Genomic DNA, 57,671 nt, shown 5'->3' on the forward strand with positions numbered 1-57,671 from the left:
ACAAGCGCATTCTCGAACGGCTGCAGGCCGAAGTCCCCGGCTACACGCCCTACACCCGGCGACATACCTGGGAGAACGGCCCGGCACTTCGCTACGCCTGCAACGACTGGGAAGGCTGGTCGGATGTGGTGCTTTACCTGAATTGCCGCCTGGAACAGGTGCGACCTTTTGTAAGGGTGTATCTGTGCGACGTCGACAAGGCGCTGATGGACGAAGGCCGCAAGCTGTTCACAAAGCCAACCAAGGCGCCCTGGACGGAGGGAAAAACCATTATTGGTTTTGAGTGGGGGCTTGGGGAGTTCGATGAGCAGAGGGTTATCGAGATGGTGGTGAGCAAGATGCGGGATTTAATGAGGTTTGAGAACCAGATAAGAGCCAGCCCAGAACAGGCAAAATAAATCTTCTCATCTTCGGTTTAACTCATTGCCCTAAGTCCGCCTCAAGTTGCTGCGGGTTAGGCTCTATATCAGCTAGACACTTCACAACAAGCCCACAGCGCTGAGCCTTTTTATAAAGGCCTTTGTCATGGGTCCAAATCTCATCTGCATTGTTTGCAAGTGCAATAGCGATGATCTGACGGTCAAACCGCAGCTTTGCCTTGATAGCATCGGGATCCAGAACCTTCAACTCATTGTCATCAACCATACGCGCACACTCGACAGCCGCGATTTGATCAAAGGCGACTATTTCAAAGCATGAAACACCGTTGACGATATCAAGATGTTGCTGATGGTGGGACCGTTCAACCCCCACCAGATACTCAGCCAAGACAGGGGTGGGGATAAGCACCGTACCGCCCCTCACATCGATTTGTTCGACTAGGGCCTCAGCCCTAGTCTCGGCCCTATCGACGTTCTTTCCAGTGGCGGGATCGACCAAGACGATGCCGTCTTTCGCATTTCTCAATGCTTGAACGAGCACATTGGTGTCTAGAACTATGCGCACCTCATCCCCTTAGGTTATGGATCGTTCCATGAGGATCATCCATTTCATTCCAGCTCATGCCACCAACGGCTTTAAGCTTACCTACGGCACTGCGCAGAGAAACTCTCTCAAGTTTCTCGTAGGATTGGATGATCATCTTGCGTAGCCTCCAACCTCCATTTGGCCGGCTTTCCCACTCTCCCTTGCCATGAACGCGAATGTGCTTGAAGAGCAACTTTCCTAACTCTTCAGCTAGCAAAGTATTGGCCTCGCAAAGCAGAGTTTCGCCATCTGCACCTTCAAGCCGAACAGGAACCGTATCGTCTTTCCCACCAACAATATAGAGGCGCCCTTGGACGCTACCTTGCTTAATAACGACCATTGCAGGCTCAGCAGCCTTGGCTTTTGGAAACTGCAAAATATTCGCATCTGGAGTTTGCAGGATACCGTCAACGCGGTCCTGCTCCATCAATGCAGATAGCTGCATGTAAGCTTTTCTTGCTCGCTTAGGCCCTATGCCCTGAGCGGCCTCACGCACGCGATTTAGTACATGAGGGTACTTGTCGTCTTCTATCCATGTATTCAGACAGACACAACCCTCAGTAACCGAGTCAAAATGTACGCTTTCGTGAGAGCCAAAAAGCTCAGCTAGCTCACGCAGATAGTCCGTAACGCGAGCCATAGAAAGCTTGCGTGGATCGGTTCCGTCGAGTTCGAGAGTGAGCGTCTTCATGTCGGCGAGTATAGGTCCGGCCATTTGATCTTGCTACGCCCTCAACCGCAGTACCGCACAAATGAGATACACCGCCTTAACAAGTGCGTGACCGAGGCCTACTCCAGCGAGATACCGCCCATCGCACCTATGGCTATCTGTCTGCCAAGCGGGGCCTCCTGCCCTGGCTAACACGAACAACAACCATCAAACCTTAAAGCGACGCACCAGCCCACTCAGGTCACCCGCCAGGCGCGACAGTTCCTGGCTGGCGGTCTGGGTTTGTTCGGCGCCGGCGGAGGTCTGGATCGACAGGTCGCGGATGCGCACCAGGTTGCGGTCCACTTCGCGGGCGACCTGGGCCTGTTCTTCGGCGGCGCTGGCGATCACCAGGTTGCGTTCGTCGATGCCGCTGACCGCCTGGGTGATGGTGCTCAGGGCCTGATTGGCAGCGCTGGCCTGCTCCTGGGTCTGGCGCGCCTGGTCGGCGCTGGTCATCAGGGCCGAGACGGTCTGGTTGGTGCCCTGCTGGATGCCGCCGATCATTTGTTCGATTTCCCGGGTCGACTCGCCGGTGCGATGGGCCAGCGAGCGCACTTCGTCGGCTACCACGGCGAAACCGCGCCCAGCTTCGCCAGCACGCGCGGCCTCGATGGCAGCGTTGAGGGCCAGCAGGTTGGTCTGCTCGGCCACAGCGCGGATCACGTCCAGCACCTTGCTGATGTTCTGGGTCTGCTCGGCCAGATTACGAGCCTGATCCGAGGCGCTCAGCACGTTGCTGGTCAGGGAGCCGATGGCGCTCAGGGTATCGGTGAGCTGCACCTGGCCGAAACGCGCGGTTTCGGCGGCGGCTTTGGAATCGGCCGAGGTGGTTACGGCGTTGGACGCCACTTCTTCCACGGCGTGGCTCATCTCCGTCACGGCGGTGGCGGCCATCTCGATCTCGTTGTTCTGCTGCTGCAAACCCTGGGCGCTCTCGCTCATCACCGCACTCATCTCTTCGGTGGAGGCAGCCAGTTGCTCGGCGGACTTGCCAATGTGCTCCAGGGTGCTACGCAGGGTGGTCTGCATGGAGTGCATGGCCTGCAGCAGCTGGGCCGCTTCGTCCTTGCCGGAGAGGTCAAGCTGGCGGGTGAGGTCGCCCGAGGCGATGGTCTGGGCCGCGGCAACAGCACTGCCCAACGGCGCCGTCAGGCTGTGGGTCATACGCCAGGACAGCAGCAGGGTTAGCGCCACGGCGACAATGATGGCCAGCACGGTGACTTTCTGCGAGTTGGCGAACAGCGCCACTGCCACTTCGGTGTGATGGTTGGCCTCGTCGAGGTTGATGCTCTGCAACTTGCCCGAGGACGCATTCATGGCGATGCCCAGATCGTTCAGCCGTTTCGCCAGCAGGTCGCGCACATCATCCATGCGGTCCTGTTTGATCAGGGTGACCAGGGTCGCGTCATGCTGCAGGTACTCATGGAAGATATCGGTCAGTTTGCCGAAGTGCTCCTGCTCCTCGGGCGACACGATCATGGTTTTGTAGCGCGCCAGTTCGGCTTCGATCAGCACGCCGATGTCCTGGATCTTCACGTAGGTGGCATCGACCTTGGCGGGGTCGGCGGCCAGACGCAGGGTCTCCAGGCGCAGGCGTGCCAGCGCCAATGCCAGCTTGCTGCTCGACACGATAGCCGGAATCGAGTTCTGCTCGATCACTTCGCTCTCGCTGCGGATATTGCTCATCTGGTAAAGGCTGAACAGTCCCAGCATCACTACCAGAATGGCAATGGTGCCAAAACACAACAGACTCCGGCGGGCGATGGGCATGGATCGAAGGTTCATGGCGAATCTCATCCTTAAGAAGGTCGGGGGAGCGAGGCAGGAGCGGCGGCAAGGCGTGCCGCTGCTAGACAGCGGAACTTTGTTACAAGGCTTAACAGATTAGCAGCAGAACGTGGCTGAGGCGTACCTGAAAGTAGCTATCTAGAGCGGTCAAGCAGGAGTCTCCAAGGGCAATCTTTCAGTGCCAGGCTGCGGTTTGATCGGTGCATCAAGAGCATGCTCTGCACGTTCATATCGACTTACCTGCAAGAAACTTTATTTTGTCGCCAAAATTTGGACGCCCAAGCTATCCAGTGATCTTGGTCGATATGCCATCCGCATAAGCAACGTATTTAGCTTTCACCTTCGTCCTCGTCACCCGCCCTCAAAAAACGCCTGCCTGTGCGCGCTCGAATGCTTTCACTTTCGCGAAAGTCAGCTTGAGAAACCCGGAATTTACAGCCTTCCAGAGCGCCCCCAATACTGAGGTCGCCTGCGCAGGCATGGGCTCAGCCCGCGGTGCAAAGGCTTCCAGATAAGCGCATAACAACAAGAGGCGCCCTATGAACACGCCGAGCAATGCCGGACGTGAGCTGCCCAAGCTCGAAGTCCGCTCGATCGATTACGTGCCGCGTGAAGAACGCCATGGAAAGATCTGGCACCAGGGACCGTTCTGGTTCACCGGCAATTTCGTCTTCCTGACCATGATGGTCGGCTTCACGGGCCCGAGCATGGGACTCGGCATGCTGTGGAGCATCCTTGCGGTGGCGCTCGGCGCCTGCTTCGGCACCATTTTCATGGCGCTGCACGCCAACCAGGGCCCGAAGATGGGCTTGCCGCAGATGATCCAATCCCGCGCGCAGTTCGGCAGCCGCGGCGCCATCGTGCCGTTCGCCGCGACGGTGTTCGTGTACATCGGCTTTATCGTGTTCGGGGTGATTCTGGTCACCCAGGCGCTGCAACTCGTGCTGCCGGGCTCCAAGGCGTTCTGGTACCCGGCGCTGGTGGTGCTGTCGATCATCCTGGCGGTGGTGGGTTATGACCTGCTGCACTTCGTGCAGCGCTGGCTGACCTATGTGCTGATCGCCACCTTCGCCGTGGTTACGGTGATGGCCGTCACCGCCCTGCCCCAGGCCTCGACCGTGACGGTAGCCGCCACGCCGCACTGGGACACCACCGCGTTTCTGGTGCAGCTGTCTCTCGCCGCCGGCTACAACATCAGCTATTCGGTGTACGTGTCCGACTACTCGCGCTACCTGCCCGAGGATGCGCCGAGCGGCAAGCTGATCTTCTGGACGTACCTGGGCGCGGCCGGCTCGGCGGTGTGGCTGATGTCGCTGGGCGCGGTGCTGGCCACCTACCAGCCGGGCGCCGATGGCATCGTCGCGCTGGTAACCACCGGCAACTACTTCTTCGCAGGTTTTGGCGTGTTCGTGGTGCTGGTCGGCGCCGCCGCGCAGCTGTCGGTGACCGGGGTGAACTGCTACGGCGCGATGCTCACCGGCCTCAGCGCGGTGGACGGCTTCCGCCCGGTACGCCCGACCCTCGGCCTGCGCGTGGCCGGGCTGACGCTGGTGGGCGTGGCATCGATCATCGTTTCGCTTTCGCTGCCCGAGGCGTACATGACCAGCTTCAATGGCTTCGTGCTGCTGATGCTGTACTTCCTGATCCCGTGGACGGCGGTGAACCTGGTCGACTTCTATGCGGTGCGCAAGGGCCAGTATTCGATCAGCGAAATCTTCAACCCACAGGGCATCTATGGGCGCTGGGCCTGGCAGGGCATTGCGTCCTACGCCGCGGCGTTCCTCAGCATGATTCCGTTCTTTTCGCTGCCCTTCTATGTCGGCCCGGTCGCCGAGGCGCTGGGCGGTGCAGACGTGGCCTTCATCCCCGGCCTGCTGGTGGGTGGCGGCCTCTATTACCTGCTGACCCTGACCGGCAACGAGCGCCCAAGCGCTGCACCGAATCAGCTCTAACCACTTCCTTGTTTCTGCAAACCTACCTCTGAGGGCGGCCGGGCCGCCCTCGCTCACCCGCTTTTCAGGTGCATGCCCATGAACGAGAAAACCATCGCCCTTATCCAACAGCCACCAGCAGTGCTCGATACCGCGCAAACGCTGGAACGCGCCGTGGCGCATATCGCCGAGGCCGCGGCCCGTGGTGCACAGTTGATCGTGTTTCCGGAAACCTGGGTGAGTGGCTACCCAGCCTGGGTGTTCGGTATGGCCGGCTGGGACGACGCCCATGCCAAGCGCTGGTATCAGCGGCTGCTGGCCGACAGCCCGGTGCTCGGCGCCCAAGACGATATGCATGATGGCCTGGCACCGATACGCGCCGCCGCCCGCGAGCACCAGGTTAGCGTGGTGGTGGGCATCAACGAGCGGGCACGGGCGCAGAGTGGCTCGCTGTTCAACTCGCTGGTGACCATCGGCGCTGACGGCTGCCTGCTAAACGTGCACCGCAAGCTCACCCCGACGCACACCGAGCGCAACGTGTGGGCCAATGGTGACGCCGCCGGCCTGCGCGTGGTGGACACACCGGTCGGCCGCGTTGGTGGGCTGATCTGCTGGGAGCACTGGCACCCGCTAGCCCGCCAGGCGCTGCATGCCCAGGACGAGCAGATCCACGTCGCCGTCTGGCCGGACATGCCTGAGATGCACCATATCGCCGCCCGCTCCTACGCCTTCGAGGGGCGCTGCTTCGTGCTGTGTGCCGGGCAATACCTGACCACCGCTGATCTGCCCTCTGACCTGCTCGATGCCTATCGCCAGGGCGCCGGTGCTGAACAATCGGTCGATGGCGTGCTGTTCGCTGGTGGCTCCGGAGTGGTCGGCCCGGATGGCATGTGGCTGGCGCCGCCGCTGGTTGGCGAGGCTGGCATCGTGCTGGCGACCCTCGATCTGGATTGCGTCGATGCCCAGCGCCACGACCTTGATGTAGCCGGGCATTACCTTCGCCCGGATGTGTTCGAGCTGCACGTCGACCGCCGCCCGCGCACCGGCATCGCGCTGCGCGACAGCTGATTGCCCTCGCTGGTGCTGACGAACCCTCGCCAGCGCCATCTTATTTATCTCTTCGAATAACTCATCATGAACGACGTACTGCTTGCCACTGCCCTGCTGTCCCTCGCCCTTGGCGCCCTCTCCGGCTTCGCCGTGCTCACCTGCGTCGACTACCCGGAAAAGGCCCGCGCCTTGGGCGTGATCAATCCGATGCGCATTCGCCAGGCGCATATCGACTGGATCGTGATGGGCACCGTGATGGTCTCCACCGCCCTCGCCGTGCCAGACATGCCGGGCTGGATCTACGCGCTGGTGATGTTCGGCGGCGTGGTCAACCCGCTGACCTTCGTGCCCATGGCCTTCTCGAAGACCGTGGACACGACGCAGGCGTTTCGCCTGGTATCGCTGGTGTCGTTCACCTCATTGAGTATGGGGTTGGTGTTGGCGGCCGGGCATTTCATCAGCACCCATTTCTGAGCACAGCGGCTACCGGAGAGCTGCCATACTCGGCGGGCCTTTAACACAGCCCCAATGAGCGGACGACACCATGCTGGCCAACCTCTCGGATATCGACCTGAAAATGCTGCGCATCTTTTGTTCGATCGTCGAGGCGGGCGGCTTTACCGCCGCCCAGGTGCCGCTGAACACCAGCCTGCCGCGCCTGAGCGTGACGGTGCGGGATCTGGAGACGCGCCTGGGATACACCCTGTGCCGGCGCGGCAAGGGCGGCTTCCAGCTGACCGAGCAAGGCGCCCAGGTATACGCCGCCGCCCAGGAGCTGTATGCCGACATGGAGCGCTTCCGCCAGCGCCTGGTGCTGCTCAATACTCACCATCCGGAAACGCTGCGCGTAGGCAGCCTGGACAACCTGATCACCCTGGAGCCGGCGCCCCTGCCCTACGCTCTGGGCAAGCTGCGCGAAGCTATCCCGGACACTCGCCTGGTGCTACAGGTGCTCACTGCCGAAGGGCTGGAACAGGCGGTGATCAATGGCGACCTGGATCTCGCCATCGGCGTGTTCGATCACCAGCTCTCGGGGCTGCATTACCTGGAGTTGTTCGGCGAGGAACAGAACCTCTATTGCGGCCGGGGCCACCCGGTGTTCGAACGCGCTGACAGCACGCTTGGCGATGCCGATATCTTCACCGCCCATTACGTCGACCGCGGCCTGGTGGTGGAGAACCGCAAGCCGTTCACCTTTCCGTTCAACAGCGTATCCAGCGCCGCGTCGACCGAAGCCGTCGCCTCGCTGGTCGCCTCCGGCCACTTCATCGGCTATCTGCCTACCCACTATGCCGACGTACTGGTGGCGCGCGGCGTGCTGCGACCGATATGGCCAGCGCGCTTCGCCTACCACGCGACCTGCCACTGCATCACCCGCCAGGGCAGCGCCCGCAGCGCGTCCATGGAGATCTTCATCGACGCGCTGCTCGCCGCGGCGGCGCTCGCCTCATAGATCTGAACGCGCGTAACAAAACGTTGCGAATCACTCCCTAGACGATACAACATAACATTACTATATTGCCCGCCCGTTTTTCTTATCGGGCAGTGTGGCACTGGCTCCTGCTCGTCAATCGGACTTGCCAAGGATCTGCCAATGCCTCTCAGAACCCGCCCTCACCTTTCGCTGCTCGCTGGCGCCCTCGCCGCCTGGCTGACGCTGACAGCCGGCCATGTCGCCGCCGAAGATCGCGTGTTCGACGTGGTCGCGCCGTTCGAAATCGGTGGGCTGGATCCGGCGATTTCCGGGTTCATTTTCCAGCGTATGCAGATCACCGAAACCCTGCTCGAGGCCGATGCCAAGGGCCAGCCGCTGCCGGCACTGGCCGAGCGCTGGAGCGTGTCGGACGACGGCAGGCAGTGGACCCTGTCGATTCGCCAGGGCGTGAAGTTTCACGACGGCAGCAACCTTACCGCGGCCGTCGCCGCCCATGCCTTGGAGGCGGCGCGCAAGAAGCCCGGCATGCTGCGTGACGCGCCGATTACCGCGATCAGTGCCAATGGCAATGACGTGGTGATCGCCCTGAGCAAGCCCTTCAAACCGCTGGCGGCGCTGCTGGCGCACTCGTCCACCAACATTCTGGCCAGCGCGGCCTATGACGCCGATGACAACGTCAAGCAGATCATCGCCACCGGCCCCTATCACCTGACCCTGCTGGAGCCGCCGCAGCGCCTCGCCGCCGAGCGCTTCGACGGTTACTGGGGAACGAAACCGAGCATCGAGAAGGCCACCTACCTCGGCGCCGGGCGCGGCGAAACCCGCGCTCTGATGGCCGAGAGCGGTGGCGCCGAACTGGTGTTCCAGCTCGATCCGCCGAGCATCGCGCGCCTGCAACGCAACCCCAACGTGCAGGTGCTGATGGGCCCGGTGCCGCGCGTGCTGGTGCTGGCGGCCAATGCCGGCAACGGCGCCACGGCGCCGGTCGAGGTGCGCCGTGCCCTGAGCCTGGCGATCAACCGCGAAGGCATCACCGCTGCCGTGTTGCGCGCCCCGGGCACCGGCGCGACGCAGATGTTCGCAGGCAGCGTGCCGGCCTGGCACGACGCCAGCCTGCCAGCGCTGAAGTACGACCCGCAGGCGGCCCGTGACCTGCTCAAGACCCAAGGCTGGACGCCAGGCGCCGACGGCATTCTGGAAAAGGATGGTCAGCGCCTGCAGCTCAAGCTGCTCACCTACTCCGACCGCCCGGAACTACCGCTGACCGCCACCGCCCTGCAGGCGCAACTGCGCGAGGTCGGTGTGGACGTGGAGGTTGCGGTAGGCAACGCCAGCGCCATCCCCGCCGCCCATAACGACGGCACCCTGCAACTGGCCCTGTACGCGCGCAACTACGCCCTGGTGCCCGACCCGCTGCTGACCCTGATGGCTGACTTCGGCAACGGTGGCGCCGAGTGGGGCCCGCTGGGCTGGAACAACCCGCAGTTCGACCAGACCCTGACCGCGCTGCTGGCCAGCAATGACGCCGCCGAGCAACAGCAATTGCGCAACAAGCTGATGGCACTGGTGCAGCATGATCTGCCGTTGATTCCGATTGCCTGGTATCGCCAGTCCATCGCCGTATCCAAGCAGATCGAAGGCGCCGCCATCGACCCGTTCGAGCGCACCTTCGGCCTGAGCAGCATGCGGTGGCGCCCATGATCCGCTTGCTGGGCTTTCGCCTGCTGCAGGCGGTGACGGTCGCCGTGCTGATCGGCGCGCTGACCTTTCTGCTGATGAGCCTGCTGCCCGGTGATGCCGCCTACCGCATCGCCGCCGGGCGCTATGGCTACGACATGGTCAACAGCGCCGCCGCTGAAGCGGTGCGCGCCGAACTGGGCCTGGACCAACCGGTACTGTGGCGCTTCACCGCGTGGATCGGCGACTTGCTGACCCTCGATCTGGGCAACTCGCTGGTTACCGGCCGGCCGGTGATGGACATGGTCGCCCACGAACTGGGCAGCTCCGTGCGCCTGGCGGTCGGTGCCGTGCTGCTGTCCTTTCTGATTGGCCCGCCGATCGGAGTGATCGCCGGCTTGCGCCCGGGTGGCGTGCTGGATCGCGGCCTGCTGCTGCTCAGCACGGTCACTCGCGCCATCCCGCACTTCGTGCTCGGGGTGATTCTGGTGATGATCTTCTCGGTGTGGCTGATGGTGCTGCCGTCCGCCGGCCACGGCAGCTTCACCCACACCATCCTGCCGACGCTGACCCTGGCGCTGGGCCTGGCGGCAGTGTCTTCGCGGGTGGCGCGGGACGCCACCGTGGCCGTGGCGTCGTCCGCCTACTTCGCCTTCGGGCGCCTCAAGGGCCTCAGTGGCACCCAGGTATTCCTGCGCCACGGCCTGCGCAATATCGGCGTGCCGGTGGTGACCTATCTCGGCGTACAGCTGGTGTACCTGATCGAAGGCGTGGTGGTGGTCGAGACCCTGTTCGCCTGGCCGGGCATCGGCCATGGCCTGGTGCACGCCATCGTCCAGCGCGACGTGCCCATGGTGCAGGGCACCGCGTTGGCCATGGGGCTGATGTTCGTGCTGCTCAATACCGCCGTGGACCTGCTCAACCACCTGATCGACCCGCGCCGGAGAACCGCATGAGCCTCGAAATCGCCATCGCCGAGGCGGCGCCCGCACCGCGCGCGACCGTCCGTTACATCGGCCTCGCCCTGCTCGCGGCACTGGTCGCCTTCGCCGTTTGCGTACCACTGTTCTGGGGCGTGGACATCGCCAAGCAGGACTACAGCGCGATTCTCGCAGGCCAGAGCAGCGCCCATCCGCTGGGCACCGATCACCTGGGTCGCGACATGCTCGCGCGCCTGGCCGCTGCCGTGCGCCTGTCGCTGGGCCTGGCGCTGGTCAGCGTCGCCACCGCGGCCGCTCCCGGCGTGCTGCTGGGCATCCTGGCGGCCTGGAAAGGCGGCTGGGTCGACAAGGGGCTGGGCCTCTTGGCCGAGATGTTCCTGGCCCTGCCCGGCCTGCTGTTGGTACTGCTGATCGTGGCCATCTACCCCGGCTCGTTTCTCGCCCTGTATGGCGCTGTGGCGCTGGTGCTGTGGATCGAATATTTCCGCATGACCCGCGCCCTGGCGCGCACCGTGCTGGCCTCGCCGGCGGTGGCCGCCTCGCAGCTGCTCGGCTTCGGTCCGCTGTACATCATCCGCCGTCACCTGTTGCCGGAACTGGCTCCGCTGCTGATGACCATCGCCGCCTTTGGCGCGGCCGCGGCGATCATGGCAATCGCCGCCCTGGGTTTCGTCAGCGTTGGCGTCAAGCCGCCGACCGCCGAGCTGGGCCTGATGATCACCGAGCTGCTGCCGTACTTCGCCGAAGCACCAGCGGTGATCGCCCTGCCAATCACCGTGATCTTTCTCATCGTTCTGTCACTGCTGCTGATTGCTGGGGGGCGCAAGCCATGAAACCACTGCTGAGCACCCGCGCCCTGGAAATCCGTACCGCCAGCGCGCAACTGGTCGAGCCGCTGTCCATCGACCTGTGGCCAGGCAAGGTGCTGACCATCATCGGCGAAACCGGCTCGGGCAAGAGCCTGTTCGCCCAGGGCATCGTCGGCAACCTGCCACCGGGCCTCGCCGCCCACGGCGAGATCGAACTCGCCGGCGGCCTGCGCGAACCCGGCCAGGCCAACGGTCGCCGCGCCGCCTGGGGCCGCGAACTCGCCGTACTGCCCCAGGAACCCTGGCTGAGCCTGGATCCGACCATGCGTGCCCTTGACCAGGTCGCCGAAACCTACCGCTACGTGGTTGGCAAGGGCGCCCAGGCCTCCCGCCAGCAAAGCCGTAAGGACCTTGCGCAGTTGGGCATCGAACAGGCCGAGGCGAAGTTTCCCTTCCAGCTCTCCGGCGGCATGGCCCAACGCCTGGCCTTCGCCGCCACCCACGCCGGAGGCGCCAAGGTGATGATCGCCGACGAACCCACCAAGGGCCTCGACAGCGCGCGTATCGGCGAGGTGATCGGCCTGCTGCAGGCGGGCATCGCCGAGGGCGGCGCGCTGCTGATCATCACCCACGACATCGAGGTGGCGCGCCGGCTCGGTGGCGAGGTGATGATCATGCTCAAGGGCCGCGTCATCGAGAGCGGCAGCGCCGAGCAGGTCCTCGACGCACCGCGCCACGAATACACCCGCCGCCTGCTGAATGCCGATCCGGCGCGCTGGCCGCGCGAGATGCCCTCAACGCTGAGCGGCGAGCCGGTGGTGCAGGTGCGCGACCTGGCCGTGGAGCGTGGCGAACGGGTGCTGTTCGAGGGTTTGTCGTTCGACGCGCGCCCTGGCGAAGTGGTCGGCGTGACCGGCCCCTCGGGCTGTGGCAAGTCGACTCTGGGCGACGTCATTCTCGGCCTGATGCAGGCGCGCAGCGGCAGCGTGACCAAGCACCGCGAGGCGCCGCGCGTGGCCTTCCAGAAGCTCTACCAGGACCCGGTGGCGGCCTTCGCGCCAACGGTCACCCTGGGCCGCTGCCTGACCGATCTGGTCAAGCTGCATCGCCTCGATGCCAGCCGTATCGACGGGCTGCTGCACCGCCTGCGCCTCGACCGCGGCCTGCTCGACCGCCTGCCCGGCAACGTTTCCGGCGGCGAGCTGCAGCGCTTTTCCCTGCTGCGCGTGCTGCTGCTCGACCCGGTGTTCATCTTCGCCGACGAACCCAGCTCGCGCCTCGACCTGATCACCCAGCAGGAGATGATCGAACTGCTGGTGGAAACCGCCCGGGAACGCCGCACTGCGGTCTTGCTGGTCAGCCACGACGAGGCGCTGATAGAGGCGGTAGCGGATCAGCGTATTCGCCTGGGCAGCTGAATGGGTGCGGCGGATTCAGCGCTTCGCTGAACCGCCGTCCGCAGCCAGCATCTCGTCGATCCAGCGCACTTGGCGCTCCAGCTTTTCATCCGTCTGGCCCTGCTGAGCACGGGTCAGGCCGGCCAGGGTCTTTTGCTTGAGGCGCAGCAGACGCTGCCACTTGGCGAGAAAAGCAGGGCTGCGGTCTTGCAGCAACAGCGGGCCGAAGTACAGCTCCCGTTCGCTGTAGCACGTCGGCTCGCTGGGAGCGGCAACGATGATTTCGTAGAAGAAGCGATTCTCCTGCAGCAGCTCTTCATGGCGGATGCGGTAGCCGTTATCCATCAGCCACTGACGCAGCGGCTGCTCGCCGCCATTGGGTTGCAGGATCAATAGCTCGTTTCCGGCGAGCCGCGCCCTGTCCCGCGCGAGGATGTCGCGAATAGTCTCGCCGCCCATGCCGCAGAAGCTGATGGCGGTGATGCGGTCGCCAGGCTCGATGGCCGCCAGACCATCGGCCAGGCGTACGGCGATGCGATCACCCAGCTCGTGTTCGCGCACACTGCGCGCGACCGCGCGTAATGGTGTGAGCGCTACCTCGCCGGCCACCGCCGCGCTGATCACCCCGCGCTGCATCAGGGCGACGAGCAGGTAGCCGTGATCGGTGCCGATATCGGCAAGCCGGGCCCCGGTGGGCACCTGGGCGGCGACGCGTTCCAGGCGTGCCGATAATTGGCGTAGGTTCAACGGCAGCCTCGTGAGTAGAGCGCTGGCCAGGGCTTGGCAACGCGGCGGCGATTCTGTCGGGCAACAGCTGACGAGGCAACCCTGGTGACGCACCGACTTGTTTTTGGCGAACGGCGGCAAGCAGCAGGCAGGCCAGCCACCGAGGCTCCCATGCAAAGCTAATTGCCCTGACCATTCAGGCGCTGCTTTTGAGATATGTCTTATTAACCTGCTCCCCTTCGCTCCCTAGGCTTCACAGGTGATGCACTCACAGCGCTCATGGCCTTAGTCCAAAGGCCGACTGCAGCGCATCGTTGTATGACCGCCTGTTGAGGAAGGGGCATGACGTCCACTAGCAGATTCACCCATGAAGCAAAGAACAAGCTGCCGCGCCTGATAGGTCGGTGGTGTCTGGCGATTGTCGCGGTATTCATTTTCATCGAACTGCAGATGCTGACCATCACTCTGGTCGGCCCAGACAACTGGAATCCGCTTTGGATGCTGGCCGCACAAGGGCTGGCAGGCGCTGCATTGCTGCTATTGGCCATGCTCGAGTATCACGGCAGGGGCGGCATCCGGGCCTTGATGGGAAACAACACCCGCAAAGCCCTGCATATGGCACTGCCTTTGGTGGCAGCAGTGTTCATTGTGACGACGCTCGTAGACGCCGTAATGGGTGGCCAAGCGCAACCTTTCATCGCACCGATGCTTTCCAGCCTGTCCGTGGGCCAAAAGGTCGTGTTCTTCGCGATGCTGCTCACTATTCCTGCGCTGAGTGACGAGCTTCTCTATCGTCACTTTCTGATTCGTCTTTTTCCAATGAACAGCCGCTCTTGGCAATGGGTCGCCGTCATGGTGACGACCGTCGTGTTCGTGATAGCCAATGGCGATTACCACAGCCGGTCGTCGTTCGTGCTGATGGCCTGCCTGGGGGCGATTCTAGGTGTGGTGCGAATCTGCAGCGGAGGGCTGGCAGCCCCTATTTTGCTGCATGGCCTCGCCATGGCAGCAGGTTTGGCCTCAAGTCTTTTTCTTTCAACGCTCGACTGATCAACCTGGTGCGAGAAAGGCTGGCTATTGATCGAGAATTTTGAATCCATGAGGTAACGTTCGACGACAATCACTCATACAAAGCCATTGGGCCTTACCTAAAACGCGCGCATAAACCTGTACCAGCGAAAGCCAGCCGTTCATGACAGCTCGTCGCTCGGCGCACGGCTGCGCTTCAGATAATTACAGAACACGCAGATACTCCTCGGACACCGTCTTCCCTTGGAGCATCCACGTGAGCTGGAAACTGTCCGCGCGCGTCTTCGTTTTGTTTTCCGGCCTCTGTTCGGCGTGCTTCGCGGCGCCCCCCATGAACCAGGGTGTCATTCACTTCAGTGGCAGTGTCGTGGAGCCTGCCTGTTCGTTCTCATCGGCGGCGGACACGTTGCGTCTGGATGCCTGCTCGTCCAAATCGCACCCTGCCAAGGTCGCCGTAAAACCGTTGCCTCAATCACTTGAAGCAGGCTCCGCGACCGACGCACAGATGCAGGCCAAACTCATATCCGACACGTCTCGCGGTCACCTTCACGACCAGCGGTATGTGCTGGTTACCGCCACGGGCAAACCCGTGAAAACAGGCCACTACCTGGTGACGCTGACCGAGCTGTAAGCGCCGCCTGGAGCAGCTCCATCCGCCTGGATACCAAGGAGCTGCTCATGCGAGCTACACCGGCATAGTCGCTCGCCCTCTGGCGGGGACACTGATTCAGATACGTCCTATTCAGTCGTCCTTCCCACATTCTTACCCTTGTAAGAATGAAGCTCACACATTTTCTCCCGCCCAGCGATTCGGACTTCTCGACGCCCCATACCGCTCGCCGGCTACTGCGCCTGTTTGCCCTGGCACTGGTGCTGGGCGTCTACGTGGGTGCTTACAGCTACCAGCGCTCAGCGTTCAATGAAGAGGTCTCACTGCGCCGCAGCTTCATGAACGAGGCAATCTCTGACGCCCAGACCTTCTTCGTCAGCAGACAGACGCTTCTGAAGAGCCTGGGCCTTTCGACGGTTCGGCACCTGACGCCGCCCGAGGGCGAACTCAACAGCGCCCCCAGCGAAGAAGTGCATATCAGCCTCGGCGAACCAGGCAACCTGTGGAGCCTCTGGTTAACCAGGCGCATGCTCGATTACCTGCGGGCCAATCAGGTCAATCTGGTGTATGTCCCACAGCGACAAACACCTGAGTTGGTGCGGCTCTTCACCACCTCCGAAGCACCCAGCACGGTACCCACCGACGTACTGCAACGATTGCTTGCAGTGGACAGTGGCAAGATCTCGGCCGCCGACGAACTGTGGCTCACCGAACAAAGCCGTCTGGACTCGCCGCTGTACATCTTCACCCGACTGGATGAACGCAGCCCGACTTCAGGCTGGCTGGGCCTGGAGGTCGATGGCCCCGATCTACTCAGTGCCCTGCAGCACGAAAAGGCAGGCGACTTCATGCTGCTGGACGGTGCGGGCAAGCTGATTCTGAGCAGCGCGCCCTATCATCCCAAGGCGCTAAGCCTGTTGAATAGCCAGCGTGCCACGGCAAGCTTCGGCTGGGAGGGCAGCGGCTGGTTGCCCGACCGCCTGGCCATCCGCAAGCACCTGAGCTATTCGCACTGGCAAATCGTCTACAGCCTGGAATTTCGCTCGCTACTGCCGAGCCTGGCCGCACCTTTCGCCTTATGCCTTGTTCTGTGCATCTTCATCAGCGCATTGATGCTTTGGCTGGTCCGGCACATCGACCAGCGGCTGATCGAGCCTGCCGCCCACCGTATCGAAGCACTGGTGGAAAGCGAGGCGTTCAGCAGTGCGGTTATCCGTATCGCCCCTGTGGCGCTGTGCGTACTGCGTCGCAGCGACGGTGCCGTAGTTCTGGAAAACCCCTTATCGCAACAGTGGCTTGGCGACGGTGGAGAGCGCGAACAGCTGTGTCACGGCTGGATTCGCCGCGCCTTCGACGAGGCCGAGCACAGCAGCACCGATGAACTGCAGATGGCCGACGGGCGCCACCTGTACCTGAGCTTCGCACCTACCCGCTACCAGCGTGAGGACGTTCTGATCTGCGCGTTCAGCGACATCACTGAACGCAAGCTGGTGGAGTTGGCGCTGCAGCGCGCACGGGCCCTGGCCGATGCGGCCAACGAGGCGAAGACACTGTTTCTGGCAACCATGAGCCATGAAATCCGCACGCCCCTGTATGGCGTGCTAGGCACCCTGGAACTGCTCGGCCGCACCCAGCTCGACACGCAGCAACGGGGTTATCTGAACGCCATCGAAGGCTCTTCGGCGACGCTGCTGCAGCTGATCTGCGACGTACTGGATGTCTCCAAGATCGAGGCGGGGCAACTGGCCCTGGAGTTGAGCGTGTTCTCGCCACTCGAACTCGCCCAAGAGGTGATCCAGAGCTATACCGGTGCGGCGCAAGGCAAGGAATTGCAGTTGTTCGCCTGTATAGACCCCCGGCTGCCGGACCTGGTACGCGGTGATGTCACGCGGATTCGCCAGATTCTCAACAACCTGCTCAACAATGCACTCAAGTTCACCGACAGCGGACGCATCGTATTGCGTCTGACAGAGCAAAGCCGGGAAGGCGAACGCTGCATGCTGCAGTGGCAGGTTGTCGATACCGGCAAGGGTATTCGCGCACAAGACCAACCGTTTCTCTTCGATCCTTTCTACCAGAGCAATGGAACCACCAACGTAGTAGCCGGGACCGGACTGGGTCTGTCGATCTGCAAACGCCTGGTGGATCTGATGAATGGCACCCTGTGCGTGTTCAGCGAGCCCGGGCTGGGTAGCAGCTTCACCTTCGCGCTGCCGCTGGAGCAAGTGAGTAGACCAGACGCGGGCGCCTGGGCGATGGCGCTGCTCGACGAGCCCGTTTACGTGTGGTCGACGGTGCAGGAGCTGGCCGATAACGTCGCTGGCTGGCTACGCCGCTGGGGTGCGCGGGCGCAATCGCGTATCCCCAGCCTGTCCATCGCAGATGGCACCGCCGTATTGGTAGAGCTGCATCCCGCGCCCACCAGTTCGTCACCCTTGTCTGCATGGCCGGGTCCGCGGGTGATTGCTGTCGTCGATGGACACGGCACCCCTAACGCAGCGCCGACCAGTTGGCAGATTGGCCTGAACGACCTACGAGCACTGAACAGGGCGGTGAGCAAAGCGCAGGGTCGACAGGAGCTGCACAGTCCAGCGCCCCTCCAAGCGCCTTTCGAGCCAAAGCTGCAGCTGCACGTCCTGGTTGCAGAGGACAACCTGATCAACCAATTGATCCTGCGCGACCAACTGGAGGAGCTGGGATGCACAGTGGCGCTGTCACGTGACGGTGTCGACGCGTTGTCACTTTGGCACGCAGGCGATTTCGACATCATTCTCACCGACGTCAACATGCCGCGCATGAATGGTTATGAACTCACCAAGCAGCTGCGCGAACTGGGCTGTACGCAGCCAATCGTGGGCGCCACAGCCAACGCCATGTTGGACGAGGCTGATCGCTGCCTGAATGCCGGCATGGACGACTTGCTGGTCAAACCGTTTACCTTGCGGGCGCTTTATCAGTGCCTGCAGGCCTATCAGAGAGGCGTGCTTTGAATGTCTATCGCGTGCTCATTGTGGAAGACCATCCCTTTCAGCACCACTATCTGGCCAATGTCTTCCAAGCCGCAGGCGGCTTCGAAGTCGACTTTGTCTGGGACGGTACCAGCGCCATGGAACGCCTATCCCAGGGGCGCTACGACCTGCTGCTGAGCGATCTGATGATGCCGCAGATGGACGGCGTGCAATTGATACAGCGCCTGGCCCAACTGCCAGCACCGCCCGCTCTGGCGCTCATGACCGCCGCATCGCGCCGCATGCTCGTAGGCTCGGGTCAGGTGGCCAAGAACCTTGGGCTGCGCGTGGCCGGGCTGATCTCCAAGCCGGTGGGCGTCGCCGATATCCGATCCCTGCACCAGGGCCTGGAACAGCTGGCTCAGCAGGCACGATCAACAAGCGACCAACCACGGGGTTGCCGCTCAAGAAACACACTGCTCCGCGCCTTGAACAACGGCGAAATCCAGGCCTGGTTTCAACCCAAGAAATCCCTGCACGATGGCCGCATCGTTGCTGCCGAAGCGCTGGTGAGGTGGATTCATCCGGATGAAGGCATGCTCATGCCAAGTGCATTTCTCGACGAGATCGAAAGCAACGGGCTTGAAGATCACCTGTTGACGGGCATGCTGGACCAGACGCTGGCAGCGCAAGCGCGCTGGCAACAGATGGGTTATCAGTTGCCCGTTTCGATCAATCTGCCTACGCACTTGCTCGACCAGGATGATCTGGTCGACCGCTTGCTGACGCAAGTAAGGACATACCAGGCAGAGCCGAGGCAGATAACCTTCGAGCTCACTGAAAACTCCATGACCCAGCTTTCCAGCAGCTACTACGCAGGTGCCTGCCGTTTGCGCCTGATGGGCTTCGGGCTGGCTCAGGACGACTTCGGCAAGGGCTACAGCTCTTACTTCAACCTGGTATCCACTCCATTCACCGAACTCAAGATAGACCGTTCCCTGGTTCACGGCTGTGCAACCAATCAAAGTCTGGCCTCAGCCCTGCTCAGCATCGCTGACCTGGGCCGCCAGCTAGGTTTGACCACCGTTGCAGAAGGGGCTGAGAGCCAGGAAGAGCTGGCAGTCTTGAGGCGCATTAATTGCGACCAGGTCCAGGGCTTCATCATTTCTCATGCTGTATCGCGGGATGACTTTACTCGACTATTGATAGAAGATGGCTCATTGCCACCAACCCAATAACCATCAGCTCAACGGTTAAAGCCCCAGGCAGGGCGAACCGATAAAGCTAGGAGTAAAGAGATCTGTGCGCTCTGGCTCCCGCCCCTCTCAAGTCGAGCGATATTCAACATGAAACATGCAAGCCTGCGCCTGGACAAGCTGGCGCAAAGCTCCCAGCGCCTGAACAAGGCACTGCTGTTGCTGACCGGTCTCGCACTGGTGCTGTGCAGCACATGCTATTGGGCGATTTCGCGGCTGCTGGAGGCCGAGCAGCAGCGCGTGGAGTTCCATTTCGCCCGGGTGATCGAGATCGTCCACGAACACGAGAGTTTTCTACGTAACGTTGCCACCGGTTATCGGCAGAGCGACATGCCGGCACTCAAGTCGGTTCAGTCGGTAACGGTCATTGAATCGCAGCCCTCTCAAGGCCAGGATTTGCTCAAGGCCAAGGGTTTCGAGCTATCGATGCCGTTCAGCCTGTCCCATGCGAAAACCTTCCGCCAGGAGGATATCGGGCGGGCATTGGCGTTTGGCGTGCAACTGACCGACTACTATGGTGGGTTCTGGGCAGCATCCTTCTATGCATCGCCGCAACTGTTCGTCATGGCGCCCAATGGGCAGGCCAGCCTGGCGATACCCGCCGTCAACGACCAGCGCCAGCACTTGCCCTTGCTGCCGGAACAATACGCGACCGTGGTCGACCGCCTACGCCAGCTGACACGTAGCATGCCCAACCTCAATGATCGGCAGGTGCGCTGGAGCCGGGCACCGCTGCGTCTCTATCAGGATCACCGCAGCATCGTCGCGATGATCACCGTGGATGCCGCCAAGGCACTCCTGGCCAACACCACTCCCGACGACCTGCTGACCCTCGCCGTCGTCGTGGATACCGCCCAGGTCGACGAATTCGAGCGCGTGCTGCGCCTGTCGGTCTACAACCAGTTCACGCTGATTGCCCCCGACGGCACCATCGTGCTCGGTGATCTGGGGACCGACGACATGGCACCTATGGGCCTGAGCTTTACCAGCCAGGGCCTCAGATTCAAGATGGCCTCGACCAACGGCGAGCGCTGGACCGGCCTGTATGCGATCAGCTACCAGGATTTCCTACGCTACGCCAAATGGCCGTTGCTGGGTCTGATCCTGACCTTCATCGCCGCCGTACTCGTCGGCATTTTGATCAACCGCTGGTACAAGGCCAGTATCGTCATCCCGGCTCAACGCGCCCAGGATCGTCTGTTCGAGAGCGAAGCCTTCAACCGCATCATGCTGCACAACGCCCCGGTGGGCCTGTACGTGATACGGCGCAGCGACGGGCAACTGCTGCTGGAAAACCAGCGTGCCGCACAGCTGGGCGCTACCGACTCATTGCTGCAGGTACTGGAGGCCAACCACGGCGAGCAGGCACCGGGAGAGATGTGCCTGCAGGTCGGCGAGCACTACCTGCAGGTCGTGGTAGTCGCCGCACGCTACGAGGGCCAGGACGTGTATCTCTGCGGTTGCAATGACATCACCCGTCATGTGGATGAGACGCTGCATCTCAACAAGGCCCGTCGCCAGGCCACGGCCGCCAACGAAGCCAAGACGGTGTTCCTGGCGACAATGAGCCACGAGATCCGTACGCCGCTGTATGGCGTGCTCGGCAACCTGGAACTGCTTGGCCTCACCGACATGAGTGAACGCCAGCGCCAGTACCTGGAAATCATTCAGGGTTCGTCCACCGTACTGTTCCAGCTGATCAGCAACGTGCTCGACGTGACGAAGATCGAGTCCGGGCAAATGGCCCTGGAAATGGCGCCGTTCGACCCCGTCCAACTGGTCGAGGAAGCGGTTCTCGGCTTTACCGCCACGGCACGCAACAAGGGCCTGCAGATCGATACGGAAATCGATCCACAGGTGCCACGCCAGATCGAAGGCGACGCGGGACGAATCAGGCAGATCCTGCACAACCTGCTGGGCAACGCCATCAAGTTCACCGACTCTGGTCGGGTACGCCTGCGCCTGATCGCTCTGGAGTTGAATGATGACAGCGTGTCCCTGCAGTGGCAGGTCACCGATACTGGGGTCGGCATTGCGGAAAAGGCACTGGAACAGCTATTCAAGCCCTTCTACCAGGTCGCTGCGGGTCAGGACGGCAATGGCGCAGGGCTTGGCCTGTCGATCTGCTCGCGCCTGAGTGAACTGATGGGCGGCAGTATGCGGGTGGTCAGCGAACCGGGCCTGGGCAGCAGCTTCTCGCTGCTCATTACCTTGCCGGTGCTACACGGCCCGGCAGCGCAAGCAGATCAGACACCGATGCTACCAGGCATGGATGCGCCCTGTCTGAACGTGCAAGTACTGGTGGTCGAAGACAACCCGGTCAGCCAGGCCGTGCTGCGTGAGCAACTCGAAGCCCTGGGTGCAAGGCCTACCGTAGCCCGCGACGGACAACAGGCGCTGCAGATATGGAACACGCAGCCGTTCGATCTGGTGATCACCGACATCAACATGCCGCGTCTCAATGGCTATGATCTGGCACGCGCCCTGCGCGAGCAGGGCGTGCAGGTGCCGATCATCGGCGTCACCGCCAATGCCCTGCGCGAAGAGGGCCGGCGCTGCCTGGCCGTAGGCATGAACGCATGGGTGGTCAAACCACTGAGCATGAGTCTGCTGCGCCAGACGCTGTTGTCGCACTGCAAGCGGGCCAGCGGCCTTTCACTGCCGACCCCGGAGCGGGAAAAGGACCGCGACGGTTGGATAGAGCTGTCCGCAGACATGCGCAAATTGATGGCCGACACCCTGCTGACTGACGTCCAGCAGATCGAGGAAGGCCTGCAACGCAGTGACGGACTTCAGGTTCGCCAGCGCCTGCACAGCCTCAGCGGTGCCCTGGCGAGCGTGCACGCCGAGGCGTTGTACGTTGCCTGCCAAAGATGGGAAAACGCGCTGCATCAAGGCCCGCTCGATGCACAGGCGAGCCAGCAGATCCGTTTGCTCTGCGACCGACTGACGGCCGTGGCCCAATGCCTGCAGAGCGAACCGTCTTGATCATCAACTTCGTAGACAAGAGAGCGCAAAATGCCTGAACTGAAGGTGGTCATCGCCGACGATCATCCCATCGTGCTGCTGGGCGTTCGCGAGATCGTCCAGCGCGATTCGCGCTACCGCCTGGTGGGCGAAGCGATCAACTCCAGTGAGCTGGTCGAGCAACTGCGCCAACATCGACCGCAGTTGCTGATCACCGACTTCAACATGCCGGGCGACTCGACCTATGGCGATGGTTTGAAACTCATCGAGTACTTACTGCGCCACTTTCCCGAGACCCAGGTGCTGGTACTGACCATGATTTCCAACAACCTGATTCTCACGCGCCTGCAGGAGCTCGGCGTAGCGGGAGTGATTCAGAAAAATCATCTGCACGACGAAATAGAGAAGGCACTGAGTGCCCTCAGCGCGCAGCGCCATTACAAAAGCGTTGGTGCCGAGAGCCACTCGGTGATCGCCAACCCCCATCATGTGGAAGAGCGCTTTGAGCAGCTGTCGCCCAGGGAGCTGGAGGTGTTGCGCCTGTTCGTCACCGGTATGAGCGTCAGCGACATCGCCCGGCAACTCTGCCGCAGCAACAAGACCGTCAGCGCGCAGAAAATATCGGCCATGCGCAAGCTGGAAGCGGACAGTGACCAGGCGCTGCTGACCTACTGCATCGAGGCCAGGCAGTTCCAGTGATCAGAGGTAGAGAATCTGCATCAACAGGGTCGCGCTGAAGGCACCGGCCTCTGGCAGTTCGCCCAATGACACCGGCCTGACACGCAGGGTCAACTGCAATGGGTCGTTGCCCACTGTCCAGCTACTGGTTTGCCCCAGGCTGAGGCCGGGTTTGCCATCGACACCCATCAGGCGCAGCCCGAGGTTTTCGCGGCTGGTGCGCAAGGTCTGCGTGTCGATGCTGCCCAATCCGGCTGACAGCACCAGACTCACCCGGCTGTCGGGACGGCAGTCGAAGGTCAGCGGAACCTCGGTGACGCGAGCATCGCCATCGAGCAACTGGCGTACGTTGACCTCTTCAAGTTTCACGTTCATCGAGGTCGCGAAGCCAGGGCGACAGGGTGGCGTGACCAGCTTGCCGTTGACCTGAACCTGGGTGGTATCCGCGGCTTGCGCCAACACGCTGCCCGATACCGCCAGTAGCATCCAGAACAACGCTCTCATAGGTAAGTGATCGTCATGACCATGGCCGAACTGAATTGCCCAGGCGACAAATCACCGCGTTTGACCAGTTGCGCCTTGAGGCTGAGGTTCACGGTCCCGCTGAGGTTGCTATAGGTCTTGGTCGTGCCTTGCAGATTGGCTGCGGAGTTGTCGGCCCACAGCAAGGACACCCCCAGGTTATCGACAGTGGTCTTGGCAACCGTGGAGGTATAGGTGCCATTGGTGGAGCTGAAGCCGACCTTCAGCGACGAGCCGGCTGGGCAATTCAGGGTCACAGGCAGGTTTTTCGTCCCGGTCTCGGAAACCTGATCTGTGCGCACGTCTCCGAATTCGGCCTTTAAGGTTGTCGACGAACTCAGTGTGCAAGGTGGTCGTTTCAGGGTGCCACTTACGGTGATATTGACCATGTCTGCAGCGTTCACAGCACTACAGAAGAAACAAAGCGCAAGCCAGAGTACTTTCATGGAAGCCTCAAAGGTAGTTGATGACCAGCGTGTACTGGCTCTGAAATGCACCAGCTGGCGACTGCGAAGATGCCAGTTGGGGCTTGAAGGTCAGGTTCAACGCGTTATTGCCCGCCAAGAGCTGCATGTTACGAGCGGTACTCAACTCCACCGGGCGGGAGGTATCACTCCACAACGCCTGCATGTTCAGACCTGACAGGGTGGTTTGCGAAATACCGTTGCTGGCGTTGACCACACCTTGGCTCGGTACCAGATAAACGCCCGCCAACTTGCTTACCGGGCAATTGACGACAATGCTGGTCGACCGTGACTGCTTGCTCAGGTCAGCCCCACTGATGCTGCCGAAAGACAGCTCGACCGAGCTGGGTGACGACACCCTGCAGCTGGTGGGCGCGACCGTGATCTTGAAACTGACCTGGTGCACCCACTCCGCATAGGCCGGAAAACCGATCGCGGTATACCCAAGACGCAGCGTCATCTGGCGAACACCGGGCGACATGGGCGCCCGACCCACCACATAGTAGGTGTATGAAAACGCGGTACCAGGCGCCATGTAGGCGCAGCTTGGATTCAAACAATTGCCTCCATAGCTGCCCAACGGCAAAACCAGCGGATACATATTCGAAACAGGGTCATAGAGTTGCAGCTGTATGCCACTGCCTGAGGTCAGGTTCAGCTCGTGATTGATCCCGGCGCCGTATGGAAACACCCGAATCGCCTGGCAGTTGCCACGGAACGGGATCTTCACTTCAGCACCTGGCTCGAACGTGTAACCGTTGTAGGGAACACCAGAAACACTGCAACTGATGCTGCCATCAATCAAAGCATGGGCTTGGCCGGCGCACAGCCAACCCAAAACCAGCAGCACAATAGCTGGCAGCTTGCGCAATACGGCGCGTGGAATGGGGTTTGCTTTCATTTTCAGGCATCCTCGGCGTCGGCCGTACCCGGCGTGCGCTCGCATTGAAAGTTCATTTGGGTGATGCCGTCGGCAGCCTGCTCGTCGTCCAGATGCAACTCGCCGTTGCACCACGGCTGACCGCCAACGCTGACCTGCAGGTGCGCCTGCGGTGGTACGCCGGTCAGGAAAGCCCGGCCGTTGTCTGCCACCAAGGTGCTGCCCAGTGAATGGCCGTCGGCGGCGATCAATTCCGCGTTGGCCGCAAACGGCGCCATCCGGCCCTGGCTGTCGCGGATGTGAAACAGGATCCGCCGACCGCTTCGGGTCTCGAAATCCGCTACCACGAAGGCCCCACGATTGGGCGTGACCTCCTGCACCAGCTGCTGGATATCGACGTTCTGGGCAATGGTCTGGGTGTCCAGCGAAACCCGGTTCTTGCGGTACGGCATGGCCGAAGGCACTACGGCGTAGCCATTGCCATCGGTTCGCACGCCACGTTTGTTGGTGAGGCTCACGCCTGCCGCGCCCGGAGCTGCGACGATCACATTGCTCTCTCCCAGGGGCTGCCCCAGGATCAGATGGTTGTCATAGACCAGCACGGAGCCCTCGATGCCGAGGTCGATCTGCCGGCTATCTCCGGCCTGGCTGTAACCACCACGCAAGATCGCCTGAGGCGCGTCGTACTGGGCTGCGAACGCCCCACCGGCCGTGCGCTGCTCTGCGCTGCTGCGCTGGGACACGCTGGCACTGTAGGCCAGCAGGTCATCCTTCAAGGCATTGCCGCTGAGAGTCGCCATATGAGCGGTGCTACCACTGGTACTGCGGTTGGTGCTGGCCGAAAGGCGTCGATTGCCCGGGCCACCCAGTGGCATGCTGACGCTGAGCGTCAGATTGCGGTCCTGGCGCTGGCCCTGGGTCAGGCCGGCGCCCAGCGAATAGGAGATGTCGCCAACACTGAAGTTGTAACCCATCTGCATGCTCAGGTCGGCAGCCTCGCTAGCCCAGTAGGCCGTCTTGGAGAGGTTGAGGTACATCGCCCCCAAGCTGCCGAGTTGCTGGGAGATGTTCGCGTTGAAATTGCTTTTCATATGGCCGCTGCGATAGCGAGCCGCCGGCACCACCCAGTTGTCCGCAGCGCGGTAAGGCTGGGCAGCCTGGGCCTCGGCACGGCTGTTGATCGCCTCGCTGAAGGCGTAATAACCGCTGGTGGAATAGCGATAGCCCACCAAACTGAACGTGGTATTGGTCAGCGCCAGCGACTTGGAGTAGCGAAAGCGCAACGACTGACCACTGGCCGTCGACAGGTTCGCGCCCAGATCAGAAGTACGGGCGTGGGTCAGATCGACGGACACCGCACCGAAACCGGCAAAGTCATGGGCGATACCAAGCAGTCCAGCGCCATAGCCCTCACTGAGCAAACTGCCACCGAACAACGTGGTGCCATTCGCCAGGCCGCGGCGCAGGGTAGCCTGCACGAACGTCGGGGCACTCTGGTCGGCGCTGTTCGCCTGGCGGTATTGGCCAGCGTACAGGGAGTAGGTGTGCTGTCCTTCACGCAGCATGTACGGCACCGACGAGAAAGATTGGGTGTAGACCTGGAGCTGACCATCAGCCGCCTCCACAGTGACTTCGATATCACCGTTGCTGGCCGTTGGGTACAGATCAGTCAGGGCAAAAGGCCCCGAAGGTACCCACTGCTCGTGAATGACATAACCACGCTGACGAATGATCACCCGCGAGCGCCCATTGGCGATGCCACGGATCACTGGTGCGAAGCCTCGAGCATTGTCGGGCAGCATCTCCAGGTCAGAGCTTATTCCCAGGCCGCGATAAGGGATGGCATCGAAGAGATCGCCTTCGGTCGTGGCATCGCCAACGGTCGCAATCGCCATCATGTTGCCCATATCGCGCTGGGCATAGGTTTCCAGCGACTCCCAACGTCCCGGTGTGCCGCTGCCCTGGCGCCAGGTGGAAAAGTTTCGCAAACGCCAGTCGCCGGCATTCACGCCGCTGCGCAGACTGGCGAACTGATCCTGACGCCTTCCCGTTTCAGCCTGGACGGAGCTTCCGGACACTGAGTAATTGGTGAAGGCCACACGCTCGCCGCTGCTCCACTGGCGGCGCCGAACCTCGAAGGGAATATCGCCGAGGTAGGCCTGGGGCACCTCGATCGACAGGGTCTGCTGATTGAAGTCGTAGTCGTAGCTCACGCCGGCCAGGCCCTGATCGAATGCCAGACATCTCGGGTCGCTATCGGTGCGCTTGGCCAGCACCTGCTCGGCGACTCCCTGGCTGCGGAAGAAGTCGGCATCCAGGCAGGGAAACAGGCCTGTATCCGACTGGCTGGAGCGCTCTGTGACACGCACGAAGCGGATATCGCGCCGCTCGATAAAACGCTGGTTCATCGCAATATCCACACGATAAATACCCGGCAGTTGTCCCTCGCTCATCACGCCGATCTGCTGCTGGAGCTCAGCCGAACCTTGCCCGCCACCGATCTCCAGAAACGTCGGATCGAACTGAAAGCCCGCCTGCGCTGGCACCAGATGAAGGGCCAGTGCGGCTGCCAGCGGGCAGCCGACGGCCTTCACGGCGCGGCGGCGCATGAATGGGAGCGAAGCAGACATGGAAGTTCCTGGATGGCGGGTAAGGCGTATCAGTGCAGACGAACGATGGGGGCGGTGATATGGGTGCCGTAGTCGTCGATGTAACCGAGCGCGATCTCATCACCGGTTTTGGCCTTGACGGAGAACTCGCGGTGCTCACCAGGACGCAGCGCATCCACAGCGCCGTCGATGGCCTGGCCGTTGACTTTCAGTTCGCTGATCACCAGGTGGAAAGCCGAGGGATTGTCGACCGACAGCGTGCCTGCCTTCGCAGCCCAGTTCAGCCGGGTCACGCTTTCCTTGAGCGAGCCCTGCAGGCCTGCCGGCCGGTAGAACAGCTTGATGGTGGTCTTGAGCGCGATCTGCAGGACATTCTTGTCACGCTGATCGTCGCTCATGGCCGGAATCGCCTTGATATTCATCAGGTACAGGCTTTCGCGGTCCTGAGGCACATCGGCTCCGCCGGTGAACACCACGCGCAGGATGTTTTCCTTGTTGGCGTCGAGCCTGAATAACGGTGGCGTAACGATAAAGCTGTCGACGCTGGCTTCGCTGCCGTTGTAGCGACTCACCCAGGACTGCACCAGGAACGGCGAATCATCACCGCGATTGCTCACGGCGAGGTTGGCCTCTTTCGAGGCACCGTCGTAGACCAGGCGTGTGGCGCCGACCATCACGGCCGCATCGGCGCTGAACGATATCCACAGAGAGAGCAGCGGCAGAGACAGCAAGAATTTCAAACCCATGATCGATAACCTTTGGAATCCGTGGGGCGCGGTTAAACGCGCCCTACGGCGAGCAGAAAGAGGTATTAGCGGTAGGTCACGTCGAAGGTCGCCAGTGCGTTGACCTGACCGGTCCCGATGCCTGGAGTGGTGACGGCGGTGTCACCCGAACCGACCACCGTATCGGCGGCGGTACGCACGTAGGAGGCGGTGAAGTCAAAGGTGTTGCTCTGCTTGCGCAGGGCGTATTCGACCGGGGCATTGAGCGCCACCTTGCTACCGTTGCGCGCATCGTCGATCTGAATGGCAATACCCTTGACCTGGTTTTCACCGGTCAAGCCCAGAAGGGTCGGATCGCTGCTATCCGGCTGGCCACTGAAGGTGATGGATGCATTCTGCTTGGCATCGATGCTGCAGTTTTCCAGGCTCAGGGAGAAGTTCTTAGGCTTGGCCTTGGAGCCGACTGCCGTACCAAAATCAGCGATACGCACAGGGTCCAGCGTGACCGACTTGGTGATGTCGGAGGTGGCGATAGTGCAGGCGTTGTCGGTAACCGAGCCGGTGAAGACGATCTGACCGCTGTCGGCGAAAGAAGCGGTACTGGCCAGCAGGCAGGTCGCGCCACAGGCGAGGGTGAGTTTGCTCAGAGTGTTCAGCATTGCAATGCCCTTTTACGGTTGGATGGTTGACTGCCGACCTCATCGGTAAGCCAGACCATGGTGCATTGCCGTCGCTGAACGGCGTATCAGACGGATCTTAATTGTCGATTGCCCGCGCTCAGGCCTGGGCACCTGCGTGTTGCCGGGCGAGACTTTGACGCAACAGATAGCTGGAGGATCTAGGGCTGCAAGGCTTCCGAGCGAAGATCAGGCGGCGCAGCACTGCGGCGCGTCAACCACAGGCGGCTTACCAATCTGACTCTTGGCTAAGCATCGCCGAGTGCCGATACTTTTGTGGGACCTAGGGGCAGAACGCCGATTAGCAGAGGAAGCTCTGACAGCTCGGCCGCTGCAAGATGCAGCGATCGAGCTGAGAGCAGCGCACAGCCTTATCGATAAGAAATCGCTCAGGCGCAGTTGGCAGCCATCCGGCGGCTGGCCAGCGGACGAATCACGCTGAGCAGACCCACCAGGGCGATGGCGGCGCCGACCCACAGCGGCGCACGCAGGCCATAGCCGGCTTCGATGGCCGCGCCGCCGGCCCAGCTGCCGAACGCCAGCCCGGCGGTGATCACCGAGGTGTGCAGGGTGTTGACCAGGGCGCCAGGTTCGGCGGCCTTCATCACCCGCGCGACCATCGCCGGGTTGAGCGCCACGCCGGTCAGGCCGATGGCGATAAAGCAGGTGAGGTTCAGCCACAGGTTGTCGCCGGCCAGGGCAAAGATGCTCATCACCAGCACCATCATGGCCAGGCCCAGGCCCACTACGCCGATGGTGTGGCTGTCGGCGACGCGGCCGACCAGCATGTTGCCGATCAGGTTGGCCACGCCGTAGAGCGCCAGCATCGGTGCGACCTGGCCGGGCGCCAGGCCGACTTCCTGGATAAGGATCGGCGTGCAGTAGCTGAAGGCGGCGAAGGTCGCGCCGATGATCAGCCCACTGGTCAGGTAGGCGCCCCACAACGGGCGGGTGCGCAGGGATTTGATCTGCTCGCCGAGCCGAGCTTCGCCGCCGGCCTCGCCCTTGGGCAGGCGCATGGCGGCCAGCAGGGTACAGGTCAACGCCAGGCCCACCACCGCCCAGGAGCTGGCACGCCAGCCGTAGTGATGCTCGATCCAGGCGGTCATCGGCACGCCGGCCACCGGCGAGAGCATCAGCCCGGCGAGCACCACCGACACCGCACGGCCGCGTTCCTGGTTCGACACCATCGCCGCGCACAGGGTCATGCACAGGCCGATGCAGGCCGCGCTGGACACGCCCATGATGACGCGCGCTAAGGCCAGCAACGGGTAGCTGGTGGCCGCCGCAGCCAGCGCGCCGGCCAGCACGTACACCGCCAGCAAGCCGACCAGCGCCGGCTTGCTGCCGATGCCACGCGACAGCAGCAGCATGGTCACCGGCGGGCCGCCCAGGGCCATGCCCAGGGCGTAGAAGGCGATCAGGTTACCGACCTCACCCAGGCTCACCGAGAAGGCGTCGGCCAGGGCCGGCATCATGCCGGCGACCATGAATTCGGCAGTGACCAGCGAGAAGATCGTCGCACCCAGCAGGTAAATGGTGAACGGCAGTTTGGCACGAGCGGACATGGGCGACCTTGAGTCTGGAAAAACGGGTCGCCACCCTATGCACTTGGGCCTCAGGGGTCAAATAATCGCGATGCATAACACTCATGCCCAGCGGCAATGGGTCAAGTTAGACGCCTGCTCGCCATCTTGCGCAGTCATCCGGCGCCCCACCCGGGGTTATCCCATTTCGGCACAAGTTAATCTTATTAATCATTAAGCGGTTTTACGGAATGGAAATTGCCTTATTGTGGAGACACCGCATCGAACCGCAGTAGAGGTTTCGAAAATGCACAGTCGCATCGTTACCACGCCCGATTCACCGCCATCCGCCCGGCCCTCGGCGATCAGCTACCGGCGCTCCCACGATGTCGAGGAACACGCCCAGCTGTCCGGCTGGCAGCTGCGCTATGACCAGCTCAGCGCCGGGCGTTTCAGCGGCGAAGTGCTCGAGGTGCAGCTCGACGGCATGCAGCTGATCCGCGATCGCGCCAACCAGGCAATGCTCAAACAGGCGGCCACCTGGCCCGGCGCGATTGTTTTCGCCATGCCGATGCGCTGCGCCGACCCCCACGTGCATTGCGGTGGCCATTCGATTCACGCACCAAGCCTGCTGATCGGCCGTGGCGCCCAGCTGCCGGAACTGCGTGTGCATGGCGATCTGGATGCAGTGTGCATCGCCATCGACGAGCAATCGTTGCAGCGCACCCTGCACCAGCAGCAGCGCGAACTCGACCTGACGCGTCTGTCGCGCTGTTACCAACTGCTCGGCCAGGCCGACCAGCAGCAATTGATCAGCCTGTTCGGCAGCGTGCTCGACCAGCAGGCGCCCGGCGCCGCGCTACTCGACCACGGCACCATACGCGGCGCCATCCGCGATGCGGTGATCATGCATCTGCTGGAGCTGATCGACAGCGAAGACGACCACTCGCTGTCGCCCAGCGCGCGCCGGCGCATGGTCGACCGCGCCCGGGATTACGCCCTGGCTCATCCGGAGCGGCCGATCAACATTCTCGAGCTGTGCAACCAAATCGGCGCCAGCCGCCGCAAGCTGCAGTACTGCTTTCAGGAAGCGCTGGGCATCAACCCGATCGCCTACCTGCGTACCATCCGCCTGAACGCCGTGCACCGCCAGTTGCGCCACGCCAGCGAGGCCGATTCGGTACAGAGCATCGCCGCCAACTGGGGCTTCTGGCACCTGAGCCGCTTCGCCAGCGACTACCGCCAGCTGTTCGGCTGCAAGCCGTCGGAGACCTTGCGTCAGGCTCGCCAATACTGTGCTGAAAACGGATAACGGCAGGCGCTGAAGCCGCCCTAGGCTGACCTCCCACACAATAATAAAAGGGGTCAGCCATGACGGTTCGCCGTGCGTCACTCGTTCATCTCTCCGCCCTTCTCGGCGCCACCCTGCTGCTCGGCAGCCAGGCCCAGGCCACGGAAAACGGGGCACCCACCACGCCCGCCGGGCTCAACGACTTCGGTGCCGGCATGACGCCGCCGCCCACGCCGTTCGGCACCCTGGGCGTGCGCGCCGCCTACTACTCCACCAACCAGTTGAAGGATGGCGACGGCAGGAAGGTCAATAACGCCTTCTCGCTGGACGTGCTGTCGCTTGGCGTGGCCTACATCCGCATGACCGACCAGCAGCTGTTCGGCGCCCGCTACGGCTTCGCAATCGTCCAGCCGTTCTTCCAAATGGACGCCCGCCTCAAGGTCGATACCCCCTTCGGCCCCCTGCGCTTCGAGAAGGAAGTGTTCCGCCAAGCCGACACCCAGATCACCCCGTTGATCCTGCAGTGGGACGTTTCGCGCAACCTGTTCGTCAATACCAGCCTGCAGATTCAGGCGCCAACCGGCGATTACGACAAGGACCGGCTGATCTCCCCCGGCCTCAATCACTGGACCGTCTCGCCGGTGCTCAACGCCACCTGGATCAGCGACGGCGGCTTCGAGGTGTCGTCCAGCCAGCAGCTGGACATCAACAGCCGCAACCACGCCACCGACTACCGCAGCGGCACCGAGTACCGCCACGAGCTCGCCGTGGGCCAGCACGTCGGCCCCTGGACCGTCGGCCTGGGCGGTTACTACTACCAGCAGATCAGCGATGACGACGCGCCCAACCTGCAGACCGGCAACCGCGCCCGGGTCATTGCCGTCGGCCCGGCCGTGAGCTTCTTCAAACCCGGTCTGCCGCCAGTATGGCTGCATGCCTACAAGGAGTTCGGTGCCGAGAACCGCAGCGAAGGCTACAACGTCGCGCTGCGCGTCGCGTACAGCTTTTGAGGTGGCCGCCATGACGATCAAATCTTCCGTGTCATCCCAGGGCAGCGCACGCCAAGCCGTGACCCGCCGTGAAGGGCTGGTGCTGGTACTGGGCAGCAGCCTGACCATCATGGGCTCGGTGATGGTCGCGCCCATCCTGCCCAAGCTCGGCGCCGAATTCGGCCCACTGGAGCCGCGCGCCGATGTGCTAGTGCCGTTGGCCATCACCGGGCCGGCCCTGGCCATCGCGCTGTTCGCCCCGCTGGCCGGCTGGATCGCCGACCGCGTGGGTCGCAAGGCGCTGCTGGTCATCGCCACGCTGATGTACGCGCTGCTCGGCGTGCTGCCGGCACTGCTCGATGACCTCAGCCATATCGTCGGGGCGCGACTGCTGTTCGGCTGCGCCGAGGCGGCGATCATGACCTGCTGCGCCGCGTTGATCGCCGACTACTGGCAGGGCGAGGACCGCATGCGTCTGGTCAACCTGCAGGTGGTCGCCATCGGCCTGGTCGGCTCGCTGTGCTTCGTGATCGGCGGCGCGCTGGGCGAGCAGTCCTGGCGGCTGCCGTTCTACCTGTATCTGCTGCCGCTGCTGCTGATTCCCGCGATGCTGCGGGTGCTCTGGGAACCGCCGGTGCAGGTGGCGAGCAGCCTCGAGGCGGACGACACACCGGTGTCCATCCCGCGTCTGGTGGTCGGCTACCTGCTGATTCTCGGCGGCATGGTGCTGGCCGTGGTGGTGCCGGTGCAGTCGCCGCTGCTGCTGGCGGGCATGGGCATCACCTCCAGCACAATGATCGGCGCCTGCGCCGGCCTGGGCCTGCTGTCCAGCCTCGGCGGTTCGATAGCCTGGCCGCTGCTGCGCCGCGCCCTCGGCATTCCCGGTTGCAATGCCTTGCTGCTGGGGCTGATGGCCACCGGTCTGTGGCTGCTGATCCACGCTGGCAGCTATCAGGACATGCTGATCGCGGTGGTCGTCCATGGCCTTGGCGTCGGCCTCCTGGTGCCCAACGCCATGGCGCCGGTAATGAACGCCCTGAGCGCCACCACCCGCGGCCGCGGCCTGGGCGGCTTTACCGCCTGCCTGTACATCGGCCAGTTCGCCAGCCCGCTGGCGGTCGCCACGCTGACGGCACTGGGTTACGACCTGCGCGGCGCCATCGGCTGGCTGGCCACCGCGAGCCTGGCCTGCGCGGCCATCTGGCTGGTCGCCGCACTGGTCGGCCCACGTGCCGCGCCCGTCGTCTCCCATCCCTGAATTTCCCTTTGCCCCGCTGGCGTGCCAGCGGGCGTTACTCACTAGCCGAGGTTTGCCATGAGCGACATTCACACCCTGATGGATCACTACGACGCCACCGGCCTGGCCGGCCTGGTCGACAAGGGCGAGGTCAACCCCAGCGAGCTGCTCGAAGCGGGCATCGCGCGCCTGGAACAGGTCGAGCCGCAGCTCAACGCAGTGGCCGAAAAGCTCTACGACAGCGCCCGCCAGGCCAAGCTCGGCAACGGCCCGTTTCGCGGCGTGCCAACGTTGATCAAGGATCTGTTCGCACCGCTGGACGGCGCGCGCATGAGCAACGGCTCGCTGGCACTCGGCGAAGCACGCATGGGGCTGGACGACACCCTGGTCAGCCGCCTGCGCGAGGCTGGCTGCCAGTTCATCGGCACCACCACGGCACCGGAATTCGGTACCTCCTACACCACCGAGTCGACCCGCTTCGGCGCCACCCGCAACCCCTGGGACACCGCGCGCAGCGTTGGCGGCTCCAGCGGCGGCGCGGCGGCACTGGTCGCTGCCCGGGTGGTGCCCTTCGCCCATGGCAATGACGGCGGCGGCTCGTTGCGCGTGCCGGCCTCCTGCTGCGGCGTGTTCGGCCTCAAACCCAGCCGCGGGCGCATGCCCAGCGGCCCGCTGACCGGCGAAGGCTGGGCGGGCATGAGTACCGCCCACGCCATCACTCTGTCGGTGCGCGACAGCGCTGCGCTGCTGGACATCACCGCCGGCGCCGACCTCGGTGCGCCCTACGCTGCGCCGTGGCAGCACGAGCCCTTCGTGGACAGCCTGCGCCGCCCCCCGCGCCCGCTACGCATCGCCCTGGTCGAGCACCTGACGCCCTGGACCACCGGTCCGGAAGCGCTGGCCGCGGTACGCCACACCGCCCAGCTGTGTGAATCCCTCGGCCACCATGTGCAGCACGCCAGCCTGCCGGTCGATGCCCTGGCCTTTCTCGATCAGGTGTTCGACATCATCGGCGCCAGCACCAGCAGCTACGTCACCCTGGTCGGCGAGATGCGCGGCGCGCCGGTCAGCCTCGAAGAGCTGGAGCCGCGCACGCGCATCATCCTGCGCGAGAAGGGCAACGCCAGCGGTGCTCGCTACGCCGATGCGGTCGCCAGCATTCACATGCTGGGCCGGCGCCTGGCCGCCTTTCTCACCGAATACGACCTGATCCTCACCCCGACGCTGACCCGCGAACCGCCGCTGATCGGCACCCTGGACCCGTTCGATGAGAGCCTGAGCCTGGCCACCCTGATCGACCGCTTCCACAGCTATTCGCCGTTCACCGCGCTGTTCAACGCCAGCGGCCAACCGGCCATGTCGGTGCCGCTGTACTGGACCGCCGGCGGCCTGCCCCTGGGCTCGCACTTCGCCGCCCGCTTCGGTGAAGAAGGCACCCTGCTCGCCCTCGCGGCGCAGCTGGAACAGGCCCAACCCTGGGCCGGCCGCGTGCCCCCCGTAAGTGCCCAGCGCCGCTGACGGTTATTGCGGGTAGCGCCCTTCTGGCGATACCCGCAGGCTTTCTGCACTCAACGAAGCGGCCTCGGCCGAGTGGGACGGCTTTAGCCGGAAGATTCTCGCGGCTAAAGCCGCCCCCACGGGCTCAAAAGCGGCTTGGACGAACAGCCCTGGCCTTAACCGAACACATGGGAAGGCCGGCGTAGCACCGGGTCGAAGGGGTTGATACGCCCGCCGACGGCCTTGGCCTCGCGCTTGAGCAACTCCACCACCGTGGGCATGCGCTGTGGGCCGAGGCGGTCACTGATGGTCGCCACACTCAGGGCCGCCACGGCGTGACCGTTGCGATCGAGGATCGGCACCGCCAGGCCGGCCATGCCATCCAGCACACCGGTATTGCGCCCGGCGTACCCCAGGCTGCGTACGTTGTCGATTTCGGCGCGCAGGGTGACTTCGTCATAGTGATGGAAGTCCTTGAGCCGCGGCAGGTTGTAGCGAATCACCTCGTCGCGTTCTTCGTCCGGCAGGAAGGCCAGAATCGCCAGCCCGCCCTGCCCCACACCCAGGGCTACGCGCCCGCCAATATCGCCGGTGAAGGTGCGGATCGGATAAGGCCCTTCGCTGCGGTCCAGGCACACCGCGTCGAACCCCGAACGCGCGAGCAGAAACAGCGAGTCGCCCAACGACGCCGACAAGCGCAATAGGCTGGGCCGCACCACATCACGCAGGTTGCCAGCCTGCCCGGCCTTGGCAGCCAGGGCGAAGAAATCCAGGCTCAGGCGATAACGCTTGCTGCTCGCACACTGCTCGACCATGCCCTCGTCCACCAGGCTGCGCAGCAGGCGGTGCGTAGTGGGTTGCGCGAGGCCCACACGCTGCGCCAGCTGGCTGACCTTTTCCCCTTCGCCGCTGCAGTCGCCCAATGCACGCAACACCGCGAACAGCCGCGAGACCGCACCGACACCCGTTTCCTTGGTCGAGCTATTTCGATCAATGGAATCCAATTTTCTTATTCCTCAATTAAATTTCATTCAATGGAATATTTTTAAAATAACAACCATTCAGTGAAATTACTCTTTGTCGCCATCCTAGGCTTTGTCCTACTCTCGGGTCCATAGGGCGATACCACAACATCGGCCGCCGCCACAGAAGCGAGCGCCAACGTCCGATCAGCATGCTGCATTGCTCTTCGCCGCTGGCGCTCTGCCCAAATGAATTCCGCCGGTTCATGCCGGTTACGTTCGCGTTGGAGCACAGCCTATGACCTTTCTTCTGATTGACCAGCTCTGCAAGCGCTACGGCGACCTCGAAGCGGTAGCCAGTTCCAGCCTGGCCATCGACAAAGGCGAGTTCGTTTCCCTGCTCGGCCCGTCGGGCTGTGGCAAGACCACCACCTTGCAGATGATCGCCGGCTTCGTCGAAGTCACCAGCGGTCGCATCGTCCTCGACGGCCGCGACATCACCCACGCCAAGCCCGCCAGCCGCGGCCTGGGTGTGGTGTTCCAGAGCTACGCCCTGTTCCCGCACATGACCGTGCGCGACAACGTCGCCTTCGGCCTGCAGATGCGCAAGGTCGCCAAGGCCGAGATCGCCCGCCGCGTCGACCACACCCTGGCCCTGGTGCGCCTGGACAAACACGCCGAGCGCTACCCTCGCGAACTATCGGGCGGGCAGCGCCAGCGCGTAGCCCTCGCCCGCGCCCTGGTGATCGAGCCGCCGATGCTGCTGCTCGACGAACCGCTGTCCAACCTCGACGCGCACCTGCGTGAAGAAATGCAGTTCGAGATCTGCCGCATCCAGAACGAAGTCGGCATCACCACCCTGATGGTCACCCACGACCAGGCCGAAGCGCTGTCGATCAGCGACAGGGTGGTGGTGATGGAAGCCGGGCGTATCACCCAGATCGACAACCCCTACCAGCTCTACGAACACCCCAGCACGCCATTCATCTCCGACTTCGTCGGCAAGGCCAACCGCCTGCGTGGCGTGCAGGGCGCCAATGGCCTGCCACAGGTGGCCGCCCAGGGACCGCTGACCCTGAGCCTGCGCCCGGAGAAGATCAGCCTGGGTACAGCTGGCAGTGGCAAGCTCGACGGACGCATCAACTGCCGCTACTTCCTCGGCAGCCAATGGCTGTACCGCGTCGACACCGCGCTGGGCAATCTGGCGGTGGTCAGCGTCAACGACGGCAGCGCAGCGCTGGAAGAAGGCAGCGCAGTGAGCCTGAGCTGGAGCGACGAGTTGCTCCGTGTGCTCGACGCTGGCGAGGTAGCGGCATGAACGACAGCAAGCCACGCAACAGCGCCTGGGGCTATGGGCTGAGCGGTCCGGCACTGCTCCTGTTCCTGGCGCTGCTGGTGTTCCCGCTGGGCCTGACCCTGGTGCTGTCGTTCAATGAATTCGACTACACCACCGGCATCCAGGCCGGCCAGTACACCTTGGCGCACTACCTGAGCCTGGTCACCGACAGTTACTACTACGAGATTTTTCTGCGCACCTTCTGGATCAGCGCCCTGGTAACCCTGCTCTGCGTGCTGGTCGGCGTGCCCGAAGCGCTGGTGCTCAGCCGTATGGGCGCACCCTGGCGCTCGATTTTCCTGATTCTGGTGCTCACTCCGCTGCTGATCTCGGTGGTGGTACGTGCTTTCGGCTGGAGCCTGCTGCTGGGCGCCGACGGGCTGGTCAACCAGGCCATCACCGCACTCGGCGGCCAGCCGGTGAAACTGCTGTATACGCCCTTCGCGGTGATCATCGGCCTGGTCCACGTGATGCTGCCGTTCATGATCATCCCGGTGTGGACATCGCTGCAGAAACTCGACCCGGCCGCCGAACAGGCCGCCCTGTCGCTGGGCGCCAGCCAGTGGACGGTGTTTCGCCGCATCGTGCTGCCGCAGATCATGCCCGGCGTGCTGTCCGGCACGCTGATCGTCTTCGGCCTGGCGGCCAGCTCCTTCGCAATCCCCGGCCTGCTCGGCGGACGCCGCCTGAAGATGGTCGCCACGATGATCTACGACCAGTACCTGGCCGAACTCAACTGGCCGATGGGCGCGACCATCGCCATCGTTCTGCTGCTGATCAACCTGCTGGTGATGCTGAGCTGGAACCGCTTGGTGGAACGCCGCTACAAACGTGCCCTGGGAGCCTGACACCATGACCCGCAACGGCCCGCTGGCCCTGTCCTTCCATGCCCTGGTGATGCTGTTCATGCTGGCCCCCCTGGTGGTGGTGTGCCTGGTGGCCTTCACCCCGGAAAGCACCCTGAGCCTGCCCACCTCCGGTTTTTCGCTGCGCTGGTTCAGCGCGGTGTTCGAACGCGCCGATTTCCTTGATGCCTTCTACAACAGCCTGCAACTGGCCGCGCTGGCAGCCTCGCTGGCCACGCTGATCGCCGTGCCCGCCGGCCTGGCGCTGACCCGCTACAGCTTTCCCGGCCAGGGCTTCATCAACGGCCTGCTGCTGTCGCCGATCATCATTCCGCACCTGGTACTGGGCGTGGCCATGCTGCGCCTGTTCGCACTGCTGGGGGTCAACGGCAACTTCACCTGGCTGGTGTTCGCCCACGTGGTCGTCATCACCCCCTACGTGCTGCGCCTGGTGCTGGCCGCCGCCATCGGTATCGACCGCAGCGCCGAACAGGCCGCGCAGAGCCTGGGCGCCGGGCGCGTCACGCTGTTCTGCCGGGTCACCCTGCCGATGATCCTGCCCGGTGTCGCTGGGGGCTGGCTGCTGGCGTTCATCAATAGCTTCGACGAGGTCACCCTGTCGATCTTCATCACCTCACCGGCCACCCAGACCCTGCCGGTGCGCATGTATGTGTACGCCACCGAGTCCATCGACCCGATGATGGCCGCCGTCTCGGCGCTGGTCATCGCCATCACCGCGCTGACCATGGTGCTGCTCGACCGCGTCTATGGCCTGGACCGCGTGCTGGTGGGCAAACAATGAAAGCGAGTGCCGTGATGCCGCTGTTCAAACGGGTCGCCGAAACCGACCGCGCCCCCCTGCCCTTCACCCTCGACGGCCAGCCCGTCCAGGGCATGCCGGGCGATACGCTGCTGACCGCCATTCTCACCTGCAGCGAGCACCTGCGCGGCAGCGACTTCAGCGGCGAACCGCGTGCAGGCTTCTGCCTGATGGGCGCCTGCCAGGATTGCTGGGTGCGCCTGGCCGACGGGCGCCGGGTGCGCGCCTGCTCGACCTTTCTCGAAGCCGGTGCCAGCGTGACCCGCGACCCGGGGCGCCGGCCATGAGCGAGATCGTCATCATCGGTGCCGGCCCCGCCGGCATCCGCGCCGCCCAGACCCTTGCCGCGCATGGGGTGAAGCCGGTGCTGCTCGACGAAGCCGGTCGCGGTGGCGGGCAGATCTACCGCCAGCAACCGGCCAATTTCACCCGTAGCGCCAAGACCCTCTATGGCTTCGAAGCTGGCAAGGCCCAGGCGCTGCACAGCACCTTGGCCGACCTCCAGGGGCAGATCGACTACCGCCCCGAGACCCTGGTATGGAACGCCGAACACCAGCTGCTCGACACCCTGCACCAGGGCCAACGCGCCGCGCGCCTGAGCTACTCGCGGGTGATAGTCGCCAGCGGTGCGACCGACCGCGTATTACCGGTGCCCGGCTGGACGCTGCCAGGCGTCTATACCCTCGGCGCCGCGCAGATCGCCCTGAAATTCCAAGGCTGCGCCATCGGTGAAAAGGTCGTGCTGGCCGGCAGCGGGCCGCTGCTGTACCTGGTCGCCTACCAGTACGCCAAGGCCGGCGCCCAGATCAGCGCGGTGCTCGACACCTCGCCGTTCAGCGCCCAGGTGCGCGCCCTGCCCGGCCTGCTGCGCCAGCCCGCGACCTTCGCCAAGGGCCTTTACTACCGCGCCTGGCTGACCCTCAAGGGCATACCCGTGCACCAGGGCGTGAAGCTGCTCGACATCCAGGGCCAGCAGCGCGCAAGCGGCATTCGCTGGTTGCAGGGCGGCCGCGAGCGGCAACTACCCTGCGACGCCGTGGCCCTGGCCCATGCCTTGCGCAGTGAAACCCAGCTGGCCGATCTGCTCGGCTGCCAGTTCGCCTGGAGTCCGCTCAACCGCGCCTGGCTGCCGATGCGCGACCCGCTGGGGCGCAGCAGTGTGCCCGAGGTATACCTGGCCGGCGACGGGGCCGGCATCCTCGGTGCCGATGGCGCGGAGATGACCGGCGAGCTGGCGGCCCTGGCGCTGCTGCAGGATCTGGGCAAGCAGGTCGATGGGGCACGCCGCGACCAACTGCTCAAGCGCCTGGCCAATCTGCAGCGTTTCCGCCACGGGCTGGAGCAGGCCTTTCCGTTTCCCGAATACTGGGCTGCCGAAGCCGCCGACGAGCTGGTGGTGTGTCGCTGCGAACAGGTCACCGCTGGCGAAGTGCGCGACGCGGTGCGCGCCGGCCATTGGGAGATCAACCGGGTCAAGGCCATGTGCCGGGTCGGCATGGGCCGCTGCCAGGGTCGCGTGTGTGGCGCGGCGGCCGCCGAACTCATCGCCTGCGAAAGTGGCCGGCCGATCGAGCAGATCGGTCGCTTGCGTGGCCAGGCACCCGTGAAGCCCCTGCCGTTCGGCCTGGAGGTCAGCTCATGAAGCTGGACTTCGACGTCATCGTAGTCGGCGGCGGCATCGTCGGCAGCAGTGCGGCGCTGTGCCTGGCCCGAGGCGGTCAGCGCGTGGCCCTGCTGGAGCGCGACTTCTGCGGCTCGCACTCCAGTGGCGTGAACTACGGTGGCGTGCGCCGCCAGGGTCGGCCGCTGTCGCAATTGCCGCTATCGATGCGCGCCCATGCCATCTGGGGCCAGTTGCGCGAGTGGATCGGTATCGATGGCGAGTACACCCGTTCCGGCCATTTGAAACTGGCCCGCAGCGCAGCGGACTTCGCTTCACTGCAGGACTACGCAAAGCGCACCGTCGACTTCGACCTGCGATTGCAACTGCTCGACCGTGCCGCCCTGCGCGAACGCTTTCCCTGGGTGGGCGATATCGCCGTCGGCGCTTCGTACTGCCCAGAAGACGGCCATGCCAACCCGCGCCTGGTGTCGCCGGCCTTCGCCCAGGCCGCACGCCGACATGGCGCCGAGGTCATCGAGCAATGCGCGGTGCAGCAAGTCGAGCATGACGGCCAGCATTTCATCTTGCACACCGGCAACGGCCAACTGTACCGCGCGCCCTGGCTGCTCAATTGCGCCGGGGCCTGGTCGGCGAGCCTGGCCGAACGTTTCGGCGAAGCGGTGCCATTGAGCGCGGCGCACCCGGCGATGCTGGTTACCGAACCGCTGCCGCTGTTCATGACCGCCAGCACCGGCGTCGAAGGCGGCGGTATCTACGCTCGCCAGGTCGCGCGCGGCAATTGCATTCTCGGCGGAGGTCGCGGCTTCGCCCTGACCTCGACCACCGCCCGCCCCGGCCAGGCCGCGGTGCTGGAGATTCTGCGCAACGCCACCGAACTCTACCCGGCCCTCACCGGTGCCCAGGCGATTCGTACCTGGAGCGGCACCGAGGGCTACCTGCCCGATGACGAACCGGTGATCGGACCCAGCCTGACCCAGCCGGGCCTGCTGCATGGCTTCGGTTTCGCCGGCGCCGGCTTCCAGATCGGACCCGCGGCCGGCGAGGCCCTGGCGCAATGCATCCTCGACGGTTCGCCGGCACACAGCCTGGCGGCCTTTAGCATCAGTCGTTTTCAGCAACCCCCACACCAGAAGGAAAACCTGTCATGACGCACAAGCAACGTCTGCTCGCTCTTTTCTGCTGCCTGCCGGCCATGGCCATGGCCGAACCCACGCTGTACCTGGGCATGAACGGCGGCACCATGGAAAAGCTGTTCACTGACAACATCCTGCCGGCCTTCGAAAAGGCCAATGGTGTGAAGGTGGTGATCGTCCCTGGTACCTCGGCGGACATTCTCGCCAAGGTTCAGGCCACGCCGAACAAGCCGCCGATCCACGTCATGGTGCTGGATGACGGCATCATGTACCGCGCCATCGGCATGGGGCTGTGCAGCAAACTGACCCCCAACCCGACCCTGGATCAGCTGCCGGAAAAGGCACGCATCAAGGAACAGGCCGCTGCCGTGAGCCTCGGCGTCACGGGCCTGGCCTACAACAGCCGGCTATTCAAGGAGAACGGCTGGGCGGCGCCGACCTCGTGGAACGACCTCGCCGACCCGCGCTTCAAGGACAAGGTGGTGTTCCAGTCGATGGTCTCGTCGACCTTCGGTCTGCACGGTTTCCTGATGTTCAACCGCCTCAAGGGCGGCACCGACACCGACGTCGAACCCGGCTTCAGCGCCTGGCCGAAAACCGTTGGCCCCAACGTGCTGGAATACATCCCCAACTCGGCGAAGATTTCGGAAATGGTGCAGACCGACGAGGCCGCGCTGTTCCCGCTCACCCCCACCCAGGTGACCGCGCTGAAGCTCAAGGGCATTCCGGTGGAATACGCCGCGCCCAAAGAAGGCGCGGTAGTCCTCAACCAGGCCGAGTGCGTGACTGCCAACAACGACCAGCCCGAGCTGGCGCAGAAACTCGCGCAGTTCCTGATCAGCCCGGAGGCCCAGGCACCGGCGCTGGAGCTGGGCGACCAGATTCCGTCCAACCCCACTACGCCGACCACCGACAAGACCCGTGGTCAGGTCGAAGCCATGCAGGAATACCTGAAGACCGCCGTGACCATCGACTGGGACCAGGTCAACCAGAAGCGTCCTGAGTGGAACGCGCGCTGGAACCGCCAGATCGAGCGGTAACCCTAGCTGCGGGTATCGCCTCCAAATCGGTACCCGCATGCCTCCTCCAATCCCTTCTGCACAAGCGCAGCGTCTTATCCCCCCTGACTTCGCCTATCTCTGCCACCAAAACGCCCAACAAGTGAGCAATCGGCACCCGGCGTGCTTCATTTGGTGACACGCCTATCACCGCGCTTTCTACGAAAAATCCGCGTTCTTCGCCTAACTCTCTGTTATCCCTCGCGAATTATTCAGCTCTCCAAACCTGGCCCGCGTTTTGCCTTATTGGATAAACGGATAATTGGATACATTTATTCAGGATTGCCGCCATGCTGACTGTTCCGCTCTATGCCCAGCGACCGCCTGTCACTGCCGAAGAGGAGGCGTACAACTTCCTGCTCGGGGCGATCTGCGCGGGGCGTTACCGCAAGGGTGACCGGCTGGTGGCCGAGGACATCGCTGCAGAGATCGGCACCAGCCGAATGCCGGTGCGCGAGGCCTTCCGCCGCCTCGACGCCCAGGGCCTTGTCACCCTGCGCCCCAACCGCGGTGCGGTGGTCAGCGGTTTGGATATCGAGGAAATGAGCGAAGTCTTCGAGATGCGCAGCGCCCTTGAAGGCCTGGCGATCCGCGTGGCGGTCAGCAAGGTAACCGAGCGCCACCTGACCCTGCTCGAACGCCTGCTCGACGACATGGACGACTGCCGCGACGACGCCGCCCAATGGGTGGCGCGCCACCGCATCTTTCACGAATACCTGTGCAGCATCGCCGAGCGCCCGCGGCTGATGAAGCAGATCATCGCGCTCTACTCGCTGACCGAGGCACCGATGCGCCTGTGGATCGAACACGGCGAGAAGCCGCTCAGCGACCGCGAAGAACACGACAAGCTGCTCGACGCCCTGCGTACCCGCGATGCCGACCTGGCCGAACGGGTGATCCGCGAGCACATCGAGGGCACCTTGCCGGCCCTGACCCAGTTCCTGCAAACCGAACAATAACAACGGACGGTCGCCAACGACTGCCTCTCATCCCACTTCACTGCTGCCCTTTCGATCACAGCAAACGGAGTACCACCATGCGCCTAACATGCTCTCTCGCCGCCGCAATTTCCCTCAGCCTGGCCGCCTCGCTAGCCTCTGCTGCACCGGTCATTCCAGATCGCCTCAAGGACGTTAATAAGCTGACGTATTGTTCGGGCATGGATTCCCCACCGCTGGCTTCCTTCGACGCGGCGCAGAAGCCAACCGGGATGATCATCGAGCTGGGCGAGGAGATCGCCAAGCGCCTGGGCAACAAGGAAGTGTCTTGGCGCGTCACGCCCTTCTCCGGAATCATCCCAGCGCTGCTGGCCGGCCAGTGCGACCTGATCGTCGACCAGCTTTTCGATAAGCCCGAGCGCCGCCAGGTGATCGACATCGTCAACTACATGTACTCCAGCCAGTCGGTAGTGGTGCCCAAGGGCAACCCCAAGGGCGTCAAGGCGATGGGCGACCTGTCCGGCAAGAAGGTCGCGGTGCTCAACGGCTCGACCATCAAGACCTTGCTCGAAGCCGAGAACGACAAACTGACCAAGGATGGTAAAGCGCCGATGAAACTGGCGGTTTACAACAGTGACACCGACGCCTTCCAGGCGCTGCGCATCAACCAGGTCGATGCCTACGGCACCACCGTGGAAACCTCGGGCTACTACGCGGCGATGGCGCCGGACATGTTCGAGGAAGCCGTGCCGGCGTTCGGCCGCATCCTCACCGGCATTGGTGTGCGCAAGGACGACCAGCAGATGTCTGCCGCCGTGCAGCAGATCATCGATGACATGCGCGCCGACGGCAGCTACATGGCGCTGCTGACCAAATGGCACATCCCTGGCGACACGCTGGATTGAGGGCGGCACGATGAATTTCAACTGGGACATCTTCTGGCAATACCTGCTGCAACCCAGTGATGTGTACCTGCGTGCCTTGTGGATGACCTGCGTCATCGCCGTACTGGCGATGGCGCTGGGCTGCGTGATCGGGTTGCTGACGGCGCTGATGCGCCTGTCGAGCAACCCGCTCATCCAGGCACCGGCACGCTTCTACGTGTGGCTGATGCGCGGCACGCCGCTGCTGGTGCAGATCGTTTTCCTGTACACGGCGCTGGCGGCGGGCGGCATCTTCCGCTTCGAGGACCTGGACCTGGGCTGGGTGGTGATACCGGGCAACCTGCAGGCGGCGATCATCGCCCTGGGCCTCAACGAGGGCGCCTACATGGCGGAGATCATGCGTGCCGGTATCGGCGCCGTGGACAAGGGCCAGTACGAGGCCGGCCGCTCTCTGGGCATGACCTTCGGCAAGCTGATGCGCCGCATTGTGCTGCCCCAGGCGTTCCGGATCATCGTTCCGCCGCTGGGTAACGAGTTCAACCTGATGCTCAAGAACACCACCCTGGTCAGCGTGATCGGCGTGCAGGAGCTTCTGCTCAGCACGCAGATGATCACCTCGGCGACCTTCCGGGTGTTCGAGCTGTACCTGGTGGTGGCCATTTACTTCCTGGCGCTGACCACCCTGTGGGGCTTCTTCCAGACCTGGCTGGAGCGCCGCTTCGGGCAATCAGACCGGCGCCCGGCCACGGCCTCCAAGCGCATGTTCGGCAGCTACACGGCAAAACTCTTGAGGGGACGTTGAGATGCAGAGCAGTAATCAGGATCTGGTCATCGAAGCGCTGGATATCCACAAGGCCTACGGCGACCTGGAGATCCTCAAGGGCGTGTCGCTGCAGGTCAAACGCGGCGAAGTGGTGGTGCTGATCGGTGCCTCGGGTTCAGGCAAGACCACCTTCATCCGCTGCATCAACCTGCTGGAAGAAATTCAGAGCGGGCGTATCCGCGTCAACGGCCAACCCATGGGCTATCGCGAACGCCCGGGCGGCAAGCTGGTGCGCGACAGCGAGCGCAATATCGCCCGCCAGCGCCGCGACATCGGCATGGTGTTCCAGCGCTTCAACCTGTTCCCGCACATGACCGCGTTGGAAAACATCATCGAGGCGCCGACCCAGGTGCTCGGTGTCAGCAAGGCCCAGGCCCTGGAGCACGCCCGCCAATTGCTCAAGCAGGTAGGCCTGGCCGACAAGGCCGACCACTACCCGTCGATGCTTTCCGGCGGCCAGCAGCAGCGCGTGGCCATCGCCCGCGCCCTGGCGATGAAGCCGCAAGCCATGCTGTTCGACGAGCCGACCAGCGCCCTGGACCCGGAAACCGTCGGTGAAGTGCTGCAGGTGATGAAGCAGCTCGCCGAACAGGGCATGACCATGGTGGTGGTCACCCACGAAATGGGCTTCGCCCGGGAAGTGGCCGACCGCGTCGTGGTGCTCGACCAGGGCGAACTGATCGAACAAGGCCCGCCCGAACAAATTTTCAGCGCACCCAGCCATCCGCGTACGCGGGCGTTCCTGAGTCGCGTACTGCCGGAGGTAACCGCATGCTGAGTTTTTCCGCCCACCGCTATCCCTATGCTTCGCAGCGCCAGAGCGTATTCGCCCGGCGCGGCATGGTGGCGGCTTCGCAACCCCTGGCCGCCGAGGCCGGTATTGACATCATGCGCCGCGGTGGCAATGCCATCGACGCCGCCATTGCCACGGCTGCCGCACTGACGGTGGTCGAACCCACCGGCTGCGGCATCGGCGGTGACGCCTTCGCGCTGGTCTGGGTCAAGGGCCAGCTGCACGGCCTGGACGCCAGCGGCCACGCGCCAGCGGCTCTGAACATCGAGGCGGTCAAGGCCGCCGGCCACAAGGAGATGCCGTTGTACGGCTGGACGCCAGTCACCGTGCCGGGCTGCCCATCGGCCTGGGCCGAACTGTCACGCCGCTTCGGTCGCCTGCCGTTCGCCGACCTGCTGGCACCTGCAATCAGCCTGGCTGCCGATGGCTTCCCGCTGTCGCCAGTGGTCGCCCACCAGTGGCAGGTGACGCTGGACGAATACACCGCGCGCCGGGAGCCGGCCATGCAGGCCTGGTTCGACACCTTTCTGATCGATGGCCGCGCGCCAAAGGCCGGCGAGCTGTTCCGTAACCCGGCCCAGGCGCGCACCCTGCAGGCGCTGGCTGACAGCCAGTGCGAGAGCTTCTACCGCGGCGAGCTCGCCGAGACCATCGACCAGGCCTCGCGCGCCGCCGGCGGCTACCTGCGCAAGGAAGATCTGCAAGGCTACAAGCCGCGTTGGGTCGACCCGATCAGCGTCAACTACCGCGGCTATGACGTGTGGGAAATCCCGCCGAGCGGCCAGGGCCTGGTCGCCCTGATGACCCTGCAGATTCTTCAGGGCTTCGAGTTCGACCATCGTGACAGTCTGCAAACCTGGCACCGCCAGATCGAGGCGCTGAAGCTGGCCTACGCCGACGGCCTGCATCACATTACCGACCCCGAGCACATGCGCGTCGCCGTAGCTGACCTGCTCAGCCCGGGCTACACCGAGCGCCGCCGCAAACTGATCGGCGAGCGCGCGATCAAGCCGGAAGCCGGCGACCCGCACGCCAGCGGTACCGTTTACCTGGCCGCCGCCGATGGCGAAGGCAACATGATCTCGTTTATCCAGAGCAACTACCACGGCTTCGGCTCCGGCGTAGTGGTGCCGGACACCGGCATCTCCCTGCAGAACCGCGGCCAGGAATTCAGCCTGGACGCCAATCACGCCAACGCCCTGGTTGCCGGCAAGAAAACCTTCCACACCATCATCCCCGGCTTCCTGACCAAGGACGGCGAAGCGGTCGCGCCGTTCGGCGTGATGGGCGGCTACATGCAGCCCCAGGGCCATGTGCAGATGGTCATGAACCTGGTCGACTTCGGCCTAAACCCGCAAGCCGCACTCGATGCACCGCGCTGGCAGTGGCAGGGCGACAAGAAGGTCGGCATCGAACAGGCGGCCCCGCGTGACGTGGCTGTGGCCCTGGCGCGCATGGGCCACCAGGTCAACGTGGAATGCGACTCCACCGACTACGGCCGCGGGCAGATCATCGTGCGTGATCCGCAAACCGGCGTGCTGTGCGGCGGCACCGAGCCACGCGCGGACTCCCATATCGCCGTGTGGTGACGCCGTTTTCTGAAATACCCGGGCCGCCGCAATGGCGGCCCGTTTTTTAGAGTCTGTTCACGAGCTGCCGGCTCGAATTTAGGGCTTTGACGGCGAAGTAGTGGTAGACCGTAGGATGGGTGAAACCCATCGCAATTGATGGGTTTCACCCATCCTACGGTCTGCAAAGTGGCGGAAGCGGCCATCGGCGCAGCACCTGTGGGAGCGGGCCATGCCCGCGATTTTTCGCGCGCATGGCGCGCTCCCACAGTGGATCGGCGAACGGTTGCTATTACCCCGTAGCAGCCCCTCAGGTCTGACTGAAACAACTCGGAGCGCAGGTCCTGTTCATACAGTGCCTAGTGAGCGCTTTGCCCGCGCTGCCCCTTGAACAACCTGAACACCACGACGGCCAGCACGCCAACCACCACGGCCGCGGTGCACAGCAAGATCGAATGGGTACTGGAGAACGCCGCCTTGGCCGCCGCGATCACCGCACTGCCCTGCTCGGCCGGCAACTCGGCGGCCACCAGGTAGCTGTCGCCAATCGAACGCGCAGCCCGCTGTGCCAATGCTGCCGCCAGCTCTGCGGGCAAAGCGATGGTGTGGCCGTAAACGCTGGACATGAATACGCCAAAGAAAGTAATTCCCAGCCCGGTGCCCAACTCGTAGGCGGTCGCCTCCAAAGCGCCCGCCGCACCACCCTTGCTGGCCTCCACCGCGCCCGTGATGGCGATGGATGAAGCGGTCAGGCCGATGCTCAGCGCCAGCCCCAGCACGGCGAGCACCACCGGCACGCTGACGCCCGGCTCATGCAGATCGGCGAACGCCACGAAACCCAGCGCGCCTGCGGAAACCAGCAGCGACAGGCTGGCTACGCCACGCAGGCCGAAGCGGTTGGACAGGTAGCCGGCCAGCGGCCCGCCGACCGCCGCCGCTGCCATGATCGGAATCATGAAGATGCCGGCCTCAAGCGGCGACTTGTCGAGCACGTACTGCAGCTCCATCGCCAGGGTCAGCTCCACACCGGCCAGGGCACCGATCGCGACCACCGCCATGATCAGCCCGGCCAGCAGCACCGGGCGGGCGAACAGCGACAGATCGAGCATCGGCTCGGCCGAGCGCAACTGCTGGCGGGTAAACAGGGTCAGCAACGCCAGGCCGACGAGCAGCACCAGCAGGGCCACCGGCAGCGGCTGGGTACCGCCGACGCCAGCCTTGAGGGCGTAGACCACGCTGATGATGCCGGCGATCAGGATCAGCGCCTGGCCGATGGCCCATTTTCCCGGCGTGGTCTCCTCGACGCGGGGCAGCAGTGCGAAGGCCACCGGAATCACCACCGCCATCACCGGCACGTTGATCAGGAACACCGAGCCCCACCAGAAATGCTCGAGCAGCGCACCACCGATCAGCGGGCCGACCGCCGCCCCCGCTGCGCCGACAGTGCCCCACAGGCCGAGCGCCATGGCCCGTTCGCGCTCATCCTCGAAGGTACGGCGGATGATGCCCAGCACGCAGGGCATGATCATCGATCCGCCGAGGGCCAGCAGTATTCGTGCGGCGATCAGCAGAGTCGGTGTGGGCGCGAAGGCTGCCAGCGTCGACGCCACGCCGAACACGCCGAGCCCGGCGAGCAGAATGCGCCGGTTGCCCACCCGATCGGCCAGGGTGCCCATGGGCACCAGCAAACCGGCCATCAGCAGCGGGTATATGTCGATGATCCACAGGATCTCCGTGCTGGTGGCGCCGAGCGCCTGGGTCAGCGACGGCACGGCGATATGCAGGATGGTCATGTCGATGACGATGGGCATGAAGGCCAGCATCACGGCGACGAGAATCAACCAGCGTTTGGGTACGGCACGCAACATGACTACTGCTCTCGATGATCGGCGTTGGCCGCGGGGTCGTTCGCGGCGGTGATGATAGTACGTTCACGCAGGCCGCCGCCCAGGGCCTTGTACAAGGCCACGCTATTGACCGCTGCGTCGCGGCGCAGCTCCAGCAGGCTCTGCTGGGCGGCGTACAACCCACGCTGGGCGTCGAGCAGCTCCAGGCGACCATCGACGCCGGCCTGATAGCGCAGGCCGGACAGCGCCACCCGGCGCTGGGCGCTGGCCACCACACGGGTTTGCGCCTCGATCTGCCCATCCAGGGTGGCCGCGCCCGCCAGGGCATCGGCCACTTCGCGGAAGGCAACCTGAATGGCGCGCTCGTACTGAACCACCGCCTCGGACTTGCGTACCTTGGCCAGGCGCAGTTCGGCGCGCAGCCGCCCGGCCTGGAACAACGGTTGGGAGATCTGCGGGGCGAAGCGCCACACCTGGCGGCTCGGGTCGAACAGGCTGCCCAGCGAGGTGCTGGCATAGCCGAACGAGGCGGTCAGCGACACCTGCGGGAAGAACGCCGCCCGCGCTGCGCCGATATCGGCATTGGCCGCGCGGAGCGTCTGTTCGGCCTGGCGAATGTCCGGACGCACCAGCAGCATGTCCGACTGCAGGCCGGCCGGCAGCCGCGCCACCAGCGGTTGCCGGGCGAGTTCCCGCGCCGCGGGCAAGTCAGCCGGCAGCGCTTCACCGACCAGCAACTGCAGAGCATTGCCGGCCTGGACATAGGCCCGCTGGCGCGCCTGCAGATCGGCCTCGGCACTGGCCACCTGACCTTCGGCCTGGGCGACATCCAGGCCGCTGTTCTGCTTGGCGTCCTGCAGCAGGCGCGCAAGCTTCAGAGACTGCTGCCAGTCCTTGAGGGTGCGCTGCGCCAGCTGACGCTGCTCGTCGGCCAGCTGACGAGCGAAGTAGGCGTCGGCCACCGCACCGATCAGGCTGATCTGCGCGGCATCGCGGCCCTGCTCGCTGGCCAGGTAACGGGCCAGCGCCGCATCTGAAAGTGAGCGCACACGACCGAACAAATCCAGCTCGAAGGCGCTGACGCCAACATTCACGGCGACCTGGTTGCTCACCTCGCGTCGCGACTCACCACTGTTGTCCTGCGCCAGGGCGCGCTCCCGAGTGCGGCTGGCATCCAGCGACACCGACGGCAGACGGGTGGACTGCTGGATGTTGAACATCGCGCGCGCGGCGTCGACGTTCAATGCCGCCAGACGCAGATCGCGGTTGTGCGCCAGGGCCAGCTCGATCAGGCGCTGCAACTGCGGGTCGGCGAACATCGTGCGCCAGCCCATTTCGCTGGCAGGCACGGCGGCGCCCTGCAGCGCAGCAGCCTCTGGAAAGCTGGCCGGCACCGGCGGCGCCGGGCGCTGCAGGTCGGGCGTCATGGAACAGGCCGACAAGCCGGTGACCAGGGCGACTACCAGAAAACAACGCATGATCATTGCTCCTCACCAGGCTGCGGCACAGCGGCGGTGCGCTGTGCGCGCCAAGCCTGAAAGCGTTCCTGCAGCCCCATCACGAACACGAAGAACGACGGCACGAAGAACACCGCCAGCAGGGTGCCGCTGAGCATGCCGCCGAACACGCCGGTGCCGATGGCGTGCTGGGTCTCGGCGCTGGCGCCGGCGGCGATCATCAATGGCACCACCCCCAGGGTGAAGGCCAGCGAGGTCATCAGAATCGGGCGCAGACGCAGTCGCGCGGCGGTCACCGCGGCGTCCACCAGCGAGCGACCTTCGCCATGCAGCTGACGGGCGAACTCGACGATCAGGATGGCGTTCTTCGCCGACAGGCCGATGATGGTGATCATCCCCACCTTGAAGAACACGTCGTTGGGCAGCCCGCGCAGCATCACCGCCGCTACCGCGCCGAGCAGACCGAGGGGCACCACCAACATCACCGACAAAGGAATCGACCAGCTCTCGTACAACGCCGCCAGCACCAGGAACACCACCAACGCCGAGAGCGCCATGAGCATCGGTGCCTGGGCCGCCGACTGGCGCTCCTGCAGTGATTGGCCCGTCCAGGCCACCGCATAGCCCTGAGGCAACTGGGCGACCAGGCGCTCCATCTCGGCCATTGCCGCGCCGCTGGAAACGCCAGGCGCCGCACCGCCGGCAATGCGTACCGCCGGGAAGCCCTGGAAGCGCATCATCTGCTGCGGCGACTCGCTCCACACCGGCGTCACCACTTCGCGCAGCGGCACCATGCCGCCGCTGGTGTTGCGCACGCGCAGATTGAGCACATCGTCGAGCTGCATGCGCGACGGGGCGTCGGCCTGCAGGATCACCTGCTGCATGCGCCCGGCGTTGGGGAAGTCGTTGACGTACTGCGAGCCCATGGCCGCTGACAGCGTGCTGCTCACCGCCGCGAACGACAGGCCCATGGCCTCGGCCTTCTGGCGGTCGATGTTCAGGCGAATGCTCTCGCCCGGCGGCAGACCATCGGGATAAACGTCGCTGACCACCTTGCTCTGTCCCGCCAGCTCCAGCAGCTGCGCCTGGGCCTTGAGCAACTCGGCTTCGCCACGGTTGCCACGATCCTGCAGAAATAGCGTGAAGCCCGACGAGGTACCGAGCTCGTCGATGGCCGGCGGCATCAGGCTCATCACCGTGCCTTCCACGTTATCGGCCATGGCCTCCTGGGCCAGCGCCGCCTCCTCGGCGGCGGTCGCGCCGTTGCGCTGATCCCAGTCCTTGAGCATGGTGAAGGCCATGGCTGCGTTGGTGCCGGAACCCGAGAAGCTGAAGCCCTGCACCACCAGATTGGTGTCCAGCACCGGACGTGTGGCCACGTGGGCCTCGAAGCGTTTGACCACATCCAGGGTGCGTTCGCTGGTGGCGCCGGTCGGCAACTGGATGGAGGTCATGAAATAGCCCTGATCCTCTTCCGGTAGGAACGACGATGGCAACTGCTGACCGGCGACGGCAAGCACGCCACAGAGCAGCATGAACACCACCATCATCCTTCCGCTGCGCCCGACCAGCCGGCTGACACGTCCGGTGTAGCGCTCGGTCAGCCGCTCGAAGCCGCGGTTGAAGGCGCCGAAGAAACCGCGTTTCTCATGGTGATCGGCACTCACCGGGCGCAACAGCGTGGCGCACAGCGCCGGCGTCAGGGTCAGGGCCAGGAACGCCGAGAACAGAATCGACACCGCCATCGACAGGGTGAACTGCTGGTAGATCACCCCCACCGAGCCGCTGGCGAAGGCCATGGGAATGAACACCGCGGTGAGCACCAGGGTGATGCCGATCACCGCGCCGGTGATTTCCTTCATCGCCTGCAGGGTCGCCTCGCGCGGCGACAGGCCGCGGGTGGCCATCAGGCGCTCGACGTTCTCGACCACCACGATGGCATCGTCGACGATGATGCCGATGGCCAGCACCATGCCGAACATGGTCAGCGAGTTGATCGAGAAGCCGGCCAGCAGCATCACCGCGAAGGTGCCGAGCAGCGCGATGGGCGCGACGATGGCCGGGATCAGCGTGTAACGCATGTTCTGCAGGAACAGGAACATCACCAGAAACACCAGCACCATGGCCTCGAGCAGGGTGTAGATCACCTTCTCGATGGACACCTTGACGAACGGCGCAGTATCGAACGGCACCGAATAACTCATGCCGGTGGGCATGCTCGGCGCCAGCTCAGCGAGCCGGTCGCGCACAGCCTGAGCCGTGCGCACGGCGTTGGCACCCGGCGACAGCTGGATCGCCGCGCTGGTCGCCGACACACCGTTCTCGCGGTTGGAAAATCCGTAGGACTGCGCGCCCAGCTCGACCCGCGCCACGTCGCCGATGGTCACCCGCGAGCCGTCGGCGCTGGCGCGCAACACCACAGCGGCGAATTGCTCGGGCGTTTCCAGCTGGCCTTCGACGGTCAGCGGCACGGCCAGCCGCTGCCCCGGCAATGCCGGCTCATCACCGAGCCGACCGGGGGCAATCTGCGCGTTCTGCTGCTCGATGGCCTGGGACAGATCCCCCATGGTCAGGCCGAAGGCGTTCAGCTTGCTGGGGTCGACCCAGATGCGTAGCGCCTGCTCGGCGCCGAACAGCTGCACGCGGCCGACGCCCTCGATGCGGCGCAGCTCCGGCACGATATTGCGCGCCAGGTAGTCGCCCAGCATGACCTCGTCGAACTGGCCGTCCGGCGAAGTCATGCCGATCATCATCAGAAAGCCCGAGGCGGCGGATTCCACCTGCAAGCCGCTCTGGCGCACCACCTGGGGCAGCCGCGATTCGACCGCCTTGATGCGGTTCTGCACGTCCACCTGGGCCAGTTCGGGATCGGTGCCCGGCTTGAAGGTGGCGGTGATCTGCGCGCTACCCGAGGTGTCCACCGAGGACTCGAAGTACAGCAGGTTCTTGACCCCGGACAGCTCGCGTTCGACCAGGCTGACCACCGAATCGTTGAGGGTCTTGGGCGTGGCGCCTGGGTAGGTGGCGTACAGCGCTACCGACGGCGGCGCCACCGAGGGGTAGCGGGCGATCGGCAGTTGGGGAATGGCGATTGAGCCGAACAGCACGATGAACAGGGCGATCACCCAGGCGAACACCGGACGGTTGATGAAGAACTGTGGCATTTGAGTTTTCTCCCGATCAGCGCGCGGACGAGCTGGCCAGCTCGCTCGCGGTGCCGGCGTTCCACAGCCGCGCCTTGACCGGCGCGCCCTCGGCCAAGCGATCGAGGCCTTCGATCACTACCCGCTGGCCGGCGCTGAGGCCGTTGACGATGCGATAACGACGCCCCACCAGCTCACCAAGCTCGACCGGCACGCGCTGCACCTGCTCATCCTCGCCCAGCACCCACACGCTGGCCTGGCCGTCACGGCGCAACACCGCCTGTTGCGGCACACTCAGGGCATCGGTGTGGTGCGCCCGCGGCACCCGCGCCAGCACGTACATGCCGGGTAGCAGCTGGCGGTTGGGGTTGTCGACCTGTACACGCAGCAACACGTTGCCCGTGCCGGCATCCACGCTGATGCCAGAGAACAGGATCCTGCCGCTCTGCCCATAGGCCTTGCCGCTGCTGTCGAGGATCTGCACGGGCACGCCGTCGGCGCCAGGGGCCAGCCGGTTGCCCAGGGCATGGCGCCAGCGTTCCAGACTGGTGGCCGACTCGCGCACGTCGACATACACCTGATCGATCTGCTGCACGGTGGCCATGGGCGTGGTGTCGGTGGTCGAGACCAGGGCACCTTCGGAGACCTGCGCCTGGTCGACACGACCGGAAATCGGTGCGCTGACGGTGGCGTACTTCAGATCCAGACGCTTGCGCGCCAGCGCCGCCTCGGCCTGGGCGACGTCGGCGGCGGCCTGCTCGCGCTGGGAGGCGGCGTCATCAAAAGTCTGTTGGCTGACCGCTTCGGCGCTCACCAGCGGTTGCAGGCGCTCGACCTGGATGCGCGCGCGGGCCAGCACGGCCTGGGCACGCTTGAGGGCGGCCGCCGCGTTTTGCACCTCGGCCTTGAACGGCGCGGCATCGATCTCGAACAGCGCAGCGCCAGCCTGGATGTCGGCACCTTGCTCGAACAGCCGGCGCTGCACTATACCGCCGACCTGCGGACGAATCTCGGCGGTTCTGAACGCCGCGACACGAGCAGGCAAATCCTCGCTGACGTCCAGGGTCTGCGGTGTCAGCGTCATGACCGACACCTGCACGGGTTCCGGCTGTGCCTCCTGCTGCGCCGAATCGCAACCACTCAGCATCAGGGCGCACAGGCAAAGGCCCATGACGTACCGCCCTCTTCGACTTCCCATAACCTCACCAACCTCGCAGATGTTTCGTTGCCTGCGCACCTGGCGCAGCATCAGGAGGCGAGTGTCGGTGCAAACAATCGGGATTGATTCGAGCTTTTGTGGAGATAATGTGGAGGCAGACGAAAAGGTGAAATTCATGACATTGCCGCCCACATCCAGCCAGGATGCGCTGATCCTGATTGCCGAGGACGAGAGCGAGATCGCCGAGATCCTCGCCGCCTACCTGCAGCGCGGTGGTTTGCGCACCGTGCACGCCCGCGACGGCCAGGAGGCACTGCTCCATCACCAAACGCTCAAGCCCGACCTGGTACTGCTCGATGTACAGATGCCGCGTCTGGATGGCTGGCAGGTGCTGGCCGAGATCCGTCACCGTGGCGACACGCCGGTGATCATGCTCACCGCGCTGGATCAGGACATCGACAAGCTGATGGGCCTGCGCATCGGCGCCGACGACTACGTGGTCAAACCCTTCAACCCGGCCGAGGTGGTGGCCCGGGTCAGCGCCGTACTGCGTCGCGCCAAGACCGGTGGTGCGGCCGGCAGCCGACTGCTGCGCGTCGGGCAGTTCCAGGTCGACCTGGATAACCACGAGGCCACGGTCAACTGCGACGACCGGCAACACGCCCTCGACCTGACCCTTACCGAATTCAAGATCTTGGTCACCCTGATGCGCACACCCAAGCGGGTATTCAGCCGCGCCGAACTGCTGGTCGGCTGCCTCCCCGAAGGCGACACCCAGGAACGCACCGTGGACAGCCACATCAGCAAGCTGCGCCGCAAACTGGAAAACCTCGGTATCCAGGGCACGCCGGTGAGCGTGCGTGGCGTCGGCTACCGCTTCGGGAGCGGCACATGAGCGGCGCGGTGAGTCTGCGTCGGCAGATCCTGCTGTCACTGAGCATCATGGCGTTGGGCGTGATCCTGCTGTCCATCGTCGGCAGCTACGCGTTCTACGCCATCGCTTCGACCCTGGCGCCCGGCAGCATCTCGGAAACCTGGGTGCCCTCGGGCATCGAAATGCTGTGGATGGCCGGCACCATACTGGTGGCGCTGTGCATCGCCGGCTATGTAGGCGTGCGCCTGTCCCGGCGCATTCTTACCCCGCTCAACTCGGTGGCCCACAGCCTGCGGGAGATCGCTCAGGGCAACCTGCAGGCCCGCGCCGCACCGGATGACCGGGCGCTGGGCGAAGCCGGGCAACTGGTGCGCGACTTCAACGCCATGGCAGAGCGCCTGCAGAGCGTGACCCGCGAACAGCAGTTCTGGAACGCCGCGGTGGCCCACGAATTGCGCACCCCGGTGACCATCCTGCGCGGGCGCCTGCAAGGCCTGGCCGAAGGCGTATTCACGCCCAGCACGGAAACCTTCGAAGGGCTGCTGCGCCAGGTCGAAGGGCTTGGCCGGCTGATCGAAGACCTGCGCGTGCTGAGCCTGGGCGACAGCGACCACCTGCAACTGGACCAGGCCACCACCTGCCCCGCCGAAGGTATCACGGCCACCGTGCAGGCTTTCGCTGGCCGTTTACAGGCCCGCGGCTTCGAGCTGCAGTTGCAGCTCGATGAGCAGACGTGTGTGGTCTGCGACGAATTTCGCCTGCGTCAGGCGCTGATCGCCCTGCTGGAAAATACCCTGGCCCATGCCGACGCAGGCCCATTGCGAATCGAAGCCGGTGTGGTGAATGACAGCTACCAGCTGAGCATCACGGACAGCGGCCCGGGCATCGACACCGAACTGGCCAGCCAGGTGTTCGAGGCGTTTCGCCGTGGCGATCCGTCGCGTTCGCGAAACAGCGGCGGCAGCGGCCTGGGCCTGGCGGTGGTCCGGGCTATCGCTCAGGCCCATGGCGGACAGGCGCGCTGCGAACGGGCGGGAGGCGGAACGCGGTTTGTCGTGCAATTGCCGTTA

General features: G+C 64.0%; 49 protein-coding genes (2 of these 49 running past the window's edge). 33 read left to right on the forward strand and 16 right to left on the reverse strand.

All coding sequences use genetic code 11. The annotated features are described in order from the left end of the window. A protein-coding gene (locus PVA39_RS16885; RefSeq protein WP_274125053.1) for a PD-(D/E)XK nuclease family protein crosses the window boundary here: on the forward strand, positions 1–398 show its 3' end. Its footprint begins 685 nt before the window's first position; 398 of the gene's 1,083 nt are visible here — the last part of the coding sequence; its start codon lies beyond the left edge, outside the window; the stop codon is at positions 396–398. A 22-nt stretch (positions 399–420) separates the two neighbouring features. On the opposite strand, the gene PVA39_RS16890 is transcribed toward PVA39_RS16885, so the two are convergent. The 3 genes from PVA39_RS16890 to PVA39_RS16900 all read right to left on the reverse strand — a co-directional run bounded on the left by PVA39_RS16890 (position 421) and on the right by PVA39_RS16900 (position 3,463). Then, positions 421–945 (reverse strand): type II toxin-antitoxin system VapC family toxin, encoded by a 525-nt coding sequence (locus PVA39_RS16890; protein WP_274125054.1) that lies wholly within the window; start codon positions 943–945, stop codon positions 421–423. A 1-nt stretch (position 946) separates the two neighbouring features. After that, entirely contained in the window at positions 947–1,657 is a 711-nt protein-coding gene (locus PVA39_RS16895; protein ID WP_274125055.1) for a hypothetical protein, read from the reverse strand. A gap of 186 nt (positions 1,658–1,843) precedes the next feature. After that, the gene (locus PVA39_RS16900; protein ID WP_274125056.1) at positions 1,844–3,463 is read right to left on the reverse strand and encodes a methyl-accepting chemotaxis protein; all 1,620 of its coding nucleotides are present in this window, start codon (positions 3,461–3,463) and stop codon (positions 1,844–1,846) included. A gap of 542 nt (positions 3,464–4,005) precedes the next feature. Here PVA39_RS16900 and PVA39_RS16905 point away from each other — a divergent pair. The 8 genes from PVA39_RS16905 to PVA39_RS16940 all read left to right on the forward strand — a co-directional run bounded on the left by PVA39_RS16905 (position 4,006) and on the right by PVA39_RS16940 (position 12,727). Then, positions 4,006–5,418 carry a purine-cytosine permease family protein gene (locus tag PVA39_RS16905; protein ID WP_274125057.1) on the forward strand — a complete coding sequence of 471 codons (1,413 nt, stop codon included), beginning with the start codon at positions 4,006–4,008 and terminating at the stop codon, positions 5,416–5,418. Between the two features lie 78 nt (positions 5,419–5,496). Next, a complete protein-coding gene (locus tag PVA39_RS16910; RefSeq protein WP_274125058.1) occupies positions 5,497–6,465 on the forward strand; it encodes a carbon-nitrogen hydrolase family protein in 969 nt (322 codons plus the stop codon). 66 nt (positions 6,466–6,531) lie between these two features. Then, positions 6,532–6,921 (forward strand): hypothetical protein, encoded by a 390-nt coding sequence (locus tag PVA39_RS16915; RefSeq protein ID WP_274125059.1) that lies wholly within the window; start codon positions 6,532–6,534, stop codon positions 6,919–6,921. Between the two features lie 70 nt (positions 6,922–6,991). Further along, a complete protein-coding gene (locus tag PVA39_RS16920; protein WP_274125060.1) occupies positions 6,992–7,900 on the forward strand; it encodes a LysR family transcriptional regulator in 909 nt (302 codons plus the stop codon). A 141-nt stretch (positions 7,901–8,041) separates the two neighbouring features. Beyond that, complete coding sequence (locus tag PVA39_RS16925; RefSeq protein ID WP_274125061.1) at positions 8,042–9,583, forward strand: ABC transporter substrate-binding protein; 1,542 nt, start codon at positions 8,042–8,044, stop codon at positions 9,581–9,583. Beyond that, positions 9,580–10,515 carry an ABC transporter permease gene (locus tag PVA39_RS16930; RefSeq protein ID WP_274125062.1) on the forward strand — a complete coding sequence of 312 codons (936 nt, stop codon included), beginning with the start codon at positions 9,580–9,582 and terminating at the stop codon, positions 10,513–10,515. Before PVA39_RS16925 ends, PVA39_RS16930 begins: the two co-directional genes overlap by 4 nt. Then, positions 10,512–11,333, forward strand: coding sequence for an ABC transporter permease (locus tag PVA39_RS16935; RefSeq protein WP_274125063.1), 822 nt, complete (start codon positions 10,512–10,514; stop codon positions 11,331–11,333). The genes PVA39_RS16930 and PVA39_RS16935 overlap by 4 nt, the downstream gene beginning before the upstream one ends. Further along, positions 11,330–12,727 (forward strand): ABC transporter ATP-binding protein, encoded by a 1,398-nt coding sequence (locus PVA39_RS16940; RefSeq protein WP_274125064.1) that lies wholly within the window; start codon positions 11,330–11,332, stop codon positions 12,725–12,727. Before PVA39_RS16935 ends, PVA39_RS16940 begins: the two co-directional genes overlap by 4 nt. Positions 12,728–12,742: 15 nt before the next feature. Here the strand turns inward: PVA39_RS16940 and PVA39_RS16945 are convergent, their stop codons facing one another. After that, on the reverse strand, positions 12,743–13,453 hold the full coding sequence (locus tag PVA39_RS16945; RefSeq protein WP_274125065.1) for a tRNA (adenine(22)-N(1))-methyltransferase: 711 nt from the start codon (positions 13,451–13,453) through the stop codon (positions 12,743–12,745). A 321-nt stretch (positions 13,454–13,774) separates the two neighbouring features. Here PVA39_RS16945 and PVA39_RS16950 point away from each other — a divergent pair, with 321 nt between their 5' ends. The 6 genes from PVA39_RS16950 to PVA39_RS16975 all read left to right on the forward strand — a co-directional run bounded on the left by PVA39_RS16950 (position 13,775) and on the right by PVA39_RS16975 (position 22,941). Beyond that, positions 13,775–14,482, forward strand: coding sequence for a CPBP family intramembrane glutamic endopeptidase (locus tag PVA39_RS16950; protein WP_274125066.1), 708 nt, complete (start codon positions 13,775–13,777; stop codon positions 14,480–14,482). A 235-nt stretch (positions 14,483–14,717) separates the two neighbouring features. After that, entirely contained in the window at positions 14,718–15,092 is a 375-nt protein-coding gene (locus PVA39_RS16955; protein WP_274125067.1) for a type 1 fimbrial protein, read from the forward strand. Between the two features lie 146 nt (positions 15,093–15,238). Beyond that, positions 15,239–18,061, forward strand: coding sequence for an ATP-binding protein (locus PVA39_RS16960; RefSeq protein ID WP_274125068.1), 2,823 nt, complete (start codon positions 15,239–15,241; stop codon positions 18,059–18,061). Continuing rightward, positions 18,058–19,257, forward strand: a complete 1,200-nt coding sequence (locus PVA39_RS16965) for an EAL domain-containing response regulator (protein WP_274125069.1) — start codon at positions 18,058–18,060, stop codon at positions 19,255–19,257. The genes PVA39_RS16960 and PVA39_RS16965 overlap by 4 nt, the downstream gene beginning before the upstream one ends. Before the next feature lie 108 nt (positions 19,258–19,365). After that, on the forward strand, positions 19,366–22,263 hold the full coding sequence (locus PVA39_RS16970; RefSeq protein ID WP_274125070.1) for a hybrid sensor histidine kinase/response regulator: 2,898 nt from the start codon (positions 19,366–19,368) through the stop codon (positions 22,261–22,263). A gap of 30 nt (positions 22,264–22,293) precedes the next feature. After that, on the forward strand, positions 22,294–22,941 hold the full coding sequence (locus tag PVA39_RS16975) for a response regulator (protein ID WP_274125071.1): 648 nt from the start codon (positions 22,294–22,296) through the stop codon (positions 22,939–22,941). Here the strand turns inward: PVA39_RS16975 and PVA39_RS16980 are convergent, their stop codons facing one another. From PVA39_RS16980 to PVA39_RS17010, 7 genes are all read right to left on the reverse strand, one after another. Then, positions 22,942–23,424 carry a fimbrial protein gene (locus PVA39_RS16980; RefSeq protein ID WP_274125072.1) on the reverse strand — a complete coding sequence of 161 codons (483 nt, stop codon included), beginning with the start codon at positions 23,422–23,424 and terminating at the stop codon, positions 22,942–22,944. After that, complete coding sequence (locus PVA39_RS16985) at positions 23,421–23,888, reverse strand: fimbrial protein (RefSeq protein ID WP_147176865.1); 468 nt, start codon at positions 23,886–23,888, stop codon at positions 23,421–23,423. Before PVA39_RS16985 ends, PVA39_RS16980 begins: the two co-directional genes overlap by 4 nt. Before the next feature lie 7 nt (positions 23,889–23,895). Beyond that, positions 23,896–24,807 (reverse strand): fimbrial protein, encoded by a 912-nt coding sequence (locus tag PVA39_RS16990; protein WP_274125073.1) that lies wholly within the window; start codon positions 24,805–24,807, stop codon positions 23,896–23,898. Positions 24,808–24,809: 2 nt separating this feature from the next. Further along, positions 24,810–27,416 carry a fimbria/pilus outer membrane usher protein gene (locus PVA39_RS16995; protein WP_274125074.1) on the reverse strand — a complete coding sequence of 869 codons (2,607 nt, stop codon included), beginning with the start codon at positions 27,414–27,416 and terminating at the stop codon, positions 24,810–24,812. 29 nt (positions 27,417–27,445) lie between these two features. Further along, entirely contained in the window at positions 27,446–28,141 is a 696-nt protein-coding gene (locus PVA39_RS17000; protein ID WP_274125075.1) for a fimbrial biogenesis chaperone, read from the reverse strand. A gap of 65 nt (positions 28,142–28,206) precedes the next feature. After that, on the reverse strand, positions 28,207–28,779 hold the full coding sequence (locus PVA39_RS17005; RefSeq protein WP_274125076.1) for a fimbrial protein: 573 nt from the start codon (positions 28,777–28,779) through the stop codon (positions 28,207–28,209). 407 nt (positions 28,780–29,186) lie between these two features. After that, positions 29,187–30,365 carry an MFS transporter gene (locus tag PVA39_RS17010; protein WP_274125077.1) on the reverse strand — a complete coding sequence of 393 codons (1,179 nt, stop codon included), beginning with the start codon at positions 30,363–30,365 and terminating at the stop codon, positions 29,187–29,189. 265 nt (positions 30,366–30,630) lie between these two features. Between PVA39_RS17010 and PVA39_RS17015 the strand changes: the two genes are divergently transcribed. Genes PVA39_RS17015 through PVA39_RS17030 form a run of 4 tightly spaced genes read left to right on the forward strand, consistent with a single transcriptional unit; the run spans position 30,631 to position 35,358 of the window. After that, the gene (locus PVA39_RS17015) at positions 30,631–31,635 is read left to right on the forward strand and encodes a helix-turn-helix domain-containing protein (RefSeq protein ID WP_274125079.1); all 1,005 of its coding nucleotides are present in this window, start codon (positions 30,631–30,633) and stop codon (positions 31,633–31,635) included. 59 nt (positions 31,636–31,694) lie between these two features. Beyond that, a complete protein-coding gene (locus PVA39_RS17020; RefSeq protein WP_274125080.1) occupies positions 31,695–32,624 on the forward strand; it encodes a SphA family protein in 930 nt (309 codons plus the stop codon). 10 nt (positions 32,625–32,634) lie between these two features. Then, complete coding sequence (locus tag PVA39_RS17025; RefSeq protein WP_274125082.1) at positions 32,635–33,861, forward strand: MFS transporter; 1,227 nt, start codon at positions 32,635–32,637, stop codon at positions 33,859–33,861. 57 nt (positions 33,862–33,918) lie between these two features. Continuing rightward, positions 33,919–35,358 carry an amidase gene (locus PVA39_RS17030; RefSeq protein WP_274125083.1) on the forward strand — a complete coding sequence of 480 codons (1,440 nt, stop codon included), beginning with the start codon at positions 33,919–33,921 and terminating at the stop codon, positions 35,356–35,358. Between the two features lie 155 nt (positions 35,359–35,513). Here PVA39_RS17030 and PVA39_RS17035 read toward each other — a convergent pair whose 3' ends face one another. Beyond that, positions 35,514–36,341, reverse strand: coding sequence for an IclR family transcriptional regulator (locus tag PVA39_RS17035; protein ID WP_274125084.1), 828 nt, complete (start codon positions 36,339–36,341; stop codon positions 35,514–35,516). A 256-nt stretch (positions 36,342–36,597) separates the two neighbouring features. Here PVA39_RS17035 and PVA39_RS17040 point away from each other — a divergent pair, with 256 nt between their 5' ends. The 12 genes from PVA39_RS17040 to PVA39_RS17095 all read left to right on the forward strand — a co-directional run bounded on the left by PVA39_RS17040 (position 36,598) and on the right by PVA39_RS17095 (position 48,142). Beyond that, positions 36,598–37,617 carry an ABC transporter ATP-binding protein gene (locus tag PVA39_RS17040; protein WP_274125085.1) on the forward strand — a complete coding sequence of 340 codons (1,020 nt, stop codon included), beginning with the start codon at positions 36,598–36,600 and terminating at the stop codon, positions 37,615–37,617. After that, a complete protein-coding gene (locus PVA39_RS17045) occupies positions 37,614–38,483 on the forward strand; it encodes an ABC transporter permease (RefSeq protein ID WP_274125086.1) in 870 nt (289 codons plus the stop codon). The genes PVA39_RS17040 and PVA39_RS17045 overlap by 4 nt, the downstream gene beginning before the upstream one ends. Positions 38,484–38,487: 4 nt before the next feature. Beyond that, positions 38,488–39,282 (forward strand): ABC transporter permease, encoded by a 795-nt coding sequence (locus PVA39_RS17050; protein ID WP_274125087.1) that lies wholly within the window; start codon positions 38,488–38,490, stop codon positions 39,280–39,282. 14 nt (positions 39,283–39,296) lie between these two features. Further along, positions 39,297–39,587, forward strand: a complete 291-nt coding sequence (locus PVA39_RS17055; protein ID WP_274125180.1) for a (2Fe-2S)-binding protein — start codon at positions 39,297–39,299, stop codon at positions 39,585–39,587. Next, positions 39,584–40,942, forward strand: coding sequence for an FAD/NAD(P)-dependent oxidoreductase (locus tag PVA39_RS17060; RefSeq protein ID WP_274125088.1), 1,359 nt, complete (start codon positions 39,584–39,586; stop codon positions 40,940–40,942). Before PVA39_RS17055 ends, PVA39_RS17060 begins: the two co-directional genes overlap by 4 nt. Next, complete coding sequence (locus tag PVA39_RS17065; RefSeq protein WP_274125089.1) at positions 40,939–42,072, forward strand: NAD(P)/FAD-dependent oxidoreductase; 1,134 nt, start codon at positions 40,939–40,941, stop codon at positions 42,070–42,072. The genes PVA39_RS17060 and PVA39_RS17065 overlap by 4 nt, the downstream gene beginning before the upstream one ends. After that, positions 42,069–43,097, forward strand: a complete 1,029-nt coding sequence (locus PVA39_RS17070; RefSeq protein ID WP_274125090.1) for an ABC transporter substrate-binding protein — start codon at positions 42,069–42,071, stop codon at positions 43,095–43,097. The genes PVA39_RS17065 and PVA39_RS17070 overlap by 4 nt, the downstream gene beginning before the upstream one ends. Before the next feature lie 308 nt (positions 43,098–43,405). Next, positions 43,406–44,074 carry a GntR family transcriptional regulator gene (locus tag PVA39_RS17075; protein WP_147176875.1) on the forward strand — a complete coding sequence of 223 codons (669 nt, stop codon included), beginning with the start codon at positions 43,406–43,408 and terminating at the stop codon, positions 44,072–44,074. 77 nt (positions 44,075–44,151) lie between these two features. Continuing rightward, positions 44,152–44,958: an ABC transporter substrate-binding protein gene (locus PVA39_RS17080; protein WP_147176876.1), complete on the forward strand. Its 807-nt coding sequence runs from the start codon at positions 44,152–44,154 to the stop codon at positions 44,956–44,958. A gap of 10 nt (positions 44,959–44,968) precedes the next feature. Continuing rightward, positions 44,969–45,739, forward strand: a complete 771-nt coding sequence (locus tag PVA39_RS17085; RefSeq protein ID WP_093505284.1) for an amino acid ABC transporter permease — start codon at positions 44,969–44,971, stop codon at positions 45,737–45,739. 1 nt (position 45,740) lies between these two features. After that, the gene (locus tag PVA39_RS17090) at positions 45,741–46,538 is read left to right on the forward strand and encodes an amino acid ABC transporter ATP-binding protein (RefSeq protein WP_147176877.1); all 798 of its coding nucleotides are present in this window, start codon (positions 45,741–45,743) and stop codon (positions 46,536–46,538) included. Next, positions 46,532–48,142 carry a gamma-glutamyltransferase family protein gene (locus PVA39_RS17095; protein ID WP_274125092.1) on the forward strand — a complete coding sequence of 537 codons (1,611 nt, stop codon included), beginning with the start codon at positions 46,532–46,534 and terminating at the stop codon, positions 48,140–48,142. Before PVA39_RS17090 ends, PVA39_RS17095 begins: the two co-directional genes overlap by 7 nt. Before the next feature lie 338 nt (positions 48,143–48,480). Here the strand turns inward: PVA39_RS17095 and PVA39_RS17100 are convergent, their stop codons facing one another. Genes PVA39_RS17100 through PVA39_RS17115 form a run of 4 tightly spaced genes read right to left on the reverse strand, consistent with a single transcriptional unit; the run spans position 48,481 to position 55,766 of the window. Beyond that, the gene (locus PVA39_RS17100; RefSeq protein ID WP_274125093.1) at positions 48,481–49,989 is read right to left on the reverse strand and encodes an MFS transporter; all 1,509 of its coding nucleotides are present in this window, start codon (positions 49,987–49,989) and stop codon (positions 48,481–48,483) included. Between the two features lie 2 nt (positions 49,990–49,991). After that, positions 49,992–51,446 (reverse strand): efflux transporter outer membrane subunit, encoded by a 1,455-nt coding sequence (locus PVA39_RS17105; RefSeq protein ID WP_274125094.1) that lies wholly within the window; start codon positions 51,444–51,446, stop codon positions 49,992–49,994. 2 nt (positions 51,447–51,448) lie between these two features. Beyond that, a complete protein-coding gene (locus PVA39_RS17110) occupies positions 51,449–54,589 on the reverse strand; it encodes an efflux RND transporter permease subunit (RefSeq protein ID WP_274125095.1) in 3,141 nt (1,046 codons plus the stop codon). A gap of 16 nt (positions 54,590–54,605) precedes the next feature. Then, positions 54,606–55,766, reverse strand: a complete 1,161-nt coding sequence (locus tag PVA39_RS17115) for an efflux RND transporter periplasmic adaptor subunit (RefSeq protein ID WP_443200977.1) — start codon at positions 55,764–55,766, stop codon at positions 54,606–54,608. A 136-nt stretch (positions 55,767–55,902) separates the two neighbouring features. Between PVA39_RS17115 and PVA39_RS17120 the strand changes: the two genes are divergently transcribed. Then, positions 55,903–56,622: a response regulator gene (locus tag PVA39_RS17120; protein ID WP_093505570.1), complete on the forward strand. Its 720-nt coding sequence runs from the start codon at positions 55,903–55,905 to the stop codon at positions 56,620–56,622. Then, on the forward strand, positions 56,619–57,671 hold the 5' portion of the coding sequence (locus PVA39_RS17125; RefSeq protein ID WP_274125097.1) for an ATP-binding protein. Its footprint extends 15 nt past the window's final position; only the first 1,053 of its 1,068 coding nucleotides appear in the window; it begins with the start codon at positions 56,619–56,621; the stop codon falls past the right edge of the window. The genes PVA39_RS17120 and PVA39_RS17125 overlap by 4 nt, the downstream gene beginning before the upstream one ends.

It is taken from the genome of Pseudomonas sp. CNPSo 3701 (genome assembly GCF_028674975.1).
In the GTDB taxonomy this organism is placed as follows: Bacteria; Pseudomonadota; Gammaproteobacteria; order Pseudomonadales; family Pseudomonadaceae; genus Aquipseudomonas; species Aquipseudomonas straminea.

Bases quoted from the DNA above. Each gene is read 5' to 3' on its own strand.
- PVA39_RS17105 (WP_274125094.1), bottom strand. From the start codon at position 51,446: ATGCGTTGTTTTCTGGTAGTCGCCCTGGTCACCGGCTTGTCGGCCTGT.
- PVA39_RS17085 (WP_093505284.1), top strand. From the start codon at position 44,969: ATGAATTTCAACTGGGACATCTTCTGGCAATACCTGCTGCAACCCAGT.
- PVA39_RS16985 (WP_147176865.1), bottom strand. From the start codon at position 23,888: ATGAAAGTACTCTGGCTTGCGCTTTGTTTCTTCTGTAGTGCTGTGAAC.
- PVA39_RS17075 (WP_147176875.1), top strand. From the start codon at position 43,406: ATGCTGACTGTTCCGCTCTATGCCCAGCGACCGCCTGTCACTGCCGAA.
- PVA39_RS17030 (WP_274125083.1), top strand. From the start codon at position 33,919: ATGAGCGACATTCACACCCTGATGGATCACTACGACGCCACCGGCCTG.
- PVA39_RS16900 (WP_274125056.1), bottom strand. From the start codon at position 3,463: ATGAACCTTCGATCCATGCCCATCGCCCGCCGGAGTCTGTTGTGTTTT.
- PVA39_RS17005 (WP_274125076.1), bottom strand. From the start codon at position 28,779: ATGCTGAACACTCTGAGCAAACTCACCCTCGCCTGTGGCGCGACCTGC.
- PVA39_RS16990 (WP_274125073.1), bottom strand. From the start codon at position 24,807: ATGAAAGCAAACCCCATTCCACGCGCCGTATTGCGCAAGCTGCCAGCT.
- PVA39_RS16905 (WP_274125057.1), top strand. From the start codon at position 4,006: ATGAACACGCCGAGCAATGCCGGACGTGAGCTGCCCAAGCTCGAAGTC.
- PVA39_RS17115 (WP_443200977.1), bottom strand. From the start codon at position 55,766: ATGGGAAGTCGAAGAGGGCGGTACGTCATGGGCCTTTGCCTGTGCGCC.
- PVA39_RS16925 (WP_274125061.1), top strand. From the start codon at position 8,042: ATGCCTCTCAGAACCCGCCCTCACCTTTCGCTGCTCGCTGGCGCCCTC.
- PVA39_RS17040 (WP_274125085.1), top strand. From the start codon at position 36,598: ATGACCTTTCTTCTGATTGACCAGCTCTGCAAGCGCTACGGCGACCTC.
- PVA39_RS16950 (WP_274125066.1), top strand. From the start codon at position 13,775: ATGACGTCCACTAGCAGATTCACCCATGAAGCAAAGAACAAGCTGCCG.
- PVA39_RS16980 (WP_274125072.1), bottom strand. From the start codon at position 23,424: ATGAGAGCGTTGTTCTGGATGCTACTGGCGGTATCGGGCAGCGTGTTG.
- PVA39_RS16920 (WP_274125060.1), top strand. From the start codon at position 6,992: ATGCTGGCCAACCTCTCGGATATCGACCTGAAAATGCTGCGCATCTTT.
- PVA39_RS17090 (WP_147176877.1), top strand. From the start codon at position 45,741: ATGCAGAGCAGTAATCAGGATCTGGTCATCGAAGCGCTGGATATCCAC.
- PVA39_RS16995 (WP_274125074.1), bottom strand. From the start codon at position 27,416: ATGTCTGCTTCGCTCCCATTCATGCGCCGCCGCGCCGTGAAGGCCGTC.
- PVA39_RS16935 (WP_274125063.1), top strand. From the start codon at position 10,512: ATGAGCCTCGAAATCGCCATCGCCGAGGCGGCGCCCGCACCGCGCGCG.
- PVA39_RS16960 (WP_274125068.1), top strand. From the start codon at position 15,239: ATGAAGCTCACACATTTTCTCCCGCCCAGCGATTCGGACTTCTCGACG.
- PVA39_RS17010 (WP_274125077.1), bottom strand. From the start codon at position 30,365: ATGTCCGCTCGTGCCAAACTGCCGTTCACCATTTACCTGCTGGGTGCG.
- PVA39_RS17060 (WP_274125088.1), top strand. From the start codon at position 39,584: ATGAGCGAGATCGTCATCATCGGTGCCGGCCCCGCCGGCATCCGCGCC.
- PVA39_RS16895 (WP_274125055.1), bottom strand. From the start codon at position 1,657: ATGAAGACGCTCACTCTCGAACTCGACGGAACCGATCCACGCAAGCTT.
- PVA39_RS17065 (WP_274125089.1), top strand. From the start codon at position 40,939: ATGAAGCTGGACTTCGACGTCATCGTAGTCGGCGGCGGCATCGTCGGC.
- PVA39_RS17020 (WP_274125080.1), top strand. From the start codon at position 31,695: ATGACGGTTCGCCGTGCGTCACTCGTTCATCTCTCCGCCCTTCTCGGC.
- PVA39_RS17025 (WP_274125082.1), top strand. From the start codon at position 32,635: ATGACGATCAAATCTTCCGTGTCATCCCAGGGCAGCGCACGCCAAGCC.
- PVA39_RS17050 (WP_274125087.1), top strand. From the start codon at position 38,488: ATGACCCGCAACGGCCCGCTGGCCCTGTCCTTCCATGCCCTGGTGATG.
- PVA39_RS17095 (WP_274125092.1), top strand. From the start codon at position 46,532: ATGCTGAGTTTTTCCGCCCACCGCTATCCCTATGCTTCGCAGCGCCAG.
- PVA39_RS16910 (WP_274125058.1), top strand. From the start codon at position 5,497: ATGAACGAGAAAACCATCGCCCTTATCCAACAGCCACCAGCAGTGCTC.
- PVA39_RS17100 (WP_274125093.1), bottom strand. From the start codon at position 49,989: ATGTTGCGTGCCGTACCCAAACGCTGGTTGATTCTCGTCGCCGTGATG.
- PVA39_RS17055 (WP_274125180.1), top strand. From the start codon at position 39,297: ATGCCGCTGTTCAAACGGGTCGCCGAAACCGACCGCGCCCCCCTGCCC.
- PVA39_RS16940 (WP_274125064.1), top strand. From the start codon at position 11,330: ATGAAACCACTGCTGAGCACCCGCGCCCTGGAAATCCGTACCGCCAGC.
- PVA39_RS17000 (WP_274125075.1), bottom strand. From the start codon at position 28,141: ATGGGTTTGAAATTCTTGCTGTCTCTGCCGCTGCTCTCTCTGTGGATA.
- PVA39_RS17120 (WP_093505570.1), top strand. From the start codon at position 55,903: ATGACATTGCCGCCCACATCCAGCCAGGATGCGCTGATCCTGATTGCC.
- PVA39_RS17070 (WP_274125090.1), top strand. From the start codon at position 42,069: ATGACGCACAAGCAACGTCTGCTCGCTCTTTTCTGCTGCCTGCCGGCC.
- PVA39_RS17015 (WP_274125079.1), top strand. From the start codon at position 30,631: ATGCACAGTCGCATCGTTACCACGCCCGATTCACCGCCATCCGCCCGG.
- PVA39_RS16975 (WP_274125071.1), top strand. From the start codon at position 22,294: ATGCCTGAACTGAAGGTGGTCATCGCCGACGATCATCCCATCGTGCTG.
- PVA39_RS16915 (WP_274125059.1), top strand. From the start codon at position 6,532: ATGAACGACGTACTGCTTGCCACTGCCCTGCTGTCCCTCGCCCTTGGC.
- PVA39_RS17080 (WP_147176876.1), top strand. From the start codon at position 44,152: ATGCGCCTAACATGCTCTCTCGCCGCCGCAATTTCCCTCAGCCTGGCC.
- PVA39_RS17045 (WP_274125086.1), top strand. From the start codon at position 37,614: ATGAACGACAGCAAGCCACGCAACAGCGCCTGGGGCTATGGGCTGAGC.
- PVA39_RS17110 (WP_274125095.1), bottom strand. From the start codon at position 54,589: ATGCCACAGTTCTTCATCAACCGTCCGGTGTTCGCCTGGGTGATCGCC.
- PVA39_RS16930 (WP_274125062.1), top strand. From the start codon at position 9,580: ATGATCCGCTTGCTGGGCTTTCGCCTGCTGCAGGCGGTGACGGTCGCC.
- PVA39_RS16970 (WP_274125070.1), top strand. From the start codon at position 19,366: ATGAAACATGCAAGCCTGCGCCTGGACAAGCTGGCGCAAAGCTCCCAG.